The following is a 57,131-nucleotide window of genomic DNA, read 5'->3' on the forward strand; positions in this document are numbered from 1 at the left end:
GGCGATTTCATGTTGCAGGCCTGGAAGCCGAGCGAGAGCGTAGCGCTCACCGTCAACCCGAATGGCCCCTACAAGGGTAACATCAAGCGCGTCATCCTGCGCCATGTCACCGATCCGTCTTCCCAGCTTCTGATGTTGCAGAAAGGCGATATCGACATTGCCCGCGACCTGACTTCGGAACAGCTGCGTACCGTCCAGAACGACGCCAACATCGAGTTGCAGCGCAAGAGCATCGCCTCGCTGGTGCTGATCTCGCTCAATCAGGGCAATGAGAACCTTGCCAAACCACAGGTCTGGCAGGCCATCAAATGGGCGCTGGACTACAAGGGCATGCAGGAAAACATTGTGCCGCTGACGCACAAGGTTCACCAGAGCTTCGAGCCGGAAGGTTTCCCCGGCGCCGTCAACGACACGCCGTACCAGCGCGATGTCGAAAAGGCCAAGGCGCTGATGGCGGAAGCCGGTCTTGCCGACGGTTTCGAAATCACCATGGATCACTATTCCGCCCAGCCTTACCCGGATCTGGCGCAGGCCATCCAGGCAAATCTTGCCGATATCGGCATCAAGGTGCGTCTGCAATCTGCCGAGAACCGTCAGGTTCTGACCAAGATGCGCGGCCGCGAACACCAGATGGCGCTTTCCGCCTGGGGCACGGATTATTTCGATCCGCATTCCAATGCCGATGTCTTCAACATCAACAAGGACAATGGCGACGACGCCAAGTCCAAGCCCTTCCTGTGGCGTTCGCGCTTCAAGAACGACGACTTTGCCGCGAAGGCAGAAGCCGCCCGTGACGAGAAGGACCCGGCAAAGCGCATCGAGCTTTATGAAGCGCTGCAGCGCGAGCACATGGAAAACAGCCCCTTCGTCTTCATGTTCCAGACGACGAAGACGGCCGCGTTCCGCAAGGGCGTTTCCGGCTTTGAACTCGGTGTTCTCTCCGAGGGCAATTCCTACCACGATGCTAAGAAAGCGTAACATTGAACAAGCGCGTTAAAAGCATATCGTCGACACTGAGCAGCGTCATTCTGACGCTGTTCGGGTTGATGGTCATCACCTTCCTGATCGGGCGCGTCATGCCTGTCGATCCCGTCATCGCGGCAGTCGGCGACAACGCGCCTGAAGACGTCATTGTGCGGGTTCGGGCCGAAATGGGCCTGGACCAGCCACTAGTCGTTCAGTTTTTCCACTATGTGTCGCAGGTGCTGCACGGTGATTTCGGCAATTCCATCTTGACCCGCAACCCGGTTTGGATCGATATCAAGCGCGTTTTCCCCGCCACCTTCGAGCTTGCTACGGCAGCACTCATTCTCGCTGCGCTGATCGGCATTCCGCTCGGCGTATGGGCCGCCGTGAAGCAGGGTAAGTTGACGGATCAGATCATCCGCGTCGTCTGCCTTGCCGGCCATTCCGTGCCCGTCTTCATGCTGGCGCTGATTTCGCTGCTGGTATTTTACGCCACGCTTGGCGTCGCACCCGGACCGGGCAGGCAGGACATCATCTATGATGGCATGATCTCGCCGGTCACGGGGCTAATGACGGTCGATACGCTGCTTGCCGGCGACTGGGACGCGTTTTACGACGCCATCGCCCATATGGTGCAGCCCGTCTGCATCCTTGCCTATTTCAGCATGGCCTATATCACCCGCATGACACGCGCCTTCATGATCGATGCGCTGAAGGGCGAATATGTCATTACCGCCCGTGCCAAGGGGCTTTCGGCAATGACCGTTATCTGGGGGCACGCCTTCCCGACGGTTGCCGTACAGCTCGTCACGGTTCTCGCACTCACCTATGCCGGCCTTCTGGAAGGTGCCGTGGTGACGGAAACCGTCTTCAGCTGGCCGGGCCTTGGCCAATATCTCACCGTCTCGCTTATGAACGCGGACATGAACCCTGTCGTCGGAGCGACCCTGTTGATCGGCCTGATCTATGTCGGCCTCAACCTGCTCGCAGACGTACTTTACCGAGTAATGGATCCCCGCGTTCGATGATGTTAGCAACTTTCAGAAACTGGGCTCTGGATGAGACGCCGCATTCCCGCAGGCAGGCTGCCTGGGGAAACCGGTACCGCATCTGGCTGAACCTCAAGTCCAATCCGCTGGCGGTGGTCGGTCTCACGATCATCATCGTCTTCATTGCGCTGTCGCTGCTGGCGCCGTTCATCGCGCCTTACGATCCGGCCGCGCAGAACCTCGGCAACCGCCTTGCCTTCCCGAGTGCCGAGCACTGGTTCGGCACGGATGAGCTGGGTCGCGACATTCTTTCGCGCATTCTATATGGTGGTCGCGTCACACTCGGCATGGTCATTGCCGTCGTCGTTCTCGTTGCGCCGATCGGTCTCGCCATCGGCTGCATCGCCGGTTATTTCGGCGGTATCGTCGATACGGTGCTGATGCGGGTGACCGATGTGTTCCTGGCCTTCCCGCGCCTCATCCTGGCGCTTGCCTTCGTCGCGGCGCTGAAGCCTGGCGTCGAAAGCGCCATTCTCGCCATCGCGCTCACCGCCTGGCCGCCCTATGCGCGTCTCGCTCGCGCCGAAACCATGACGGTTCGCGGCAGCGATTTCGTTGCGGCCTACCGGCTGACAGGTGCTTCCGCCTGGCGCATCATCGCCCGTCACATCGCGCCGCTCTGCGTGCCGAGCCTCATCGTGCGCATCACGCTCGACATGAGCTCGATCATCATCACCGCCGCAAGCCTCGGCTTCCTCGGCATGGGCGCGCAGCCGCCTTCGCCGGAATGGGGTGCGATGATTGCGACGGCCAAGCGCTTCATCTTCGAACAATGGTGGGTCGCCACCATTCCGGGCATCGCCATCTTCCTCGTCTCGCTCGCCTTCAACTTCCTTGGCGATGGTCTGCGCGACGTGCTCGACCCGAAGGGACATTGAGCCATGCTGGTCGAAATCGAAAATCTGAAGATCGCGTTCCAGACCCGCACCAGCCGCTTCGAGGCGGTGCGCGGTGTTTCCATGAAGCTCGGAACAGAAAAGCTCGGCATCGTCGGTGAATCCGGTTCGGGCAAGAGCCTCACGGCGCGCGCGCTGATGAAGCTTCTGCCCTCCAATGCTGATATCAGGGCCGACAAGGTCTCCTTTGACGGTATCGACGTGCTTTCCGCCAGTGAAAAGCAGATGCGCCAGATCCGAGGAAAACGGGCAGGTTTCATCCTTCAGGATCCGAAATATTCGCTGAACCCGGTCAAGACCATGGGTGCACAGATCGCGGAAGCCTGGCGCGCCCACAAGGGCGGCAGCAAGCGTGCGGCCATGGAGGCGGCAATCGCTCTGCTCGATCAGGTGAAGATCCGCAATCCGCGCCAGGTCGCTTCGTCCTACGCTCACGAGGTTTCCGGCGGCATGGGCCAGCGTGTCATGATTGCCATGATGCTGGCGCCCGATCCCGAGCTTCTGATCGCCGACGAACCGACGAGTGCTCTCGATGCCACGGTGCAGGCGGAAATCCTGCGGCTGATCGAGGAGCTGGTATCGGAACGCGGCATGGGTCTCATCCTCATCAGCCACGACCTGCCACTTGTCTCGCATTTCTGCGACCGCGTGGCTGTCATGTATTCCGGCCGGGTGATGGAGGAACTGAAGGCTTCCGAACTCCTGAAAGCACAGCATCCTTACACGCAGGGTCTCTTGAACTGCATTCCCTCGCTGACGCATCCGCGCGAGCGTCTTCCCGTTCTCAACCGTGATGCAGAGTGGTCCAGCCTATGATCGACGTCGAAAATCTCCGTATCAAGTTCGGCGACCGTGAAGTGGTGAAGGGCGTGTCCTTTTCGGTGGAAAAGGGCGGCAGCTTCGGCATCGTTGGCGAAAGCGGCTCGGGAAAGTCCACCATCCTGCGCGCCATGGCCGGCCTTAATGAAAGCTGGGAAGGCCGCATCGCCTTTGCCGGCAAGGATGCGCCGCTGAAGCGCACGCCGGAATTCTTCCGGCAGGTGCAGATGGTGTTTCAGGACCCCTATGGTTCGCTGCATCCGCGCCAGACCATCGACCGTATCCTCAGCGAATTGCCGTTGGTGCACGGCATGGACAATATCGAAAAACGCATCCAGCAGGCGCTATCGGATGTGGCCCTGCCGCAGGCGGTGCGCTTCCGTTATCCACACCAGCTCTCCGGCGGTCAGCGTCAGCGCGTGGCGATTGCGCGTGCGTTGATTGCCGATCCGCAGGTTCTGCTGCTCGATGAGCCGACTTCGGCGCTCGATGTTTCAGTGCAGGCGGAAATCCTGAACCTGTTGCAGGATCTGCGGGCGGCGCGCAACCTCACCTATATCCTCGTCAGCCACAATCTGGCTGTTATCGCGCATCTGTGCCCACAGGTGGGCGTGATGCTGAATGGTGAAATGGTCGAGCAGCTGAATGCAGGCGATCTACGCGAAGGCCGCACAAAACACCCGCATACAGAAGAGTTGCGCAGCCTGAGTATCCGGCTGGAAGAGCCGGCTTGAGCCCCCGTCGCACATAAATCGAGCGGATGCTGCTCGCTTCCTCTCCCCACCGGGGAGAAGGTCGCGGCAGCGGTATGAGGCTTCCCACAAGGCCCACGAAGACACGAGACCGAACAATGTCACAGCAATTCGACTGGAACGCCGCTTCAACGCTTGCCGAGAGTTTCGTCTCGCAATGGGCCGGCAACGAGCCAGGCGGAGCGGTGATCGGTTTTGATCTAGATGGCATCCGTTTTGCCCATGCGGGCGGGGTTGAGAGCCTTTCGACGTTTGCGCCGTTCACGCTGAAAAGCGTGGTGCGTTACGCTTCCGTCACCAAACATGCCTTCTGTGCCATGGTGCTTGCCCATTCCGATCTGATGGGGCTTGATGATCCGCTCGGAAAGCATCTGCCGGAGCTGCAATCGCCACTCCGCGACGTCACTGTCGGGCAGGCGCTGGATATGAGCGGCGGGTTGCCGGACACGCGCGAATGCCTCTCGCTGCTTGGTCTTTCCGTCTACACCGAAACGAAGGCCGGCCCGCTTCTCGACTATCTGTCGCGGCTGACCCGGCTGAACTTTCCGGCCGGCAGCGAGGTTTCCTATTCGAATACCGGTTATCGTCTGGTCGAGGCGGCGCTGGAGCGCCATGGCTTCCGTTTTGACGATTTCGTGCAGACGCAAATTGCCGGTCCGTTCGGTGTTTTCCTGAAGGCGCCGGACGTCTGGAACGATCCGGTGGACGGATTGGTGCCGGGTTACTGGAAGGCTGAGAGCAACTGGCAACTTTCGGCGGCGGGGCTGCATATTTCCGCTTCGGGCAGTCTTGCCGGCAGTGCCGAAGCGCTGACCCGCTGGCTGCAGGGGCTGATGCGCGGAGAGGGCAGCTTTGCCGCCGTTCTGGACGGGCTTTCCACCGAGCGGCGGCTCGCCGATGGACGGATGAGCGAATATGGTCTCGGCATGCGCTGGTCACATCTCGGCGACAGACGTTTCGTCGGTCATGGCGGTTCGCATCCCGGCTACAAGACGTACTTCCTTCTCGATCCGGAAAACGGCACGGGTTTCGTCGTGGTATCGAACCGCGAGGATACCAACGGCTTCAAGATTGCGCTGGAAAGCATGGCGGCCCTGACCGGTCTGCCTTTACCCAAACCCGCCGCCAGCTTGCCGGAAGGCCTCTATGTCACCGAAAGCGGACCGTGGTGGCTGGGGATCAAGGGCAGTACCTCGACCTTCATCGATGGCGACGACACGCTTTATGAAGATGCCGATGGCTGGGTGTCATCGCGCTCCGCATCGTCTCCGATGCTTCTGAGGCTCGAGGGCGACGCGATCGTCGGCGAGGCAGGCCACGCCGCTCGTCGGTTCCTGCCGGTTGGTGACCATGCGGTGCCCGATGAGCTTTCCGGATCTTGGCGCTCTACCGAAGGGGCGGAATTTACGATTTCCGGTTCGTCGCTGACCATGGGTATCGGTCCCACGCGCCGCTCCATGCCTTTGACGGCGCTCGGCAATGGTCGCTTCCTCTTCACGCTCTCGGACGGGCCGTGGACGAAGCGCATCTGCCTCAATCAATTGAGCGACAGCCGGATAGAGCTTGTGGCGAGCCGGGCGCGAATGATCGAATATTCAAGAAGCCTTTAAGAGGGTTTCAATCAGCTGCTATTGCTCCTAATAAAGACCCTTGTTCCAGCTAAAGGCCGGTTCAACATCTTTGTGGGAGAACAGGCCCTTGGAAGTCAAATGGCTCGAGGATTTCCTGGCGCTGGCCGGAACGCTCAATTTTTCGAAGGCGGCGGAAGAGCGGCATGTGACGCAATCCGCTTTCAGCCGGAGGATCAAGCAGCTGGAAGCCTGGGTGGGCGCGACGCTGGTCGATCGCGCTTCCTATCCCTCACGACTGACCGAGGCCGGGGTGAAGTTCGTTCCGGTGGCGCAGGAAACCCTGAAGCAGCTTTACCACGCCCGTCGCACCCTGTTGCAGGAAGACGGCGAGGATGCCAGAACAGTGCGGCTGACAGCGCTGCACACGCTGTCTTTCACCTTCTTCCCGGACTGGCTGAAACAGGTGAACGAGAAGGCGGGACCGCTGTTTTCGGTTCTGCGGCCTGATTCCGGCAGCATGGAGGAGAACCTCAATTCGCTGGTAGACGGGCAGAGCGATTTCCTTCTGACCTACGCCCACCCCGAAGTGCCGATGCTGCTCGATGCGCAGACCTTCGAATTCCGCATGCTTGGCGCGGAAAACATCATTCCCGTTTCCGCCCCCGCGGAGGACGGCGCACCGCTGCACAGCCTGACGGAAAGCGCGAAAAAACCCTTTGCCTATCTGGATTACGAAAAAGCATCGTTCTTCGGGCCGCTGTTGCGCGATCTCCTGAGTGCGCGCCTGCCGAAATTCGAGCGGGTGCATGAGGGCAGCATGTCGGTGGGGCTGAAAGCCATGGCGATGGCGGGATGGGGTGTTGCCTGGGTGCCGGAAAGCCTGATGCGGCACGAGCTGGATAGCGGCGCGCTGGTGCGTGCCGCCGATCACAGTTTCGATATTGCCGTGGATATCCGGCTTTATCGTTCCAAGGAGAACCGCCGTCCCGTTGTCGAGCGCATATGGGCGGTTCTCGAAGATTGATCCTGGTCAGATCGCGGTGCGGTGGGCGTTTTCGAGATAGAGCGCGCGCAGGCGTTTCACCATCGCGCCTGGTTTGCCATCACCCACCGGCTTGCCATCGATCTTCGTCACCGAAACCACGAAGTTGGAGGCGCTGGTCAGGCAGGCTTCGTCTGCGTCCATCGCTTCTTCCAGCGTGAAAGGCCGTTCTTCCAGCGTGAAACCGGCCTCCTTGGCCAGTTGCAGGGCGGCAAGGCGGGTGCAGCCAGGCAGGGTCTTGTTGCTGTTGCCGCGGGTGATGATCTTCCTGTCGCCGGTGATGATATAGGCGGTGGAGGATGCGCCTTCGGTGACGAAACCATCCTCGATCATCCAAGCCTCATCGCAGCCTTCAGCCTTGGCGATGCGTTTTGCCATCACTTGCGGCAGCAGGCAGACGGTCTTGATATCACGGCGCGCCCAGCGCTGGTCGGGAACGGATTTGACCGCAATGCCGGCCTCTTCCACGGCGGTGCCGACGAGTTTCTTGGCCTGCGTGAACATCACCAGCGTCGGCTTCAAATCGGCGGAAAACAGGAAGTTGCGGTCTTCCGCGCCGCGCGTCAGTTGCAGGTAGATCATGCCTTCAACGAGGTTGTTGTCGGCAATCAGGCGACGTTCGGCCTCTACGATTTCCTTTGTTGTGACCGGCAGCGGCACGTCGATTTCGCGGGCGCTGCGTTCCAGCCGCGCCATGTGCAGGTCGCTGTCGATCAGCTTGCCTTCGAGAACGGAGGTGACTTCATAAATGCCGTCGCCGAACAGGAAGCCGCGGTCGAAGATGGAAAGGCGGGCTTCCGCCTCGGGCAGGAATTCGCCGTTGAGGTAAACGATGCGACCGGATTGGCTAGTCATGAAAACTCCGTCTGGAAAAGTCAGGCTGAAAGAAGGGTTTTAAGGGTATCGATGCAAATGGCCTCAACCGTTGCGGCCTTGCCGGTTCCAGCGTTGAAGCCTGAAGTTGTTGTTGCCGCGCAGAGCGAATTGAGGATCGCCTCCTCGGTTGCCTCTATTGCGGCTTCGAAGAGCGGCGAGATCGCATCGTTGGAGAGCTCGGGAAAATCCGCCACGGCCTTGCGGCGTGCGGGTGTTTTGCGAAGCCGCTCGTTGGTCGAAAATGCCAGCGCGTAATCGCCGGAACCATTGCTCAGTGCCGCACCGGTGCGCGAGAGGCCGCCGAAGCTCCTAGCGGCCAAGCGCTTCAAATTGCGCGACGACAGCGGCGCATCGGTTGCGATGATGATGACAATCGAGCCGTCCTTGTCCTTGTGCTCCGGGCTCACATAGGGTTTGCCGCAGACGAGAAGATGGCCGCCATAATTGGACTGCACGAGAACGCCGAGCGTATAGGCCTCCCCCGCGACGGTGACGATGCGGGATGCGGTTCCGATGCCGCCCTTCATGCCGAAAGCCACCGTGCCGGTTCCGGCTCCAACGCCGCCCTCGGCGACCGGGCCCGTGGCAGCGTTTTTCAGCGCGGCCGAAATTTCCTCGACGGTCGGGCGACCGGCGCGGATGTCGTTGAGGCGGGAATCGTTGGTCTCTCCAACGACCGCATTGATGGATACCACTTTCTCATTGCCTGGCTGCGAAAGCGTATGGCGGTTGATCGCCTCGATTGCCCGGCCGGTTGCGAGCGTATTGGTAAGGATAACAGGGGTTTCGAGTTCGCCCAGTTCCTCGATCTGTGTCGAGCCGGCAAATTTGCCAAAGCCGTTATAGACCGCAAAACCCGCAGGCACCTTGTCCTGAAAAAGATTGCCGCCATGCGGCAGGATCGCGGTTGCGCCGGTGCGGATCGTGTCGCCTTCGATGACGGTCGAATGGCCGATCGTCACGCCTTCGACATCGGTGATGGCATTGAGCGGGCCGGTCTCGAAATGGCCGGGCGGCAAGCCGATATCGCGCAGTCTCGGGCGGGTCGTCTGATGCATCGGGCGATCACTTTTGCGGAATGCAGGCTCAAGGTGGAACAAGCGCGGCTTGCGAAAAGCTTTGCTCTGACTTGACGTTAGCCTAGTTCGCCGGGAAACGGCATCGCAAAAATGGAATAGTTTTATGCGGGCAATGGATGCGCTCAGAAGGCGCGTAGCGCCGGTCCCCGTTCACGCTCCAGCCATTGCCGCATCGCGTCTTCGGCCTCTGCTCTCGTGGGCGCCCCGATGCGACCACCGAAGGCGGTACATTTCAGGGCAGCCGCAACGGAGGAGAGCCGGATGGCCGCGCGGCTTTCCATGCCTTCGGCCATCGCCAGCGCAAAGGTGCCGTGGAAAATGTCGCCTGCCGCCAGCGTATCCACCGCCTTGACCTGCATCGTTTCCTGAAAATGGACAGTGGGATCGCCAGCTTCCGTCCACCAGCAGCCTGCCGGTCCGGCGGTGACGGCGATGAAGGTTTGCGGGTAGCGGGCGTGCAGCACCGGCAGCATGTCCTCTACCGTCTCAAGCCCCGTCAGCCGGGCGGCGGCGGGTTCGGAAAAAACGATGTGGGTCGCGGCGGGTGCGAGCTTTTCGAGGGTTTCGACCGGCGCGACGTCGCCGTCGAGAATGGCGTGTTTGCCGAGCGCGCGTGCCACATCAAGAACATCGAGCGCCAGTTCCGGCCAGCGCACATCCACCAGCACGGCGTCGTAAGCGGCGAGGTCCGCTGATGTGCAGGAGCGCTTCTTCTCATGCAGCCTGTGATCATAAAAAGGCACGATCAGCCTCTCACCGCGATCATCGATAATGATCGTGGAGAGTGCGGAGCGTGCGCCGGCGGCGACTGTCATGCCTGTGGTGTCGATGCCGCTTTCGGCGAGATCGCGCAGGATACGGGTGCCGGTCTCGTCGTCGCCCACCGCACCCCAAAGGCTGGCGCGCCCGCCCATGCGGTGCACCGCATAGGCTGCGCTGGATGCCATGCCCTCGGCGATCTGCAACATTTCGTAAGGCAGGACCTTGCCTTCGCCCTTTGGCATGTCATGGACGCGAAACAGGGTGTCGAGCACGGCTGCACCCACGCACAGCACATGTTTGCGGCTCTCGTGTTGGCTGTCCATGCCCGTCACCCTATGTCTTTGTTTTACGCAATTTTACTCGGCATGCGCCTTAGATGCGCTTGCCGGTTGCCTTGTCGAAAAGGTGAACCATTTCCGGGTCGATGGCGATATGGATCGTATCGCCGAACCTCACGTCCAGCCGCTCGCGGAACAGGCAGGCAATCTCGTCGCCCTTGCAGTTCAGCTTGGCATAGATTTCCGAGCCGGTGCCTTCGACCAGTTCGACCCGGCCTTCGATACCGCCGCTTGCTGCACGGATATGTTCCGGGCGCACGCCGTAGACGAGGTCGCGACCGCCCAGTGCGGCAATGTCGCTGTTGGCGGGCAGGGGAAGGCTTAAGCCCTTCACGGTGCGGAACACGCCTTCTTCGACGCGTCCACGAATGAAGTTCATCGCAGGCGAACCGATGAAACCGGCAACGAAGAGGTTGGCCGGGCGGTCGTAAAGCTCGAGCGGCGCGCCGATCTGCTCGATCACGCCGTCATGCAGCACCACGATCTTGTCGGCCATGGTCATGGCTTCCACCTGGTCGTGGGTGACGTAGATGGTGGTGGTGCCGATGCGCTGATGCATGGCCTTGATCTCGCCGCGCATCTGCACGCGCAGCTTGGCGTCGAGGTTTGACAGCGGTTCGTCAAACAGGAAGACCTGCGGATCGCGCACCAGCGCGCGTCCCATGGCCACACGCTGGCGCTGGCCGCCGGAAAGCTGGCGCGGATAACGGTCGAGCAGCTTGTCCAGTCCCAGAATGGCGGCAGCCTTGTCGACCTTCGCCTTGGTTTCGTCGGCGCTCACTTTCTTCAGTTTCAGCGCGAAGCCCATATTATCCTTCACCGTCATGTGCGGATAAAGGGCGTAGTTCTGGAAGACCATGGCGATATCGCGGTCGCGGGCGGGCAGGTTGCTCACCTCACGCGCGCCGATGTGGATTTCGCCGTCGCTGACTTCTTCCAGGCCCGCAATCATGCGCAGCAGGGTGGATTTGCCGCAGCCGGAAGGGCCGACCAGCACGACGAATTCGCCATCCTTGATATCGATATCGATGCCGTGGATGATGTTGACCGCGCCGAAGCGCTTCTGGACGTTTAGAATATTGACCGGTGCCATGTTTTTGGTTCCCGTATTTTTAATTGGTTGATTCAGCCGCCCTTGACGGCGCCGGCGGTCAGGCCCGCCACGATCTGTTTCTGCGCGAACATGGTGAGCAGCAGCACCGGCAGCGTCACGATCAGCGCGGCTGCGGCAAGCGGTCCCCAGCTCACCTGTTCGAAGGAGAGCATGTTGTAGACCGCCACCGGCAGGGTGCGCGTTTCACGGCTGGCCAGCACGATGCCGAAGACGAAGTTGTTCCACGAGAAGATGACCGCGAGGATAAAGGAAACGACGATGCCGGGCTTGGCAATCGGCAGCGCCACCAGCCGGAACACCTGCCAGGAGGATGCGCCATCGATGCTTGCCGCTTCTTCCAGTTCCTTCGGCGTGGTTTCGAAATAACCGATCATGATCCAGACCACGATCGGAACCGTCACCACGAGATGGATGATGATCTGCGGCCAGAGTGTGCCGAGCAGGTTCAGCCATTGGAACAGCAGGAATAGCGGAATGAGGAAGGAGAGGCCGGGCGTCATGCGGGCGATCATGATGACGACAGCCGACTTTTCCGCCTTCAGCCGGGCGATGCCGTAACCGGCGGGCACGCCGATCACCAGCGCCAGAATAGTGGCCGCACCGGTGACGAGCACCGAATTCCAGAAATAGAGGAAGAAATTATTCTCCTCGAACACCTTCACATAGTTCGACCATGCGAAACGCTCGGGGATGAGGATCGGCGGATAGGCGCCGTTGTCGATTTCATATTTCAGCGATAGCGAAATCATCCAGATGAAGAACAGGATAACAGGCGAAATCATCACCAGCGCCACGAAAAACAGGCCGATGCGGTCGAGGTTTTTACGTTTGAGCAATTGGCGAGCCATCAGCGATCCTCCATCTCGTTCCATTGCGCACGCTGGCGCACCATCAAAAGTACAAAGGACAGCGCCACGATGATGATGAAGAAGACGACGGCCATGGCCGAGCCGTAACCGATGTCGTAGTAGGAAAACGCCGTGTTGTAGAGGTAGATGTTGATGGTTTCCGAGGCCGTGCCAGGGCCGCCCTGCGTCATTGCGTAGATGATGTCGAAGCTTTTGACGGCATCGATGGAGCGGATGATGACGGCGATCATCAGGAACGGCGCGATCATCGGCATGGTCAGGTAACGAAACTTCTGCCAGGCGTTGGCGCCATCGATTTCGGCGCTCTCATAGGGTTCGCGGGGTACTGCAGCCAGTCCGCCGAGCACGATCAGCATGACAAGCGGCGTCCATTGCCAGGTTTCCACCAGCACCAGCGAGGGGATGACGGTGGACTGGTTGTAGATCCATTCCAGCGGTCCGATATGGATGAAGGACAAGAGATAGTTCAGAACGCCGAGCTGCGGGTGGAACATCATGGTCCAGACGAGCGCGATGGCGACCGGGGTCGCCATCATCGGCATCACGAACACGCCGCGCAGAAAACCGCGCAGCGGAAACTGCGCATCGAAAACCAGCGCCGCCAATGTTCCCAGAAACAGCGGAGCGACGACCGACAGCACGGTATAGATGAGGGTGTGCCAGAGCGATTCCCAGAACCTCACATCGCTTGCGAGCCTTATATAGTTATCGAAACCGATAAAGCTCTGCTCCTGTCCGAGCGTCCAGCGATGTACGCTCATCCACAGGGTGAAGACCCACGGAAAAACGATCACCGCCGAGATGACGACAAGTGCCGGTATGACGAAAGGCCAGTAGTTGGGAGCAAGCCTTGCGGGCCTGCTCCCTTCTTTCCGGCTGACGCCTGTTTTGGTGTTTTCGATGCTCACGGAGACCATTATCCCTCGCTACGCGCCAGAACGGGTGCGAACTGTTCCGTCGCTTTTTTCAGCTCAGCTGCCGGGTCGGCGCCGCCGATCATGTTGGTGAGGCCGACGCCGTAGATGTCGCGGAATTCCGTGACTGGAATGATGACCGGCAGGGCAAGCTGCGAGACCTTGCCGGAACCGACGACCGCATCCAGCCAAGCGGCCGGCATCTTCACGCCCTCACGCACCTTCTGGTCTTCGAGGATGGACTGGCGGAACGGCACGCCTGCACCCGCCTGCAACAGGCGCGCGCCCATATCGTGCGAGATCGCCCATTGGCAGAAGAGGTAGGCCGCTTCCTTCTTGCTGCTGGCTTCGACGACACCGAGGCCATCGCCGAAGGTGCCGGCCGCCTGTACTGCCGGGCCCTTCGGCATGACACCGTAACCGACCTTGCCGACCACGCGGGATTTTTCCGGGTTTTCGATCGGCGGTGCAAAACCGACGCCATCAAACCACATGCCGATCTTGCCCTGAAGGAAGGCAGACTGCGCTTCGGCCCAGTTGAAGCCGGAAACGCCGGGAGGGGCGGCTTTGGTCATCAAGCGTTGATAGAGTTTCGCTGCCTCGACCGCTTCCTTGGATTCGGTGTCGACCTTTCCGTCCGCGCCGATCGGCTTTGCGCCGTAGCCCAGCATCAACGAAGTCCAGACCGGGGTGTTGGCGTTCTTCAGGCCGCGGGCGACGAAACCGTAGGTGTTGGTTGCGGGATCGGTGATCTTTTCCGCTGCCGTCACCAGTTCCTCGAAGGTCTCAGGGTATTTCAGGCCCTTGGCTTCGAAGAGTTCCTTGTTCCAGTAGACGATCCAGTAATCCACCGAGAATGGCAGCGAGCGCAGCACGCCCTCGCTATCCTTGGCAAACAGCATGCCGGCTTCGGCAAAATCCTTTTCGACAAGGGACGGATCGGTCAGCGACGGGTCCTTCAGGAAGCCGCTGATATCCGCCAGCCACTTGCCCTTTTCGAACTGTCTCTTCTGCACGTGGTAGCTCAGATGCACAACGTCGAAGCTTGGCTTGCCGGAGGAAAGCTCGATTACCACCTTCTGGCGCTGCTGCTGTTCAGGCGTTGCTTCGGCATTGACCTTGATGCCGGTCAGTTCCTCGAATTCGCCCAGATATTTGATCAGCGTTTCGCTGCGCGGGCTTTTGACCAGGTTGACTTCAAGCGTGGTGCCGGCGTGTTTTTTCCAGTTCACCGCCGCCGATGCGGGGCGGATGCCGAGCACCGCGCTGCCACCGATCGCTGCCGTGCCTGCCAGAAAGGCGCGACGCGTGGGGTTGAGCAATGAATGCGTCATATCAGTTCTCCTCCAGTTAGCCGGAAATTCTCCTCACCTCCGGCTTGTTGCTTATTTTCATGCAATTCCGGCCAGGACCTTTCTTCTGCCCTACCGGAATTGCCCTATACTGCCAGCGCCCTGTCCCTTGCGTTGCGGATATGGGCGGTAAGCCGCTCCACGGCGTCTTCGACGGATCGCTTCTCAATGGCTTCGAGAATGGCGAGGTGTTCTTTCATCACCGATTTGACATGGCCTGCGATGCGAAAGCGCTCCTGATTGATGAGGCGCATCTTGATGGAATTGACCCTGTAGGCGTTCGAGATGATCGAGTTGCCGAGACTATCGATGAAGGCGTCGTGCATGCCCCAGTCCACCTGCTGCGCGTGCTGGTCCAGCTCCGGCGATTCCCCACCTTTTTCCGTCGCCTCGACGATATCGCGGTGCTGTTTCAACAGCTTGGCGATGGTCTCGTCCGAGGCCGAACGCGTAAAGAGCGCCACGGCCTCCTTCTCGAGAAAGATCCGGAACTGGAACGCCTCGCGGATGAGGTTGATGTCGATATGGGCGACCTGCAATCCCCGCTGCGGCACGGTCTTGATCAGACCTTCCGCCTCCAGCCGTGGAATTGCTTCCCGGATCGCGCCCAGCGGCAGACCCGTCAATTCCACGAGGCGGCGTTGCGAGATGAATTGCCCAGGGCGAACGTCGCGCGAGAGAAGGTGATGCGTAAAGCTTTCATACGCCCGTTCCCGCAATGTCTGTTCGCCGGTATCGTCCATGCTCAACCTTTCAAGGTCTGTTCAGGCGGCCTGTTTGCGAAACAGCGCGTCGAATGCGCCTTCGATCTGCCGCCGGCCCTCCGGTGAAATGGCAACGAGCGGCGCGCGCACGTCAGACCAGATATTTTCCCCTGTCGTGTGTGATACCAGCACCTTGACGGCGGGCGTAACCGGAAATTTCAGAAGTTCCACAACAAGATCAACGATGCGCGCATCGTCCTTGCCGTCAACGGCCATGGCACGGACTTCCTGCGTCAGGAAATTGGCAACGCCGGAGATGGCTCCCTGACCGCCCAGGCGAACGCCCTTGGCCAGATCACGCTCATCGCCGATCAGAATGGCGAGATCGCCGTGTTCTTTCAGCAGGCGCTCTGTGTGGCTCCAGTTGCCTGAGGAGTCCTTCACGCCGGTGACGATGCCCGGAAACGCTTGTCTCAGCCGCCCCACCAGTTCGACCGATAGTGTTACCATCGTCACGGAAGGGATGTTATAGACGAGAATGTCGCGCGCGCCCTTGCCGATCTTTTCGAAAACCGCCGAGAACCAGGCAAACAGGCCGTCATCGCTGACATTCTTGAAATAGGATGGTGGGGCGAGAAGAATATTGCGGGCACCTGCGTTCAGGGCCTCGGCGGATTGGTCGGCTGCATCCTCGATGGAATCCACGAGAACGCCGGTGACCAGACGGGAAGGCGCAATGCCTGCCTCAATGAAGCGGGAGAGAATGACCTGCCGTTCGCGGCTGCCGACGGAGCATCCCTCGCCGGTGGTGCCGAAGAGTGTCACGCTGTCGCAACCATTTGCAAGGCAACGGCGGGCATGCGCGATCATGGCGTCTGTATCGACGGTTCCGTCAGTTTTGAAAGGGGTCGTCAGTGCTGCCGAAAGGCCGAATTTCTGGGTCAATTAAGATGCTCCTCCAAGATGGCTGCAGATTGATGGCACACTGACATGTTAGTTGTAAAGCGGTAATTACAGAATGATTGTTCGGGAGGCTGGAAAGGGGGGAATTGGCTTCTAAAGCTGCCTCAGGATCTGTGTTGCGCCCGGTGAGGCATGGAGTGTTTACACCGGTTTACGCGAATGCCATTTTTTAGCGATGCACAGGAAAAATGCTAAAATAAATTTGACTGTTTAAGTAAAGATTTTTATCAGGCAATCTGAATATGGGATAAAGGGAAGCGTCATGACCATTGTGGAGCCATCAGCGCCTGTGGAAGAGATCGAGCAGAGCCGCGTGAAGCGCCTGAGGGCTGCCACGCGTGGCGCGCATGGTGGTCTCGATACTTTCATCATGGCAGCGAAGCCGTTCGAGAGCCGGGAGAACTTCGGCAAATTCGTGGAAACGCAATATCTTTTCCATCGCGACCTCGACGCGTTTTTCTCCAATGAAACGCTTGATGGCCTGCTGCCTGATCTTAAGGGTCGTCGCCGTCTCTCCATGATAGAGCAGGACCTTGCCGATCTGGGACACGCCATTCCTGAAACAAACGAGCCGCGCTTTACCAGCGAAACGCCGTTCGATCTACCTGAGGCCATGGGCTGGCTTTATGTGGTCGAAGGCTCGAATCTCGGCGCGGCTTTCCTTCTGAAAGACGCAGCCAAGCTTGGCCTCACCGAAGAATTCGGCGCGCGCCATCTGGCTGGCGCTCCGGAAGGGCGCGGCCTGCATTGGCGTACCTTTACGGCCGCGCTCGATGAAATTTCGCTGACCATCGAAGAAGAGGAGCGGGTCGTCGCCGGCGCCGAAGCCGCCTTCAGGGCCGTGCATGCCTACGCGCAGCAACGCCTCGGTTGAGGTTTTGGCATAGCTTGTCGCTGGTTGTCTTCACAGCGCTTGAAATGCCTCGTTGCACATTCGTGCTCACCTCGTCTTAGCATCCTCACGCCATCACCCCGGGCTTGGTCCGGGGTCTAGTGCGATCAAGTGTTTGATCGCGCGGGGCTCTATTGGCGGCGCAGACTGGCCGCGGCTGGATACAGGATCAAGTCCAGCGTGACGGAGGAGTGGTTTTCGGCTGTCGTGCAACGCTTCAGAACCATTGTGAGAGCCGCTCATTTCCCGCACATTGCGTTCGATATTTGCCGAATAAACAGGCATATTAATTTACCAAATGATAAAATTTTTATCTTTTGGTAAAAAGAAATTCGCCTCCAAAAAATTATCCAATTGATAAAATTATTTTTTTTCGTCTGGCACGGAACCTGCTACTCTTTCTTCAAATCAGGAAAACGCCTGATGCCAAAAAAGGGAACAGCAAGATGGAAGTTGGTGTTTTTATACCGATCGGGAATAATGGGTGGCTCCTTTCCGAGAACGCGCCGCAATACAAGCCAAGCTTCGACCTGAACAAGGAAATCACGCTGAAGGCGGAAAAGTACGGCTTCGATTTCGCACTGTCGATGATCAAGCTGCGCGGCTTTGGCGGCAAGACCGAGTTCTGGGACTATAATCTGGAATCCTTCACCCTGATGGCGGGCCTCGCCGCCGTGACGTCCAAGATCAAGCTGTTCGGCACCGCCGCCACGCTTGTCATGCCGCCGGCCATCGTTGCGCGCATGGCGACGACGATCGATTCCATTTCCGGCGGGCGTTTCGGCATCAACCTGATTACCGGCTGGCAGCGTCCTGAATACAGCCAGATGGGGCTTTGGCCGGGCGACGATTATTTCGGTGATCGCTATGAATATCTCGGCGAATATACCTCCGTGCTGAAGGAACTGCTGACGGAAGGGCAGTCGGACTTCAAGGGCAAGTTCTTCCAGATGGATGATTGCCGCATGAAGCCGGTGCCGCAGGGGGATGTGAAGCTCGTCTGCGCCGGTTCCTCCAATTCCGGCATGGCGTTCTCTGCCAAATTCGCCGATTACAGCTTCTGCTTCGGCGTCGGCGTCAATACGCCAAAGGCTTTCGCACCCACCAATGAGCGACTTCTGGCGGCAACGGAAAAGTCTGGTCGCGAGGTTAAATCCGTCGTGCTGACCATGATCCTTGCGGAAGAAAAATCCGAGGATGCCTGGGCGAAGTGGGAGCATTACAAGGCGGGCGCGGATGAGGACGCGATCAAGTGGCTCGGCCTGCAGAGTTCTGTCGACACCAAGTCCGGCTCTGATACCAATGTCCGGCACATGTCCAATCCCGTCTCGGCCGTCAACATCAACATGGGAACGCTGATTGGCTCCTATGAGGAAGTAGCGGCGATGCTGGATGAAATGAGCGAAGTGCCGGGAACGGGTGGCGTGATGCTGACCTTTGACGATTTTCTCGAAGGCGTCGAAAAATTCGGCAAATATGTACAGCCGCTGATGAAGAGCCGCCAGCATGTGCTGGCCGAACTGGAGGCAGCGGAATGAGTGAAGCCGTCGTGGCGGGTTACAAGGGGCCGGAAAGCCGTTCGGAAAGTGTCACACTTCCCGCAAGGCCGGAGCCGATTACCCTCAAGCCCAGCGAGACCGCCGTTGTCGTGGTCGACATGCAGAACGCCTATTCGACCGAGGGCGGTTACGTCGATCTTGCCGGGTTCGATATTTCCGGCGCCAAGGGCACCATCGCCAACATCAAGAAGACGCTGGATGCAGCGCGGGCGGCGGGTGTTCAGGTCATCTATTTCCAGAATGGCTGGGACAAGGATTATGTCGAGGCCGGTGGGCCGGGTTCGCCCAACTGGCACAAGTCCAACGCGCTGAAGACGATGCGCAAAAGGCCGGAATTGCAGGGCCAGCTGTTGGCCAAGGGCACATGGGACTATGCCATCGTTGACGAGTTGCAGCCCCAGCCCGGCGATATCTTGGTGCCGAAGACGCGTTACAGCGGTTTCTTTAACACCAATATGGACAGCGTCCTGCGCGCCCGCGGCATCCGCAATCTGGTGTTCGTCGGCATCGCCACCAATGTCTGCGTCGAAAGCTCGCTGCGCGACGCTTTCCATCTCGAATATTTTGGGGTGATGCTGGAGGATGCCACGCATCATCTGGGCCCGGACTACATCCAGCAGGCGACGGTCTACAATGTCGAGAAATTTTTCGGCTGGGTGGCAACTGTCAATGATTTCTGCGGCGTCATCTCGCAGGCCGCACCCGTCAGGGATTGATCCCCAAACACAAAGAGGAGAATGAAATGCCGAAGAAGATCGTCGTGCCTGCCGGTACAAGCAAACCCATCGCCCCTTTTTCGCCGGGAACCCTTGCCGATGGCGTGGTTTACGTTTCCGGAACGCTGCCATTCGACAAGGACAATAATGTCGTGCATGTGGGCGATGCCAGCGCCCAGACACGCCATGTTCTGGAAACCATCAAATCCGTTATTGAGACCGCCGGCGGCACGATGGAGGACGTGACGATGAACCACATCTTCATCACCGACTGGGCGAATTACCAGGCCGTGAACACGGTCTATGCCGAATATTTCCCCGGCGACAAGCCCGCGCGTTATTGCATCCAGTGTGGCCTCGTAAAGCCTGATGCACTGGTGGAAATCGCCACCGTCGCACATATCGGCAAGTAAGGCGAAACGGCAAAATGATGCATTTCGAGGTTCATGGCCGGGCCGAGCCTGAGGCGCCCACTATCCTGCTGTCATCGGGACTGGGTGGATCGGGCGCCTATTGGGCGCCGCAGATCGAGGCCCTTTCCAGCCATTTCCGGATCGTTACCTATGACCATCGCGGAACTGGCCGGACCGGCGGCGAGGTGCCGGCAGATGGCGGCATATCGGCGATGGCCGATGATGTGCTGGAGATCGTCTCGGCGCTGAACCTCGAAAAATATCACTTCATGGGCCATGCGCTTGGCGGTCTGATCGGACTCGATATCGCGCTTCGCAAGCCCGGCCTCATCGACAGGCTTGTTCTTATCAATGCCTGGAGCAAGGCCGATCCGCATTCCGGGCGCTGCTTCGATGTGCGGATCGAGCTTCTGGAAAAATCCGGTGTCGAGGCTTTTGTGAAAGCCCAGCCGCTGTTTCTTTATCCGGCGGCCTGGATGTCAGAGCATCAGGAGCGGCTGGCACGTGACGATGCGCATGGCGTCGCGCATTTTCAGGGCAGGGCGAATGTGCTTCGGCGCATCGCGGCGCTCCGGGCCTTTGATATCGACGCGCGCCTCGGCGAGATCGGCAATCCGGTTCTGGTAGTGGCAACCAAGGACGATCTTCTGGTGCCCTATACCCGGTCGCTGCGTCTTGCGGAAGGTTTGCCGCAAAGCGAGCTTTGCCTTCTCGATTTCGGAGCGCATGCGGTCAATATCACCGATTCTGACCTTTTCAACGCGCGGCTTTTGCAGTTTCTGCTACCGGCAACACAAACATTCTGACGGGATTTGAGAGTAAAATGACGAGAGCATTGGACGACGCTGCATTGGCAACACTTTTCACGGAGGCACGCACCCACAATGGCTGGACGGACAAGCCAATCGGGGATGAGACGCTGACAGCGCTTTATGACCTGACGAAGATGGGGCCGACTTCGGCCAATTGCTCGCCGGCGCGTTTCGTTTTCGTGCGCAGCCCGGAAGCCAAGGAAAAATTGAGGCCGGCGCTTTCTTCGGGCAATCTGGAAAAGACCATGGCAGCACCCGTCACGGTCATCGCTGCCATCGACAGCGAATTTTACGAGAAGCTGCCGGTGCTGTTTCCCCATGCCGATGCGCGTTCCTGGTTCACCTCCAGTGCGGCGATGGCCGAGGAAACGGCATTCCGCAATGCCACGCTGCAAGCCGGTTATCTCATTCTTGCCGCCCGCGCGCTCGGGCTTGATACCGGAGCCATGTCCGGTTTCGACAAGGGCAAGGTGGATGCCGCATTTTTTGCGGGTACGACATGGAAATCCAATTTCCTCATCAATCTTGGTTACGGCGATCCGTCGAAGCTGTTCGGCCGCCTGCCGCGACTTGCGTTTGAAGACGCCTGTGTTCTGGCTTGAGGGCCTGTTAAGGAAGGATGGTTTAGATGCGGATGATGTCTCTTGAAAAGGAAGCGGAAATGGAGACGAAGACTGCACAGGAACGCAGCCTCGATTATAGAAATGCCATGGCGCGGCTCGGTGCGGCAGTCAACATCGTCACCACGGACGGTGCGGCAGGCCGTGCGGGATTTGCAGCGACGGCCGTTTGCAGCGTTTCCGACAATCCGCCCACGCTTCTCGTCTGCCTCAACCGCGGCTCTTCCGCTTATAATGTGGTGAAGGGCAATGGCGTCATCTGCGTCAACACGCTTGCTTCCAAGCACGAGGTGCTGAGCACCCTGTTCGGCGGCAAGACACCGGCGGAAGAACGTTTCGCTGCCGGAAGCTGGGGCGTGCTCGAAACCGGCGCGCCTGTTCTGGAAGACGCACTGGTCTCCTTCGATTGCCGCATTCGCGAGGCACATGATGGCGGCACGCACGATATCCTGATCTGCGATGTCGTCGATATGAAGATCAATGAGGGCGACGAAGCACTGATGTATTTCAACCGGCGTTACCGGGTGCTTTGAGAGCGGTCTCTGGGGCCGGTTGATACCCTTAACTCACGATCAGCTATTTGCGCGCCGTCATCCTCCGGCTTGTCCCGAGGATCTGCAATCGGGACAAGCCGGAGGATGACGGCGGAGCTTTCTTTTCACGTCAGTAAGAAGGGCGCTCCCGGAGACCGGAAACGCCCTTTTTCATTACTTGATCAGCGGCAAAAGATCGTTGATCGACTTCTTCGCATCGCCGTAGAACATGCGGGTGTTGTCCTTGTAGAACAGCGGGTTCTCGATGCCGGAATATCCCGTGCCCTGGCCACGCTTGGAAACGATGACCAGTTTGGATTTCCACACTTCCAGAACCGGCATGCCGGCGATGGGCGAGTTGGGATCGTCCTGTGCCGCCGGGTTGACGATGTCGTTGGAGCCGATAACGATGACGACGTCGGTATTGGGGAAATCGTCGTTGATCTCGTCCATTTCCAGCACGATGTCGTAGGGCACCTTTGCTTCGGCGAGCAGCACGTTCATGTGACCGGGAAGACGACCCGCAACCGGGTGGATGGCGAAACGCACGGTCTTGCCGTCGGCGCGCAGCTTGCGGGTCAGTTCGGAAACGGCCTGTTGTGCCTGTGCCACCGCCATGCCGTAACCGGGCACGATGATGACGCTGTCAGCGTCGTTCAGCGCTGATGCTACGCCTTCGGCATCGATTGCCACCTGCTCGCCCTCGATTTCCATCGCCGGACCCGTCGTGCCGCCGAAGCCGCCGAGGATGACCGAGATGAAGGAGCGGTTCATGGCCTTGCACATGATGTAGGACAGGATCGCACCCGAGGAGCCGACAAGCGCACCGGTAACGATCAGGAGATCGTTGCCGAGCGTGAAGCCGATGGCGGCCGCCGCCCAGCCGGAGTAGCTGTTCAGCATCGAGACGACGACAGGCATGTCTGCGCCGCCGATACCCATGATCAGGTGATAGCCGATGAAGAAGGCGGCAAGCGTCATCAGCACCAGCGTCCATGCGCCAGCACCGTTGCAATACATGATGAGCAGGACGAGCGACAGGATCGCGGCACCGGCATTGAGGACGTGTCCGCCCGGAAGCTTCTTCGCCTTGCCGTCCACCTTGCCGGCAAGCTTGCCGAAGGCGACGACGGAACCGGTGAAGGTAACGGCGCCGATGAAGACGCCGAGGAAGACCTCGACCTTCATGATTGCCAGTTCTACCGGCGTCTTGTGGGCGAGGAGGGCGGAAAAGCCTGTCAACAGGGAGCGCGCCGTCTCATCGAGCGAGGCGACATGCGCTTCCTCGATATGGGCGTTGAAGCCGATGAAGACGGCGGCCAGACCGACAAAGGAGTGAAGTGCTGCAACAAGCTGCGGCATCTCGGTCATCTGCACGCGGTTTGCGACGAAGTAGCCGAGAACGGCGCCACCCGCCAGCATCAGAAGTACGATGAACCAGTTGCCGACATCAGGTCCGAAGACCGTGGCGACAATGGCAAGACCCATGCCTGTTATGCCGTACCAGACGGCGCGCTTGGCGCTTTCCTGCCCGGAAAGACCACCGAGAGAGAGGATGAATAGAACGGCTGCGGCAACATAGGCCGCGGAAACGATACCAATGGTCATTATGTGTCCCCTACACGGCTCAGGACTTCTGGAACATGGCGAGCATGCGCCGTGTCACAAGGAAACCGCCGACGATGTTGATCGTCGCGATCAGGACGGAAAGTGAGGCGAGGAGCACCACCAGCCAGTTGCCGGAACCGATCTGCAGCAGCGCGCCGATAATGACGATGCCGGAAATCGCGTTCGTCACCGCCATCAGCGGCGTGTGCAGCGAGTGGCTGACATTCCAGATGACGGAGAAGCCGATAAAGCAGGCGAGCACGAAGACGATGAAATGGCTCATGAAGCTTGCCGGCGCGTAAAGGCCGACGAGAAGCAGGGCCGCCGTACCGATGACGAGCAGACCGACCTGGCTTTTCGTCTGCGCCTTGAACTCGGCCCGTTCCTTGGCGTGCTTTTCCTCAGGCGTAAGCTCTTTTGCTCGTTCCTTCGGTTTCTGCGCGGCGATGGCCTGGATCTTCGGTGGCGGTGGCGGAAAGGTGATGTCGCCCTGATAGGTGACGGTCGCGCCGCGGATGACGTCGTCTTCCATGTTGTGAACGACCTTACCGTCCTTTGCGGGCGTCAGGTCGGTCATCATGTGACGGATGTTGGTGGAATAGAGCGTCGAGGCCTGCGTGGCCATGCGGCTCGGGAAATCCGTATAGCCGATGACGATGACGCCATTGTCCGAGACGACGCGCTGGTCGGGCACCGTGAGATCGCAATTGCCGCCGCGCTCGGCGGCGAGGTCAATGATGACCGAACCCGGCTTCATTGCCGCTACCATGTCCGCCAGCCACAGCTTCGGGGCGTCACGGCCGGGGATCAGCGCCGTGGTGATGACGATATCGATCTGCGGTGCCAGCTCGCGGAATTTCTCAAGCTGCTTTTCGCGGAATTCCGGCGAGGATGGGGCGGCGTAACCGCCGGTCGCTGCGCCATCCTGGCTCTGGTCGGCGAAATCGAGATAGACGAATTCGGCGCCCATGGATTCGATCTGTTCGGCCACTTCCGGCCGCACGTCGAAGGCATAGGTAATGGCGCCGAGCGAGGTTGCCGTGCCGATGGCGGCAAGACCGGCAACCCCGGCACCGATGACCAGCACCTTGGCGGGCGGCACCTTGCCGGCGGCGGTTACCTGACCGGTGAAGAAGCGGCCGAAATTATTGCCGGCCTCGATGACGGCGCGATAGCCGGCGATGTTGGCCATGGAGGACAGCGCGTCCATTTTCTGGGCGCGGGAAATGCGCGGCACCATGTCCATGGCGATGACATTTGCGCCCTTTTCCTTCGCCTGCTCCAGAAGGTCCTTGTTCTGTGCGGGATAGAAGAATGAGATCAGCGTCTTGTCCGAAGACAGGCGATCAATCTCCGACGTTTCCGGCGGACGAACCTTGGCGATGATGTCGGCACCTGTATAAAGCGCATCGGCGCTATCGACGATGGTGACACCGGCTGCGCGATAGGCGTCGTCGGAAAATCCCGCCGCCTTGCCCGCGCCTGTTTCGAGGATGCAATCATATCCGAGTTTCTGCAGGCCTTGCGCGCTGTCGGGTGTCATGCCGACGCGCGCCTCGCCATCATATAATTCCTTAGGCGTCCCGATTTTCAAAATGGCTCTCCCTTTTCCGCACGATACGGCGTCATAGCCTATTTCGAGCGTTTTTGTCTTGTTTTTGGCGGTTTCTACCTGCGGCGGATTGACAGCCTGCGAAAGGCCAGTTCGGGCACTGGCGGTACTGCGGCAATAAAAAACCCGGCGCGTCAGCGCCGGGTTTCTATCGTCGGGAGCGAAACCGCTCACTCCATGGTGTGGATGTCGCGATCCTTGGTTTCCGGCAGGAACAGCAGGCCGATGACCAGCGTGATGCCTGCGAAAACGATCGGGTACCAGAGGCCGTAATAGATATCGCCCTTCGCCGCGCTCATCGCAAAAGCGGTGGCGGGCAGCAGGCCGCCGAACCAGCCGTTGCCGATGTGGTAGGGCAGCGACATGCCGGAGTAGCGGATGCGGGTCGGGAACAGTTCGACCAGCAGGGCCGCAATCGGGCCGTAGACCATCGTCACGTAGATCACGAGGACGGTCAGGACCGCGATGATGACGACCCAGTTCACGGCAGCCGGATCGGCGACCATGGCGAAGGTGCCACCACCGGCAATGCTGTAGACGGCCATTTCCGCCGCTCCGGCGGTCTCGGCCGGCGTCAGCAACTTGTCGGCCACCAGCTTGTCGGTCGCCACCATCTTCTTGTCGGCGGCGCGAACGGCTTCCGCATTGAGGTTGAGTTCCGGGTTGGCAGCAATGAAGGCATCCAGTTTTGCGTCCGGCACCTGTGCTACGCCGCGCACCAGCGGGTAACCGCCGTCATGCAGCGCGATGTTGACCTGTTTCTGGAAGGCCCTGTCTTTTGCGGCAGCATCCGCACCGGCTGCGATGGCGTCGTAGCTCGCAATGGTGGCGTCGCCGATCTTGACGCTTGCCGGCGTTCCAGCCGCTCCAGCAACGACGTCATAGGGAACGGAGTTGCGTGTCAGGAACGAGGTGGCGATATCGCAGGATGTGGTGAATTTCGCCGTACCTGTCGGGTTGAACTGGAATTTGCAGTCGCCCGGAGCAGCGGTCACGGTGGCGCGAACGCTGGCCTGCGCTTGCGCCAGTGCCGGGTTGCCCGCCCATGTGAGCGCCTTGAACAGCGGGAAGTAGGTCAGCATCGCGAGAACGAGACCCGCCATGATGATCGGCTTGCGGCCGATCTTGTCGGAAAGCCAGCCGAAGAGCACGAAGAAGCCCGTGCCGAGGATGAGGGCCGCCGCGACCATGATGTTGGCCGACTGGCCGTCCACCTTCAGAATGCTCTGCAGGAAGAACAGTGCATAGAACTGGCCCGTATACCAGACGACGGCCTGACCGATGACGGCGCCGACGAGGGCAAGCAGGGCGATCTTTGCGTTTTTCCACTGGCCGAAGGCTTCGCTGAGCGGTGCCTTGGAGGTCTTGCCTTCTTCCTTCATCTTCTTGAAGGCAGGAGATTCGTTCATTTTCAAACGAATCCAGACCGATACGCCAAGCAGCAGAACCGAAACGAGGAAGGGAATACGCCAGCCCCAGGCGGCGAAGGCTTCCTTGCCGAGTGCGAACTGCACGCCGAGAATGACCATTAGCGACAGGAAGAGGCCGAGCGTCGCCGTCGTCTGGATCCATGAGGTGTAATAGCCTCTGCGACCGTTGGGCGCGTGTTCGGCCACATAAGTTGCAGCACCGCCATATTCGCCGCCAAGCGCCAGACCCTGAAGCATGCGCAGGATGATCAGGATGATCGGGGCTGCGATGCCGATCTGCGATGCACCGGGCAGGACGCCGACGAGGAATGTCGAAACGCCCATGATGAGAATGGTGATCAGGAAGGTGTATTTACGGCCGACAATGTCGCCGAGACGCCCGAACACCAGGGCGCCGAAGGGGCGCACGAGGAAGCCGGCGGCAAATGCCAGAAGCGCGAAGATGTTACGTGTCGTTTCCGGATATTGGCTGAAGAAGTTCGCGCCGATATAGATCGCGAGCGAGCCGTACAGATAAAAATCGTACCATTCGAAGACTGTTCCGAGAGAAGAGGCGAAAATCACCTTCTTCTCCTCACCCGTCATGGGACGGGCGGCGCCGCTCACGGCTGCTACGTTTGCCATTGTCTGTCCTCCACAGATGTCAAATGAGCGCATTGCAGAGCCCTGTCTCTCCTCCGGACTCCCCCGTAAGGGTGCAATGCGCGTAATGTTAGAGTGACAGAAAATTAACCCCAATGAGAGCGATGCTTTCGGATTATGACTTTAGTCTAATGCATAACGTGCAAAAATGTCGCGAGGTGGCATTTGCGCTTATGCGCCGGGTCGCTCGCAACGTGCCTTTTTTCTTGACACGAGCACCAAACCTTCTAATAGCTTCTCGCGAAGAAGGAGCATCACCTTGCGCAGGCATGTTGCAGACATGATTGTCATGGAAGGACCGGCACAATCCGCCGGCGATGATCCGCGTCTTTCTTATTCTATCCGAATTACGGCCAAAACGACGATTAAAACCGTCTGACGTCTCTGGCCACCGCTCTCTCCCCGGTTTGGCTGGGGATCGAGGAAGCCGCAATGCGATGCGGGTTCCCCACCTCACCCAAAAGAGGAGAGACAGAAAGAGAGCTTGATCATGGGTTTCAAAGTTGCAATTGTAGGCGCCACCGGCAATGTCGGTCGCGAAATGCTCAACATCCTGGCCGAACGTGGTTTTCCGGCAGATGAAGTCGTGCCGCTCGCTTCCTCCCGCTCGCAGGGCACGGAAGTCTCCTATGGCGACCGCACGCTGAAGGTTTCCAACCTCGAAAACTACGATTTTTCCGACACGGATATTTGCCTGATGTCGGCCGGCGGCGAGATTTCCAAGAAGTGGTCGCCGAAGATCGGCCAGCAGGGTTGCGTCGTCATCGATAACTCGTCTGCATGGCGCTACGACCAGGACGTTCCGCTGATCGTTCCGGAAGTCAATGCCGACGCGATCTCGGGCTTCACCCGCAAGAACATCATCGCCAATCCGAATTGCTCCACGGCCCAGCTCGTTGTCGCGCTGAAGCCGCTGCATGACTTTGCCAAGATCAAGCGCGTCGTTGTCTCCACCTACCAGTCCGTTTCTGGCGCTGGCAAGGAAGGCATGGACGAACTGTTCCAGCAGACACGCGCCGTCTTCGTGGCCGATCCGGTCGAAACGAAGAAGTTCACCAAGCGCATCGCCTTCAACGTCATCCCGCATATCGACGTCTTCATGGAAGACGGCTATACCAAGGAAGAATGGAAGGTTCTGGCCGAAACCAAGAAGATGCTCGATCCTAAGATCAAGGTAACCTGCACGGCCGTGCGCGTTCCTGTTTTCATCGGTCATTCGGAATCGGTCAACATCGAGTTCGAAAACGAGATCACCGCCGATCAGGCGCGTGATATCCTGCGCGAAGCGCCGGGTTGCCTCGTGATCGACAAGCATGAAGATGGCGGCTACATCACTCCGGTTGAATCCGCCGGCGAGGATGCGACCTATATTTCGCGTATCCGTGAGGATGCGACGGTTGAAAACGGCCTCAATATCTGGGTTGTTTCGGACAATCTGCGCAAGGGCGCTGCCCTGAATGCCATCCAGATCGCCGAACTCCTGGTCAATCGTGGTCTCATCAAGCCCCGCAAGGCGGCGGCTTGATACGATTTTTTAAGGTTCGTTAAGTATAACCCGTCTGTTCTGTGTGGGGCAGGCGGGTTTTCCAATTGGCTATCATCACGGCCAGTTTATTTGCAGGCCTTGCTGCCAAAAGGCAATTTAGGCGGCCAAAAAGCAATTTGGCACCCGAGCCCATACAGCAGCGACGTTTTGGTTCTCGGGATAAATTCCCCAAAGGATATCGAAGGCAGATTTTGATGCGGGCAATGAAGGCAATTCTGGCTGGTGTGGCCATGGTCTCGGTTTTGGCGGCGACGCCGGTTGTGGCTGCGCAATGCGGCAACACTTCGGCAGGGTTCGACGCCTGGGTCGGTGCCTTCAAGCAGGAAGCGGCGAGCCGCGGTGTCAGCGCCTCGGTGCTTGATCGTGCCTTCTCCGGCGTCTCCTACAATCAGCCGACCATCCGCGCCGATCGCGGCCAGCACAGCTTCAAGCTGTCCTTCGACCAGTTCATGCAGAAGCGTGGCGGCCAGACGATCATCTCGCGCGGCAAGACCATGAAGAAGAACAATGCGGCTCTCTTCGCCTCGATTGAAAAGGCCTATGGCGTGCCGGCCGGCCCGCTGCTCGCCATCTGGGGCATGGAAACCGGATTTGGCGGCTTCATGGGCAACCAGCACACGCTGTCCGCCGTGGCGACGCTTTCTTTCGACTGCCGCCGTTCGGATTATTTTACCGAGCAGCTTTATGCGGCCCTGAAGCTCGTCGGCAGCGGTTCGCTGAACGTTAACGCCAAGGGTGCTGCCCATGGCGAAATCGGCCAGACGCAGTTCCTGCCGTTGAACGTTGTGCGCTACGGCGTGGATTTCGACCGCGACGGACGCATCGATCTCGTCGGTTCGCGCGCCGATGCGCTGGCCTCCACCGCCAACTTCCTTGTCGGCCACGGCTGGCAGCGCGGTGCGGGTTATCAGCAGGGGCAGACGAATTACGCGGCCATTCAGGGCTGGAACGCTGCAAGCGTTTATCAGCAGGCGATTGCGTTTATCGGCAAGGCGATTGACGGCCAATGAGGCCGCTTTATCCCAATTGGAACGTCCACTTCCGTGATGCCGGACTAGTTCCGGCATCCAGTCACGGCGCGTCTGCGCCGTGAAAGAAAATCCTAAGCAATCAAAGACTTGATCGCGCTGGACCCCGAATCACGTCCGGGGTGACGAAGCTTTGAGAAGGTTTTGACAATCACAGGTCCGGGCGGCGAAAGTCGCCCGTTTTGCCGTCCATCACCCACAATTCGCCGGTCGAGATATCGAACCAGGCGCCATGCAGCTTCACCTTGCCGGCGGTTTCCTGCGCCTTGACGAAGGGGAAGCCGCGCAGGTTGGCGATGGAGTTGCGAATGGAAACGCGCTCCAGCGCCGTCTGGCGCTCGGAAGCGGTCATGACGTCGTTGCTCTGGATCTGCTCGGCGGCGGATTTCACCATGTTCATCCATTTGCCGATGAAGTCGCCGGGTGACAGAGGTTCAAGATTGGGGTCGAGTGCGGCCTGAATGCCGCCGCAGCGGCCATGGCCCATGACGACGATGTCCTTCACCTTCAGAACCTGCACGGCATATTCGATGGCGGCTGATGTGGCGTGGTACTGACCGTCAGGCTCAAAGGGCGGTACCATGTTGGCGACGTTCCGCACGACGAAAAGTTCTCCCGGTCCGCAGTCGAAAATCGTTTCCGGCGCCGAACGGGAGTCACAACAGGCAATGAACAGGGTCTGCGGTTTCTGTCCGGTATCAGCCAGAACGCGGTATCTTTCGCGCTCGTCGGCATAGCGGCCGCTCATGAAGTTCTTGTAGCCGTTGAGAAGGGTTTCCGGAAAATCTTTCATCTATCGCAGTACCGTTGTGCTTGGACCAAGATCAAGAGAAGAACTCGGTGCGTTGAAGACCAATCCTTTAGCCGCTATTTGCGCTTGCTGCGCGAAGGATGCAAGAGATGGCGCATCTGCACCATCGCCATGGGTGTGGAGAGACTTGAAGAATCCGTCTCCAGCGTCAATTCGTTCATGTCGCGTTTTTTGGTTCGCGCCAGAATTTCGAACACGCTGGCGGTGGCCAGTTGCAGCGCCTTCTCGTCGTCCATGCCTTCCAGCAGCCGGGCAAGGAACAGCGCCGCCATCAGGTCTCCGAGACCGTTCGGTGCGTCTTCTATGGCGCGGTGTTCCGCCATCAGCGCGTGCCGGCCGCTCAAATAGAGATTTCCCGTGCCGCCCGCCATCATCGACACGGCTGAGGTGACCAGCATTTTCGGCGGGCCGAGTGCGAGCGCGGCATCCATGATGGCATTGTTGGTCTCAAGCTCGGCACCGCTCATCCAGGCCAGTTCATAACGGTTTGGCGTGGCGACGGTGGCAAGCGGAATGAGGTGATCGCGGATGGCTTCGGCAGTCTCAAGGGGAATGTATAGTCCGCCCAGATCGCCCATGACCGGGTCACAGGCATAAATCAGCGACGGGTTCTTTTCCTTGAGATTGCGGATCAGCCTTGCGACGGAGCGCACCTGCGCCGCGCTGCCGAAATAACCGGTCAGGACAGCCTTGACCTCGCCGATCCATTTGGCGTTTTCGAGGTCGGTCATGGCCTTGTCGAAGTCGTCGTCCTGAAAGCGCATCCGGGTGGACGGGCCATGGCCGGGGTGCCAGGGCAAAACGATTGTGGGCACCGCCCATACCGGATAGCCAAGGGTCTCCAGCGCGAAGACTGCGGCACGGTTGCCGACCGATCCACGCATGACGTGGCTGGAAATGACGATGACGGCGCCCTGGGTATTTTCCTGCATCACGGCCTTCTTGCTTTCAAACGCCACAGAAGCCCGCAAGTGCCCCTGCTCACAGATCAAGATGCGCTCTCATGACATATCGCATCGTCACTTTCCACCGTTAATCCCGCAAGGGTCTATCCCGTAAAACGATGGCGTCCGGTCTTCTTGGCCTTTCCGGTGCCGGTCCGGTATTGCGGGATCGGCGAACTGCCCTACCTTTTTGTTTACGCATCGGGTTTTCCCAAAACCGCGGTACACTTTTCGGCACGATGCCCTATAGTTGCATCATGCTCGATCTCGTCATCGCCTATTGGCCTCATATCCTTGCCGCTCTTTCCATTTTGATGGGAACCGTGGCGGCCGTACATGCCACGATGACGAAGGAAGAGGTCCGCTCCGCGCTTGGCTGGGTGGGCGTCATCGTTCTGTCGCCGATCGTCGGTGCAGTCATTTATGCGATTGCCGGCATCAACCGGATTCGCCGGTCCAGCATCAGGCAGCAGCGGTCTTTCATGCAGGACGAGATCATGGATCGCGTGGCGCGTCTGGATGCGAGCGGCGAGGTGATTGCCGCGCGGTTCGGACGCCGTTTCGAGGCGATGAAGACGCTCGGCGACCGGGTGACGCGCCACGCACTGACGACCGGTAACCGCATCGAGCCGCTTGTCACCGGCGACGCGGCCTATGCCGCCATGCTGGAGGCGATAGGCGAGGCGAAGCGGTCGATCATCCTCGAAACATATATTTTCGACAATGACAGGATCGGCGCCCGTTTTGTCGCCGCGCTGGAAAGGGCGAAGTTCCGGGGCGTGGAGGTGCGGGTGCTGGTGGATGCCGTGGGCGCGCGCTATTCCGTGCCGAGCATCCTGCCGACGCTCCGGGAAAAAGGCATCGTTGCCGATGTGTTCAACGGCAATGTCATCATGGGGCTGCGGCTGCCCTATGCGAATTTGCGCACCCACCGCAAGATTCTGGTGGTGGACGGGCGCATCGCCTTTAGCGGCGGCATGAATATCCGCGAGGGCTTCACCCTTGAATTCGGCGGCGAAAAACAGGCGCACGACACTCATTTCAAGATCAGCGGGCCGGTTGTCTCTGATTTTTTCTCCATTGCGGCGGAGGACTGGAGGTTCACGACGGGGGAGCTTCTGCACACGCCGGTCTGGGATATCGCCATTCCCGATGGTGTGCCGGGTTCACAGATCGTCGCCCGCGTTTCCTCCTCGGGGCCGGATAAGAGCATAGAGACCAATCACAAGATGCTGATGGGGGCGTTTTCCGTCGCCCGCTCCTCCATTCTCGTCATGTCGCCCTATTTTCTCCCCGATCGGGAGCTTATTTCAGCGCTCATTACCGCAGCGAGGCGGGGAGTCGTGGTGGATATCATCGTGCCGCAAAGCAACAATCTGGTGCTTGTGGACAGGGCGATGACGGCGCAATTCGACCAGATGTTGAAGAATTACTGCCGCATCTGGCGGGCGACAGGGCCCTTCAATCATTCCAAGCTTCTGGTGATCGACGAGCGCTGGAGCTACATCGGTTCTTCCAACCTGGACCCTCGTTCATTGCGGCTGAACTTCGAAGTTGATCTGGAAGTTATGGATGAGGAATTCGCCGCGACCATCGGAAACCGCATCCGGGAAGCACGGGCAACCGCTTTACCCGTGCGACTGAGCGAACTGAATGCGCGGCCATTCGTTGTCCGTTTTGTGGAGCGCGTCCTGTGGCTCGCTTCGCCGTATCTTTAGAGCGCCATACGTCGGAAACGCTCTAGAACTTTTAATTTGCGCATCGGAGGCGTCGCAGCGTGAAGAAAAACAGTTTGCTGGAGCGTGGAAAAACGGCACTGGCGAAAAACAGCAGCCTGCCCGCCTTCGTCATGCAGTCGCTGCGCGACCGCCACCAACGGAAGAATGCCGGGCAGGTGGAGAGAGATCACTCCTTTCCGGTCATCGCGTCCTACAACGTCCATAAATGCGTCGGCCGCGACCGCAGGTTCGATCCTGATCGCACCAGCCGCGTTATTCAGGAAATCGGCGCGGATATCATCGCGCTACAAGAGGCGGACAGCCGTTTCGGCGAGCGCACGGGCCTGCTCGATCTTGCCCGGCTGGAGCGGGAAAGCGGGCTTGTCCCCGTGCCTGTTCTGGCGGGTGTGAAGGCGCATGGATGGCATGGCAATGTCCTGTTGTTCAAGGAAGGTGCGGTGCGGGATGTTCATACGCTGAAATTGCCGGGGCTGGAGCCGCGCGGCGCGCTGGTAGTGGAACTGGATTTGAAAAGCGGTGGCGCACTGCGAATAATCGCCGCGCATTTCGGTCTTTTGAGGCATTCCCGTGCCCAGCAGGCGAAGGCGCTTATCGGTCTTCTGGAAGCGCGAAACGAATGCGCGACCATCCTCATGGGAGACCTGAACGAATGGCGTCTCGGCAATGGCTCGTCGCTCAATACTCTGAGAGATGCATTCGGCGCCCTGCCGCCCGCAGTGCCCAGTTTTCCATCCAACCTGCCGGTGCTTGCGCTCGACAGGATCATCGCCAACCGCGAAGGGCTGATCGAGCAGGTGGAAGCGCATGACAGTGCGCTGGCGCGCATTGCCTCGGACCACCTGCCGCTGAAAGCCGCGATAAGGACCGATCTGCTTCCAACCTGATCCTGTGGCATCATCGGATACGGCGACAGACTTCAGAGCCGCTGCGCTATCGTCAGATGGCTGCGCGAACGGGCCTCCAGCAGAGATTTGCGGATGGCTTCCATCAGCCGTTCACGGTTGTTTCTGGTCTTGCCTCTGTCCAGATTCTGCGCGGCAAGCGCCAGATCCAGACCTTCATGCATTACTATCGAATAGGCAATGGTTGTCGCCCAGTTTTCGTATTCCTGCTCCATCATGTCACCCCTGAACTAAATCATTTAGCCCGAATCACCCTGTTCTTGAAATTACCACAAAATGGAAAGCATAAAATAGCATTGTTCCTTTACGTATCTGCTGCCTTATGCGGATATAGTGTATTCGTTCTTTCGTTATTGCGGCGCAACATGTATGTGCTTGCTGCTTAAGTCATTGAAACAGATTCTGTTTCAGGCGATGCACATGGACGTTCCCACCAACAAAAACGCCGCGCATCGTTAGATGCGCGGCGGGCTTTCGTCGAAGTTTGCGGTGGATTGGATCAGGTCTCAGCCGGCCTTTTCGAGCTTGTAGTCCGAATTGGCAGGTTCTTCCTGTTTGTGCTGGATGAGAGGACGGTTACCCGACAGCTTGCGAACCAGCACGTAGAATACCGGTGTCATGAAGATGCCGAAGAACGTCACCCCGATCATGCCGGAGAACACTGCGACACCCATGGCCGCGCGCATTTCCGCACCCGCACCGGTGGAGATGACCAGAGGCACCACGCCCATGATGAAGGCGAGTGAGGTCATCAGGATCGGGCGGAGGCGCAGGCGACTTGCCTCGACTGCGGCCTGAAGCGGCGTTCGTCCTTCGAATTCCAGCTCGCGGGCGAATTCCACGATCAGGATCGCGTTCTTCGCCGATAGTCCGACAAGGACGACAAGGCCGATCTGCGTAAAGATGTTGTTGTCCCCTCCCGTCAGCCAGACGCCTGTCAATGCGGCGAGAACGCCGAGCGGAACGATCAGAATGATCGCGATCGGCAGGGTCAGGCTTTCATATTGCGCAGCCAATACGAGATAGACGAGCAGCAGCGCCAGCGGGAAGACCACGAGGCTGGAATTACCGGCAAGGATCTGCTGGTAAGTCAGGTCCGTCCATTCGTATTCGATCCCGGCCGGCAGGTTTTCGGCAAGGATTTTCTCGATCGCTGCCTGCGCCTGTCCAGAGGAGAAGCCCGGTGCCGGACCGCCGTTGATATCGGCTGCAAGGAAGCCGTTATATCGGTTTGTGCGCTCCGGTCCTGTTGTTGCATCTACCTTCAACAGCGTGGAAAGCGGGATCATCTGACCGGTGGACGAGCGGACCTTCAGGCGGCCGATATCTTCGGCATGGGCGCGGAATTGCGCATCTGCCTGCACACGCACGCTGTATGTCCGCCCGAAGGCGTTGAAGTCGTTGACATAAAGCGAGCCCAGATAGATCTGCAGCGTCTGGAAGACGTCGCTGACCGAAACACCCAGCTGCTCGGCCTTGGCGCGGTCGAGATCGGCGAAGAGCTGCGGCACGTTGATCTGGAAGCTGGAGAAGATGCCTGCCAGTTCCGGTGTCTGGTATGCCTTGGCGATGACCGCCTTGGCCGCTTCGTCAAGCGTCTGGTAGCCGTAACCGGCACGGTCCTCGATCTGCAGCTTGAAGCCGCCCGTCTGGCCGAGACCGTTAACCGGCGGCGGCGGGAACATGGCGATGAAGGCATCCTGAATGCCGGCAAACTTCTGGTTCAGCTGCATTGCGATGGCGCCGCCTGACAGTTCCGGCGTCTTGCGGTTTTCGAAGTCGTCGAGAACTGCAAAGACGATGCCGGAATTGGAGCCGATGGTGAAGCCGTTGATCGACAGGCCGGGGAAGGCAATGGCGTGGCTGACGCCCGGCTGTTGCATGGCGATATCGCTCATCCGCTTGATGACACTTTCCGTGCGGTCAAGCGTTGCGCCGTCCGGAAGCTGGGCGAAGCCGATGAGATATTGCTTGTCCTGCGCCGGTACGAACCCGCTTGGGACCGCGCTGAACATGCCGTAGGTGGCAGCCACCAGCGCCATATAGACGATCATGACGAGGCTTTTGCGCGTTACCAGCCCGCCTACGGTTTTGCCGTAACCGTTGGAGGCGGCCCCGAAGGCGCGGTTGAAGCCACGGAAGAACCAGCCGAAAATCCGGTCCATGAAGCGGGTCAGCCAGTCTTTCGGTGCGTCGTGCTCTTTCAGCAGCAGGGCTGCAAGAGCGGGTGACAGCGTCAGAGAATTGATCGCCGAAATGACGGTGGAAATCGCGATCGTCAGCGCGAACTGCCGGTAGAACTGGCCGGAAAGGCCGGAGATAAAGGCTAGTGGGACGAAAACGGCGACCAGAACAAGCGCGATTGCTATGATCGGCCCGGAGACTTCGCGCATCGCCTTGTAGGTGGCATCACGCGGAGTAAGCCCGTTTTCGATGTTTCGCTCGACGTTTTCCACCACCACGATGGCGTCATCCACCACGATGCCGATGGCCAGCACGAGGCCGAACAGGGTCAACGCGTTAATGGAGAAACCGAAGGCATACATGACGGCGAAGGTGCCGATGATCGACACCGGAACGGCGATCAGCGGAATGATCGAGGCGCGCCAGGTCTGGAGGAACAGGATGACCACAAGTACCACGAGGCCAACGGCCTCGAGGAGCGTATCAACGACCTTTTCGATGGACGAGCGAACGAACTTCGTCGTGTCGTAGACGATTTCATATTTCACGCCATCAGGCATCGCCAGTTGCAGATTGTCCATTGTCGCGCGGACATTGTCGGCGATTTCGATGGAGTTGGAGCCGGGAGCCTGCAATACGGCGATCGCCACGGCGGGTTCGCCGTCGAGCAGCGAGCGCAGCGTATAGTCGGCAGCGCCGAGTTCGATGCGGGCGACATCGCGAAGACGGGTGATCTGGCCGTTCGCGCCGCTCTTGACGATGATGTTGCCGAATTCCTCCGGAGTCGTCAGACGACCCTGGGCATTGACGTTGAGCTGCAGGTCGACGCCGTTGGGGCTTGGCGATGCGCCGATAACGCCGGCTGCGGCCTGGACGTTCTGCTGACGGATGGCGTCGGATACGTCGCTGGCGGCGAGATCGTGTTCGGCCACCTTTTGCGGATCCAGCCAGACGCGCATGGAATAGTCACCCGCGCCGAAGACCTGCACCTGACCCACGCCTTCGATACGGGCCAGGCGATCCTTGACGTTCAGCGTCGCATAGTTGCGCAGATAGGTGATGTCATAGGCATCGGTCTTCGACACGAGATTGACGACCATGATGAAGTCGGGCGAGCTTTTGACGGTGGTGATGCCGAGTGCGCGCACTTCCGCGGGCAGGCGCGGTTCGGCCTGCGACACGCGGTTCTGCACCAGCTGCTGCGCCTTGTCCGGGTCGGTGCCCAGCTTGAACGTGACGGTCAGCGTCAGCACGCCGTCCGATGTCGCCTGGCTGCCCATATAGAGCATGTCTTCGACGCCGTTGATCTGTTCTTCAAGCGGCGTGGCGACGGTTTCGGCAATAACGGCCGGGTTCGCACCGGGATAGGTGGCGCGGACGACGACGGATGGCGGCACGACTTCCGGATATTCGGAAATCGGCAGGGCGCGCATGCCGAGAAGGCCTGCGACCACGATCAGGATCGACAGCACGCCGGCGAAGACCGGCCTGTCGACAAAAAATCTGGAAATATTCATATCCAGTCCCCTCTCCGGGTAGATTTGGAAATGCAAGGACCGTTCCGGCGGCATCATGGCCGCCGGTGAGGGCCGGTTCTTTGTGAAATGCGTCTCGCCGGAGGCGGGACGGCGTTATTGCGAGGCGGCGACCTTGTCTTCCGCCTGCGGTGCGATGGTTGCACCGGGGCGAATGCGCTGCAGGCCGTTGACGACGATCGTATCGCCGGCGGCAAGGCCGCTGTCGATGATGCGCTGGCCGTCAGCCGGTGCGCCGGGCTTGATCTGGCGGTAGCTCACCTTGTTTTCGGCATCGACGACAAAGACGAACCGCTTGTCCTGATCCGTGCCAATGGCGCGGTCGCTGATGACTATCCGGTTTTCCGGCTTCGGTTCACCCATGCGCACCCGCACGAACTGGCCGGGAATGAGCCTGCCATCAGGATTTTCGAAGACCGCACGCACACCAATGGTGCCGCTGGCGGAATCGACTTGGTTGTCGATGAGGTGCAGGGTGCCCTTGATCGGCGTGCCTTCATCCGAAAGCGTGCCGATTTCCACCGGGATCTGTTCGAGCGCGGGCAGGGCGTCGGTTGTCTTCGGCAGCTCGGAAAGCGCTTTCGCTACCGTTCCTTCGCTCGCGTTGAAGCTGGCATAGATGGGGTTGACCGAAACCAGCGTCGTCAGGGCAGGCGATGTCGAGCCGGCGGCAACGAGGTTGCCGGCGGTGATTTCAATGCGGCCGACCCTGCCGGAAACCGGTGCAACGATTTCGGTGTAACCAAGATCGAGCTGAGCCGTCGTCAGCGTCGCGCGGGCGGCGCGAAGCTGGGCTTCGGCATCCGCAAACGAGCTTTGCCGCTGGTCGAGATCGCTCTGGGAGATCGTGCGATTGTCTGAAAGCCTGCGGCCACGGTCGAGTTCCGTCTTGGCAAGGCTGACCTTGGCTTCGGCGGAGGCGACCTGGGCTTCAGCACCTGCAACGGCTGCCTGATAGGGGGCCGGATCGATGGTGAAGAGGGGGTCGCCTTCCTTCACCAGCGCGCCTTCGCGGAAATGCACGGCCTTGATCTGGCCAGCGACGCGGGAGCGGATCTGCACGCGGTCGACGGCTTCGAGACGGCCGGAAAATTCTTCCCAGCGCATCACATCGCGGCTTTCCACCTTGGCGACGGTGACTGGGATAGCCGGCGTTTCAGCCGGGGTGGAAGCTGCCGTCGCATCACGGCTGGTGGGCAGGTCGAAAATGAGTGCTGCGGCTGCAACGGACATAGCAAGCCCGATACCGGCGCCCGTCAGGGCCCGGCGCTTTGTGGTCAGCGTCATGGGTCTCTCCTTGGCTCGGATCAGGAGCCGGTCAGTTTCTCTATCTGTGTGTTTTGTCGCATGGTCCGGGCGTAAAACCGCTACGCACTTTTACTGGACATGCTCAAAATGCGATTTCAGTGTTTTATCTGGTCAACGAAGGTCTTGAACTCCGAACAGACGGATGGGACCCATCCGCCGCCCTTTCCTTGATAAAGCCCCGTCCAGCCAATACCGGCGGGGAAAACATGCTGCCGGACGCTGACACCGGAGGCGATGAGCCTGTCGGCATAACCGACCGTTTCGTCGCGCAGAGGGTCGTCCTCGGCGGTAAAGATCAGCGCCGGCGCCACCCGGTTCAGCCGCGTACACTGGCAGGGCGCGGCATAGGGGTGAAAAAACCCGCAGGCCTTGGCAAGGTAATGGCTCCAGCCATCCGCCCAGCGCTGGCGCATGCCGATCCTGTCCGCATCGCGGAAGGATTCCGTAGTCATCATCGGGTCGATCATGGGCGACAGAAGTATTTGACCGGCAAGCTTGCCCGGCATGCGGTCCCGCGCCTTCAGCGCAAGCCCAGCCGCCACATTGCCACCAGCCTCTTCGCCGGCCACAAACAGCAGCGATTTCGCGCCGCCATAATGCTTGCGGTCCCGGCTCAGGTGATCCAGCGCTTCGAAGGCACAATCGATCACCATCGGAAACTCGTTGCCGGACGACTTGCTATAGTCGGCCTCGACGACGATCGCGCCGCTTTCGGCGAGCGCGCGTGCCACCGGAAGCTCCGGGCAATTGCCGCCCTTTTCAAGAAACGAGCCGCCGCGCAAATAAAGGACCACGGGCGGGTTGGTGCACAGGCCGGCACTTTCATATCGGCGCACGGAAAGCTGGGACGCCGAGCCCCCACAGCCTTCTATATTTTCCCAGTGCGCTTTCATCTGATCCGGTCCCGTGCGCCGCCATCAGCAGCTCACCATATTTGCAAAATCTGAAATTCATATTATTGTTCGGGAGAAAACGATCAAGTACGTCAAAATGAAAACACTATTCCAAAAAAACGGATAATAGCGACATGGATCAGCTTTCCGCCATGCGGGTATTCACTCGCGTCGTCGAAACCGGCAATTTCAGCCGCGCCGCGACCGCGCTGAACATGCCCAAAACCACCGTCACCAACATGGTCCAGGCGCTGGAGGCGCATTTACATACCACGCTTCTCAACCGCACAACGCGGCGGGTGATGCTGACGACGGACGGCGCTCTCTATTATGAGCGGGCCTCGCAGATTCTGTCGGAAATCGAAGAGCTTGATGGCAGCATGTCCAGCGCGCAGGTGCAGCCGTCTGGCCGGTTGCGGGTGGAAATGGCCGGTGTCTTCGCGGACCTCGTGGTTATTCCACATCTTTGCGAATTTTACCAGCGCTATCCGCAAATCCGGCTCGATCTCGGCGTCGGCGACCGTCTGGTCGATTATATCGCGGAGAATGTCGATTGCGCGCTGCGGGTCGGCACGTTGCGGGATCAATCACTTATTGCGCGCAAGGTCGGCGAGCTGAAATTCGAAACCTTCGCCTCTCCCCTGTACATCGAGAGTTTCGGCATGCCGCAACAGCCGGAAGATCTCGAAAACGGACATCATTCCGTGGGATATTTCAATGCCACCACTGGCCAGATCATGCCGATCTCATTCGACAACGGGCTTCGCAGCGTCGAGATTACGCCCAACTACGTCGTTTCGGTGAATGACAGCCGCACTTATCTCAACGCCGCGCTGGCGGGCATGGGCATGGTGCAGCTGCCCGTTTTCATGGTCAAGGATGCGCTTGCGCGTGGCGAGCTTGTGCCGGTTCTGCCGGAATGGCGGCGCGAACCGATGCCGATCTATGTGGTCTATCCGCAGACACGGCACGTCACCAACAAGGTCCGTGTCTTCGTGGACTGGCTGGCGAAGATGGTTCACAGCCTGGTCTGAGGCGGCTAGTCACTGCCCGACCTTTGCCGCGACAAAATCGATAAAGGCGCGTACGCGGGCGGCCAGGTGATCATGTCCGGCATAAACGGCGTGGATCACCTCCATGTCGCCCGGATTGTAATCCTCCAGCACCGGCACGAGCAGACCGGCCTCGATATCCGGCTCGACATGAAACTCTCCGACCCTTCCCAGCCCAAGGCCCGTCAGGCACAGCCTACGCATTGCCATGCCGCTGTTGACCGAGGCGTTGCCGGTCGCGGGAAGGCGGTAGACTTCCGTCGTGCCGGGATCACGGAAAGGCCATTCGTTGAGGCTGCGACTGAAATTGAAGCTGATGCAATTATGTTGGGCCAGATCCTGCGGCTTTTCCGGCATGCCATGTTTTTCGATATAGGCAGGGGAGGCGACGATGATCCGGCGGACCTCTTTCAGCTTTCTTGCCTTGAGGGACGAATCCGCCATCCCGCCGGATCGTATCGCTATGTCGGTGCGCTCCTCGATCAGGCTGATGACGCCGTCGGTCAGCGAGATATCCAGTTCGATTTCCGGATAAAGAGATAAAAACTCCGGTGCGAGCGGCAGAAGATACCTTTCGCCGAAGCCCAGCGTGGCGTTGACACGCAGTAGCCCCCGCGGCACCACCTTGCCGCCGCCTGCTACCATCTGCTCCGTATCGGCGATGTCGGCCAGAATGCGCCTTGCCCGGGAAAGATAGATTTCCCCCTCCGGCGTCAGCGTCACCACGCGGGTGGAGCGAGCGAGAAGGCGGGTGCCGAGGCGGTCTTCAATGCGGGTGACAAGTTTGCTCACCGCAGAGGGTGAAAGCTTGAGCCTGCGCCCGGCTGCGGAAAAACTCCCCAGCTCGGCTGCCGCCACGAAGACTTCCATTTCTCCGGCCCTGTTGTCCATCGCTGCACCACTTGTGAAATTAATTCAAAGGCCTTTATCCAATCTTGCTGATTATCATGCAAGTCCTCTTCGCCCATATTGCAATCACATAGTTGATCCAAACGGACAGCACCCGCTGTCCATAACGCCCGCGATCCCGCTCCGGGCGAAGAGGTACTCGTCATGCCATTGGCCATATTTGCCTTGACGATCGCGGCTTACGCGATCGGAACCACGGAGTTTGTCATCGTCGGTCTTTTGCCGACGGTCGCCGCAGATCTCCACATTACCCTTCCGCTTGCCGGCCTTATCGTCAGCGTTTACGCGCTGGGTGTCACTTTCGGTGCGCCGATCCTGACTGCGCTGACCGGCAAGATCGAAAGAAAGCCGCTGCTGCTCGGTCTGATGGCGCTGTTCGTCGTCGGTAATGTCGCAGCCGCCGTGTCGCCAAGCTATGAGACGCTTCTGGTCGCGCGGGTGCTTTCCGCCTTCGCCCATGGCGTGTTCTTCTCCGTTGGCGCCACCATCGCCGCCGATCTCGTGCCGGAAAACCGCCGTGGCTCGGCGATTGCCATGATGTTCATGGGTTTGACCGTCGCCATCGTCACCGGCGTGCCGATCGGTACCTATATCGGGCAGATTTTCGGCTGGCGCGCCACCTTCTGGGCGGTTGCAGGTCTTGGTGTCATCGCCTTTGCCGGTATCGCGGCCCTGTTGCCGGGAACGCTGAAGAAAGCGCCGCCCGCCAGCCTTCTCGATCAGGTGCGGGTGCTGGGTTCCGGCCGACTGCTCATCGTTTTCGCCATGACCGCACTTGGTTACGGCGGCACCTTCGTCGCCTTCACCTTTCTGGCGCCGATCCTTCAGGATGTCACGGGCTTCTCCGAAAAGAGCGTCGGCCTGATCCTTGTGCTCTACGGCATCGCCATTGCCGCCGGTAACATCGGTGGCGGCAAAATCGCCAACCACAATCCAGTCAAGGCGTTGATCGGCCTCTTTCTGGCACAAGCCATCGTACTGCTGGTCTTTTCCTTCACCGCCGTCTCGCCGATTCTGACCCTGATCACGCTGGTGGCGCTCGGCTTCCTGTCCTTCGCCAACGTTCCCGGCCTGCAGCTTTATGTGGTGCAGCTGGCCAAGGAACACCGCCCCGGCGCTGTCGATGTCGCCTCGGCGCTCAATATCGCCGCCTTCAATCTCGGCATCGCGATTGGTGCGTGGCTTGGCGGTCTGGTGGTGGAATCGCCGATGGGCCTTGCCGCAACCCCATGGGTCGGCGCCATCCTTGTCGCCATTGCCCTCATTCTCACCCTCTGGAGCAGTGCACTCGACCGTCGCGCCTCGCTCTCGCTGAAGACCGCCTGAGTTTTTCACATATAAATCCCGGCCACTGCCTAAGGGCTGGCCGGGTGTACCCTAAAAGGAGAAAATATATGTTTGATGTCACCGCCAAAGGCGCATCGATCCCGGTGCTTGGCTTCGGTACCTTCCGTATTCCCGGCCCCGATGTTCTTCGGATCGTTCCGCATGCCCTGAAGGCCGGCTTTCGCCATATCGATACCGCACAGATTTACGGTAATGAGGCCGAAGTCGGCGAAGCCATTGCCGGTTCCGGCGTGGCACGCAGCGATATCTTCCTGACCACCAAGGTCTGGGTGGAGAACTACAGGCACGATGCCTTTCTTGCCTCCGTCGATGAGAGCCTGAAAAAACTGAAGACCGATTATGTCGATCTCCTGCTTCTGCACTGGCCGAACGAAGCGGTAACGCTGGCCGAGCAGATCGGCGCGCTGAACGCGGTTCGCGACGCCGGCAAGGTTCGCCATATCGGCGTGTCCAACTTCAATACGGCGTTGATGGCTGAGGCGGTCAGTTTGTCAAAGGCGCCGATCGTCACCAATCAGATCGAATACCATCCCTATATCGATCAGGATATGGTGATCGCGGCGGCCAAGGCTGCCGGCATGTCGGTGACGGGTTATTACGGTATGGCCGACGGCAAGGTTTTTGCCGATCCGGTTTTAAAGGACATCGCCGCAAGCCGGGGCAAGTCGGTGGCGCAGGTGGTGCTGCGCTGGCTCGTGCAGCAGCAGGGTGTGATTGCGCTTTCGAAGACGGTGAGCGAAGCCCGTGTTGATGAAAACCTTGCGATCTTCGATTTCACGCTGTCGGTCGCTGAGACGGATGCGATCCGTGCTCTTGCTCGACCGGATGGCCGTATCGTCTCGCCGGACGGGCTTGCGCCGGTATGGGACGCGGCTGCCTGACCGTTGCCAACGGGTGTGGGTGGAATTCCTCCTGGTGCCGTCACGCGGGTCTAGCCGGCATGACGGAGGAGCGGTTTTCACTGATATAGATAACCTTAAGACACCCGGATAAGCTATCCGGGTGTCTTCTGAGAGAGTGGATCAGAATTCGCCCCATGTCTGATCTTTCGAGGCCGTGGATACGCCGAGCGCTGCGGCCACCTGGCCGATCATGCGACGCGCCGGGGATGGTCTCGGCTGTGCGTTGTCCGCAACGCGCACCGGCGCTGAAGGCATATATGCGGTTCTAGCCGTGCTGGTGCTGGCCATTGCGCCATCCAGCTTGAACTGGCCGACGATCTGGCGGAGTTTTTCGGCATCACCGGCAAGCGATGCGCTGGAGGCCGTCGCCCTTTCGACCATCGCGGCATTGTGCTGCGTGACCTGGTCCATCTGGTTTACCGCGCTGTTGACCTCGGCCAACCCGACCGACTGTTCCCTTGCGGATGTCGCGATGGCGTCGAGTTGTGTATTGATGGCGATGACGTGACTTTCAATGATCTTCAGGGCGTCGCCGGTTGCGGTCACGAGTTTCACGCCGTTCTGAACTTCGTCGGCGGAGTTGCGGATAAGCTCCTTGATTTCCTTGGCCGCTTGCGCCGAGCGCTGGGCCAATTCACGCACTTCCTGTGCCACAACCGCAAAGCCCTTGCCTGCCTCGCCCGCACGGGCCGCCTCGACGCCGGCGTTGAGTGCCAGAAGATTGGTCTGGAAGGCAATCTCGTCGATGACGCCTATGATGTTGGAAATCTGGCTTGAAGAGCTTTCTATGCGCTTCATGGCATCGACCGCAGTTGCCACGACCTGACCGGATGTCTGCGCGGATCTGTTGGCCTCGACCGCCACGATCCGCGCCTCCTCAGTCCGTCTGGTCGAATTGCTGACGTTGCTGGTTATCTGGTCGAGCGCTGCGGCTGTTTCTTCCAGCGATGCGGCTTGGGTTTCCGTGCGTTGCGACAGGTCGCTCGCACTCGAACTCAACTCGCGAGAGCCGTTGTCGATCGTGGCCGTTACATCGGCAACGGACAGCAGTGTTTTGCTAAGCTGGTTTACGGCGATATTGAAGTCCGCACGCAGGCTTTCGAATTCTGCGGAGAAAGGCGTTTTCAGCTGGTAGGACAGGTCGCCATTGGCCATATGCTTCAGACCTTCGGCAAGGCCGCTGGTCGCTTCCGCCATTTCGGCGGCGCGCCTGCGATCAATATCGGCGGTTCTTTGACGCTCTGCCTCGGACTGGTTACGCACCTGCGCCGCATCCGCTTCCAGCCGGCGGGCCTTCAATTCGTTATCCTTGAAGACCTCAACGGCCTTTGCCATCGTGCCGACCTCGTCGCGCCGGTCCGTTCCCTCGACATTGACGGACAGGTTACCCTCCGCAAGCGTTTGCATCGTGCCGACAAGACCCCGGATCGGCGTGACAAGCCAGCTGCTGATCGCGAAATATCCGATAACGACGACGGTGATGAAGCCGAGGACGACCGCCGCGACGGTAATCAGTGCAGTCCGTTGGCTTATGTCGCTCAGATCATCGCTCTGCTGGGCGCTACGGTTCGAAATATCAGTGGCTATCTGTGTAAGTTTCGCGCCGATCTTGGCAAAGACTGGCTGGCACTCGGTGCCAAACGCTTTTTGCGACGCAAGTGCCTCATCCACGGTTGATGCGGTTCGGCCCAGGTGCCAGGCGTTCTTGCACGTCACGTTATAGAGCGTCGTCACGTCGTCCTTGAGTACGCGCAGGCGGTTGTCTTCGGGGATATTGGCGATGGCTCCATCCATCGATACCATCAACTTGTCGCGTGTGGCCTTCACCTCAGCTTCGGCAGCGGCATTACCCTGTTCCGTAAAGGCGATCATCATATCGGCCAGAGCCGCACGCCCGTTCAGCAGTTCCTTGTTCGCGAGCGCCAAATTCAAGGCCGCTGCGCTGTCACGAGCAATAAGGTCACTATAACTTCCATCGATCGATTTGATCTGTATGGCGGAGTAGGCCGCAATCAGGATTGCACATACGCCGAATAGCGCAAATACCGTCAAAAACTTTCCGACAACGGGAATATTTCTCATCGTTATGGCTCCCACAAGAAAATCGAGCCCTTCATGGGTCATATTTCGGCATCATGCGCTTTTCCGGTGATGATTATACTTACAAATTTAAGAAATAATTATGTATTATTAGTAATTACGCATCTTATAATAAGATACTGTACTATTATAATAAATAAGAATAGTATTTAATACTGAATAATTCTCATGAGAATCCAAATCGGCTGTCATGTCTTGCACGTCCGCGAACGCCTTCCCGAAGCGAATAAGTTCGGTATCTAGGGCACGGGACTATGGTTGGGCGTCAGATCGGCCCAGAACATGCGGGTAGGCTTCGGTTGAAGAGGAGCTATCTGGGACCGGCGGCAAAATCAGGCGGTGCCTGTAAGCGCTTTGACATTCCCGACGTTTTCCAGGGAAAACTGGAGCGGGCGAAGGGATTTGAACCCTCGACCCCAACCTTGGCAAGGTTGTGCTCTACCCCTGAGCTACACCCGCTCAAAAACCGCTGGTCCGGGGTAGTTCGCTGGACCGCGGGCCGCCAAAGCGCGGCGACGGGTGCTATATCGCTCAATCGTTTTTGGAATGCAACAGTTTCTTTTGCGGTTTCGGTGGAAATCCGTCTGGCCTGTGGGTTTATTCAAAACGACCGGCCCGATGCGTCGTTAAAAAGTGTGTTGGCGGGCGAAGGTATTGTTTCGGCTGGCCTTTATTTGGGTTGTAAAAGCACACAACCCGCCGGATGGCCAAAAAATAACCTGTTTACATTTGGTTAAAATCTGATTCGACAAGTGATTCGTTCGGGTGTACAAATTTCATGTCCACAAAAAAAGAAACGATACTTGGCATGTCATCATCGGGAGGATGAGCCTTGTCGTATGCAGCTTTTGAAAGAGTCGGCGCACAATTGTCGCCCCAGCAGATCACCGATCTGCAGAATATTTTCGACGGCGTATGTTTCGAGTGCCTTCAAGATCGCTGTAGCCACGTCGCCAACGAGTGCGCGGCGGTTTTGATCCGTAGCGCCCAGCGCGGCATTCTCGATCATGAGATGTTGCGCGACATCGGTCTTGCGGTTTTACGTCGGCACTGATTGCGCCATTTCATTAAAAAAGCGCCCGGGCATCTCGGGCGCTTTCGTGTGTGTGGTGGCAGTAGCAGCGTTGCGGCTCAGCTCTTTTCCTGAACGTGCGCCTCGAGGAACCACAGCGCCTTGTCGAGATCGCGCGAGGCGGCGGTGAAGATATCCGCTGTCGTCGGGTCGCCGGCCTCGTCGGAATCATCGATAGCCTTGCGGATCATGTTGGCCACGTCGCCATAACGGGCGATCAGTTCGTCCAAATGATCGTGGATCTTGTAGATATCGGTCGGATAGGCCTTGAGCTTGGTCGTCGAAGAGACGGATTGCAGGCTACCGAGCGCTGTGCCGCCAAGCTGCACCACACGTTCGGCAATGGTATCGCCGTGATTGTCGAGCTGGGCGCGGAAGGTGTCGAGAAGTTCGTGCACGGCGATGAATTGCGGACCTTTCAGGTTCCAGTGCGCCTGCTTGGTCACCAGTGCAAGGTCGATCATCGAAGCGAGCGATTCGTTCAGAATACCCATCACCGTTGATTTGGCGTTGGAAGGCAGGTCGTTCTTCGTCTTGTGCGTCTTCATCGATGTCTCCTGACGTTGCGGACGGAATGCCGTTTGGCAAAATCTCCCCCGATTAACGCCCTGGCCGGTTGCCCTGTTCCGTCGCTCGGACGGCAATGGCAAAAAACCTCTGCAATCGTCGTATCTCACTCATAAAACAGACAGATGCGTCGACCGTCTATGTCGTTGACACTGATGGTCATGTCGTAGATTTCCCGCAGAACCTCCGGACGGATGATCTGTTCCGCCGGTCCCTGGCGGCAGATTCGGCCATCACGCATGGCGATGATGGTGTCGGAGTACCAGGAGGCGAAGTTGATGTCGTGCAGCACCAGAACCACGGTCTTCTTCAGCTCGTCGGCGGCGCGACGCATGATCTTCATCATGCTTGAGGCGTGTTTCATGTCGAGATTGTTGAGCGGCTCGTCCAGGAGCACATAGTCCGTGTCCTGACACAGAACCATTGCCACGAAGGCGCGCTGACGCTGGCCGCCGGAAAGCTCGTCGAGAAAGCGGCCGGAAAGGTTTTCGAGATGGAGATATTCCAGCGCCCGGTCGATATGGACCTTGTCCTCGATGGTGGGACGGCCCTTGGAATAGGGATAACGTCCAAAACCGACGAGATCGCGCACCGTCAGGCGTGACGAGATGTGGTTGTCTTGCCTGAGGATCGAGAGCCGTTTTGCCAGAGTGTCGGAAGGGGTTTTGGTCACATCCAGCCCGTCCACCGTCACGGTTCCCGCATCCATGGACATCAGCCGTGCCACGATGGAGAGCAGCGTGGATTTTCCCGCCCCGTTCGGCCCGATGATGGAGGTGACGCCGCCTGCCGGAATGGCGACGGAGACGCCATCGACAACAACCGTGTCGCCATAGGATTTGCTGATCTGACTGGCGATGATCATCGCGCACCCCGCTTGAGAATAAGACCGATAAAGACGATGCCGCCCAGAAATTCGATGATGATGGAAAGCGCCGTGTTGAAGGCGAAGATCCGCTCCAGCACCACCTGACCGCCGACCAGGCAGATGATGGCGATGAGGATTGCAGCCGGCAGCACATAGGCATGTTTGCCGTTGCCTGTGAGATAATGGGCCAGCGCCGCAACCAGCAGCCCGAAGAACATGACGGGGCCGACGAGTGCGGTGGAAACGGCAACGAGAACGGAGACCAGCACGAGGATGATCGTCACCGTTCGCTTGTAGTCCACGCCAAGGCTGATGGCCGTTGCGCGGCCGAGCGAAAGAACGTCGAGCGTGTGCAGGAGCCGCAACCCGATAATCGTCACCACGCCGACGATGATGGCTGATACCGCAAGAAGGGTGGGATCGATGGAATTGAAGCTGGCGAACAGCACATCCTGCAGCACCGCATATTCATTGGGGTCCAGTACGCGCTGCATGAAGCCCGAGAGGCTGCGGAAGAACACGCCGAAGACGATGCCGACCAGCACCAGAAGATGCAGGCTGCGTTCCGCGCCGACGAAAAGCCAGCGGTAGAGCAGGGCGGAGAAGGTGACGAGCAGCGCGGTTTCGGCAAGAAACTTCAGCTGCGGATCAATCATCACCACGTTTGCCGAGCCAAACACGAAGATCAGCGCCGTCTGCACCAGCACATAGAGCGAATCGAAACCCATCACCGAAGGGGTGAGAATGCGGTTGTTGGTGACCGTCTGGAACAATACCGTCGAAACGGCGATGGCATAGGCCACCAACAGCAGCGACAGAAGCTTGATGCCGCGAAACGGCAAGATGAAGCTCCAACTGCCCTTTGCACCGAGCGTCATGAAGGCAGCCATGGAGATGAGCGCCAGTGCGAGAAGCATCAGCAGCACGAGTTTCGCGCGCCGGTCGGGATGTCTCTCATGCATGGTGGCGTTTCCGGAGCAGGAGATAGAGGAACAACGCGCTGCCGATGACGCCGACCACGGTTCCGATCGGTATCTCATAGGGCGCGCGCACCGTTCTGCCGATGATGTCGCAGGCAAGAACGAAGACCGCGCCAAGCGTCGCCACCCAGGGCACGGAACGGCGCATATTATCGCCGATCATCAGGCTGACCACATTCGGCACAATCAGGCCGAGAAAAGGGATCATGCCGACGGTCACGACGACGACGGCACTGACCAGCGAGACAATGGTGAGGCCGAGCGCCATTACCCGGCGGTAGTTCAGGCCGAGATTGGTGGTAAAGTCGCGCCCCATGCCTGCCACCGTGAAACGGTCGGCGGCGAGATAGGCGGCGATGGCGAAAACGAAGCCGATCCACAGCAATTCATAGCGGCCACGCAGCACGCCGGAAAAATCCCCGGTCATCCACGCGCCGAGCGATTGCAGCAGATCGAAACGATAGGCGAAGAAAGTGGTGACGGCAGAAATGACGCCGCCCAGCATGATGCCAATCAGCGGCACCAGCAGCACATCGCGCAGCGGCACCTGCCGCAGAATACGCAGGAAAAGTGCGGTTCCAGCCAGCGCGAAAGCGGCCGCCACCAGCATCTTGCCGAAGATCGGCGTTTCCGGGGCAAGCAGGGTGACGGTGAGCAGGCCAAGGCCGGCGGATTCGGTGGTGCCAGCCGTCGAAGGCTCCACGAAGCGGTTGCGCACCAGCATCTGCATGATGAGACCGGCAATCGCCATCGAGCTTCCGGCCAGTATGAGCGCCAGCGTGCGCGGAATGCGGCTGACGAGGAGCACGCGCAGTGCATCCGCGCTCGTATCCGGCGCAAAAAGCGTCGCCAGCGAGACGTTGCTCACGCCGACGAACAGGCTGACGATGGCGAGTGTCAGCGCCAGAAGGAGGGCGAGGATGAGGGACAGGGATTTCACGTCAGTGGTTTTTCGAAAATGGTGATGGCTCGCTTCGACCTCGCAGATTGCCCGGAGGACTGAACCTCTCCTTCGTCATCCTCGGGAGAAGCCCGGGGATGACGTCGCGAAGGCAGTTTTTACGACTTCTTCTCGGACACGGCCTCGTAGACCTGATCAAGCAAGGTGGTGAGCGCCGTATAACCGCTGCTGACGATATAGGCCGCCTGCGGGTCGAGATAGACGATCTGCTTTTTCTTCCAGGCGTTGGTCTGGTGGATCAGTTCGTTGTCCAGCACCTGGGCGGCGGCCTTGCCTGGGTCCGTTGCGCGGCCGATGCCGGCATCGCGGTCGATCACGAACAGCCATTCGGGATTGACCTCGGCCAGATATTCGAAGGACACGACATCGCCCCGGTCGAAGCGGTCATCGATATCAGGAGCGACCGGCTTGAAGCCGATTTCCGTGTGCAGCCAGCCGGTGCGCGAGCTTGGGCCGTAAACACCGACCTTGCCGGCATTGGTGACGAGGATCATCGCCGTGCCGGAATTCGGCGCGATGGCCTTCAGCTTTGCGACCTTCTCGTCAATGGAGGCGTCGAGCTTCTTTGCTTCTTCCTGCTTGCCGAAGATATCGCCGAGCTTGGTGATATTGGCTTTGACGCTCGCGATGAATTCCTTGGAATCGATCGACATGTCGATGGCGGGCGTGATCTTCGCAACATCGGGATATTTCGCCCGCGAACGGCCGCCGACGATGACGAGATCGGCTTCTGCCGCATTGATCGCCTCGTAATCGGGTTCGAACAGCGTGCCGACCTTCAGATATTTGCCATCGGCATATTTCTGGAGATAGGTCGGCAGGTTGGAACCGAGGACACCAGCTGGCTCGACGCCCATCGCATCGAGATTGTCGAGCGAGGGGATATCCAGAATCAGAACCTTTTCCGGCGCGGCTTTCAGAACGGTCTCGCCCTGCGCGTGCTTGATCGTCATTTCCTCAGCGCCTGCGGTCATCGCGCCAAGGCTGAAGGCCGCTGCTGCCAGCAGCCGAACGGGGAAGGTGAAGTTGATGGCCACGGATATGTCCCTTGCAATATGGTTCTTGACCCTGCGGAAGCGGCTCCCGCAGGCGTAACTTGATGTTCGCTGTCAGCTTTATTGGCAAGGTATGCGGAAATCAAAAATATGTTTTAGAATGGTTCTGAATTGCCGTGAGCGGGAAATGTGTGTGGCACCGGAAGCAAACCCCGGAGCCACATCAGGGGCCGTATCTTTTTTCAATTCGGCGGCCAGTCGCCGACGATCTCGCGTCTTTCCAGTTTCAGCGACCGGTCAGGCTGGATGCGGTAGGTTTCAATCGCCAGCCGGCCATCGCCCATGACGAATTCGTGGCTGAGCGTGCTGCCGATGGGTGACTTGGTCAATTTGGTATGGGGTTGTCCGCCATAGGTGATGCTGCCCGGAATGGGTTGCACGTCGGGTGCCGCGGTGGCGCAGCCGGCAAGGCCCAGAACCAGCATGATCGCGATCTTGCGCATGTTTTTCTCCTGCGTTGGACAGGAATACTATCACGGCCGTGCCTTTGCCACACATCCCGTTGCCGTGAATAAAAAGGGCCCCGCATCCGGAAGGAGACGGGGCCAGTTGCCTTGGGAGGCTTTTGTTATCAGTCCTCGTTGGCGGCAAGCTGCGTCAGCACCTCGCCGCGGCCGCGGATGCGCATGATGAGCGGGACGATGAAGGCGGCGGCTGCGACAAGGAACAGGCCGACGGCAATCGGTGAGGTGAGCAGCACGGTCGGGTCGCCCTGGCCGATGGCGAGTGCACGGCGAAGCTGCTGTTCGGCAAGCGGCCCGAGGATGAGGCCGACCACGGCAGGCGCGATCGGATAACCGAAGATGCGCATGATGTAACCAAGGATACCGAAGGCGAGCAGCATGCCGAGTTCGAACACGGACGGGTTGGCGCCGATGGTGCCGAGCGTCGCAAACAGCAGGATGCCGGCATAGAGCCAGGGTTTCGGGATGGTCAGCAGCTTCACCCACAGGCCGATGAGCGGCAGATTCAGCACCAGCAGCATCAGGTTGGCGATGAACAGGCTGGCGATAAGGCCCCAGACCAGCTGCGGATTGGTGGCAAACAGCAGCGGGCCAGGCTGAAGACCGAACTGCTGGAAACCGGCAAGCATGATGGCAGCGGTTGCCGTCGTCGGCAGGCCGAGCGTCAGGAGGGGCACGAGCGTACCGGCAGCGGAGGCATTGTTGGCGGCTTCCGGACCGGCAACCCCTTCGATGGCGCCATGGCCGAATTCTTCCGGATGTTTGCTGAGCCGCTTTTCGGTGGCATAGGAAAGGAAGGTGCCGATTTCAGCACCACCGGCAGGCATGGCGCCAATGGGGAAACCGATCAATGTGCCGCGCAACCAGGGTTTCCAGGAACGCGCCCAGTCCTGCGCACTCATCCAGACCGAACCCTTGACCGCTTCGACCTTCTCGTCGCCACTCTGGCCCTGCGCAACGATGAACAGCGTCTCGCCGATGGCGAACATGGCCACCGCAAGCGTCGTCACTTCCACGCCGTCGAGAAGGTCGGGAATGCCGAAGCTCATGCGGGTCTGGCCGGTCAACTGGTCGATACCGACGATGGCGAGCGCGAAGCCGATGAACAGCGAGGTAAGGCCGCGCAGTGCCGAGTCTCCGAAAGCCGAGGAGACGGTGACAAAAGCGAGCACCATCAGCGCGAAATATTCGCGCGGGCCGAAAACCAGCGCCAGCTTGACGATATAGGGTGCAACAAAGGCGAGAGCGACGGTGGCGATGAGACCAGCGACGAAGGAGCCGATGGCGGCGGTGGCAAGTGCCGGACCGCCGCGGCCCGCACGGGCCATCTTGTTGCCTTCGAGCGCAGTCACGATCGATGCGCTTTCGCCCGGCGTGTTGAGCAGGATCGAGGTGGTCGATCCGCCATACATGCCGCCATAATAGATGCCTGCGAACATGATGAGCGAACCGGCGGGATCAAGCCGGTATGTAACGGGCAGAAGCAGAGCGACCGTCAGCGCCGGCCCGATGCCGGGCAGAACGCCGACGGCAGTGCCGAGTGTCACGCCGATCAGCGCATAGAGCAGGTTCATGGGTTGGGCAGCAACCTCAAGACCGTGCAGCAGGAATTCAAACGTACTCATGGACAGATGTCCCCCAAGTCGAGCAGATGGGCGGGCGGAACGGCTGGCGTTTGCGTCATCGCGCGCCGGCGGTTTCCTGTGATCTCGAATTTTGGTCGGAATGGCTGTTAGAACAACAGCCGTTCCAGAGGCCCGGCAGGCAGAGAAAGCTGCAGCAGCCGCGCAAAGATGATCCAGATGACGAAGCTCAGAGCGATGCCGATGGGGATCGAATACCAGAGCTTGCGTTTGCCGAAGGCGCGCGCCGTAAACGCAAACAGGAGACCGGTGGCGATGGAGAAACCGGCGACGTTCAGCAACAGCATCTGCGCGGCAAGGCCGGTGACGACCCATATGACCGGGGCGACTTCCTGTTTGTCCCGTTCAGGAAAATCACCGCGCCAGGCTTCGATGGCCGTCCAGAGCGCAAGGCCGACAAGACAGAAGGCGATGGCGTAGGGGACCGTTGCCGGACCGACCGGCGAGTAGCCGGTGACGCTGGCGAGACGCGCACTGTCCCAGAAGATCACGCAGGCGATAAGGACGAGGGCTACGGCGATCGCCAGCGCCGCCCAGTCAGGGCGGCGCTCTTGATGTTGTGAAGGGTTGGAACCCTGGCTCATTTTACCAGTCCGATTTCTTTGAGGATGGCGGCGGTGGCGTCGGTGTCCTTGGCAAGCTGCGCCTTGAACTCGTCACCGGAAAGATAGGTATCCATCCAGCTCTTGGTCTTCAGCGTTTCCTGCCACTTTGCGGATTTCGCCAGCTTCTCGATATCGGCGCTGACGGCCTTTTCCTGTTCCGGCGTCAGGCCGGGAGGAGCAGCGACCATGCGCCAGTTCTGTACGACAACGTCGAGGCCGCTTTCCTTGAGCGTCGGCGCGTCAACGCCTTCCAGCTTCTCTTCGCTGGAAACGGCCAGCAGGCGCAGCGTGCCCGCCTTGACCTGGCTTTCGAATTCGCCGTAGCTCGAAATGCCGGCTGTTACCTGCGAGCCGAGGATCGAGGCAAGCGCTTCGCCGCCGCCGGAATAGGCGATGTAGTTGATCTTGGTCGGATCGACGCCGGCCGCCTTGGCGATCAGGCCAACAGCGATATGATCGGTGCCGCCGGCCGAGCCGCCGCCCCAGGACACGCTGCCCGGATCTTTTTTGAGCTGGTCGACGAGGTCGCCGATGGTTTTCAGCGGCGAAGATGCCGGAACGACGATTGCTTCATATTCACCGGTCAGGCGGGCGATTGGCGTCACTTCCTTGAGGGTGACGGGCGCCTTGTTGGTGAGGATCGCGCCGACCATCACGTAACCGCCGACGATGAGGGCGTTCGGGTTGCCCTTCTGCTGGCTGGCGAACTGTGCAAGACCGATGGTGCCGCCGGCACCTGGCACGTTCTGCACCTGAACGCTCTTGGAAATGCCTTCTTCCTGCAGCACGGTCTGCAGGGAACGCGCGGTCTGGTCCCAGCCGCCGCCGGGATTGGCCGGCGCGATGATGGTGTAGTCCGCTGCGACCGCCGGAAGCGCGATCACGCCTGCCAGAAATGTGCCGATAAGAAAATGTTTCACTTAGAAAACCCTCCTCAGGATGCCCTTTTTGGGCGTCGTTTTTCGTTTATGCGGAAGGGAGTTTCAGGCCGTGCTTATCCTGACGCTGCCAGGGCAGCGCGGAGCTCTACGGTCCTCAAGATTTCCTCCCGCATCTTCTTCCGCCTCCACGGAATGAAGAAGGATTGCAGAGCATCATAAAAAGCTGTCATCTAACTGACGCACCGCAAGTCCTTGCGCATTTACTCTCTATTAATTTGTGCTTGCCGTCTACTATTGCGAGCGTAGCGCCTCGTTCCAACGCTCGATCAGGCGGCTGCGCTTGACCTGATCCAGATAGACCATAAGGCCCGGGCTGACGGGCACGGGGCGCAATTGTGCGCCGTGGATCGCCTGCATGGTGTTGGCGGTGTTTTCGCCCGCCACGTCAGGGCTGACGGCGGGGATCTGCAATTGCCGGGCCATGATCGTCTGGCCCTCCTTGGACATGAAGAATTCGAGATAGCGGCGGCCGAGCGCCGGGTTGGCGGCGGCTTCCGGCACCAGCCCGATGCGCGACATGACCACGGTATAGTCCTTGGGCAGAACGATGCCGACATCGGGATGGCGCGAGGCCCAGTCGGCCGCGTAGGAACCGAGAATATTGTAGCCCAGCACGAAGCGCCCGTTGGAGACACGCTCCAGAATGGCGGATGACGTGGAATAGACCTTCACGCCGGCCGCGCCCATAGCCTTGATGACGCTCCATATATCGCCGAACTGCTCCTGATCGCGCGACATGAACAGGAAGCCGACGCCGGAGCGCTCAATGTCGTAGGTAGCGATGCGGCCATGCACTTCCTTGGCGTGGCGCTCAAGATAATCGACGAATTCGGCACGGGTGGCGGGCGGCTTTTCGGTGGTGAAGCTCGGCTTGTGATACACGAACACCGCCGGCTCGAAGGTCAGCGCATAGGCGGTGTTGCGCCAGTTGGCCCAGGTGGGCCAGCGCGCGCTCATGGCAAGGTCGGAGCGCTGGGCGTAACCGTCATTGCTCAACTTCACCTGCAAATCCATGGCGGATGAAAAGGCGAAATCGGCGGTCTTTTTGCCCGCATCGGTTTCTTTCACGATGCGATCATAGATTTCGCCGGTCAGCATGTCCTCGTAATGGACGGCGATATCGGGGTTTGCCTTCTGGAAACCCTCGATCATCGGCGTGGCCAGCGGTTCGTCCAGCGAGGAATAAACCACCAGCGTTTCCGCATCCGCCTTGCCTGATGGTGCAGGGAAAACGGCGACTTGTGCAAGCGCCGGTGAGGCCATGCAAAGACAGAGACAGAGAAAAACGGCGATACGCATGGAAAAGATCATGCCGCACGCGCTTGCCATTCACAAGCGCCAAGGGCTTGGATAAGCTCGGCAATGTTGCGGGAGGAAGAATTGCGTATTTTGCTGGTCGAGGACAATCAGGTGCTGTCGGAAGGGCTGTGTGCGCTTCTGCGCGGCAGCGGTTATGCGGTGGATGTCGTTTCAGACGGCGCTTCCGCCGACGCGGCGATTGCGGCGGAAAATTTCGATCTCGTCATTCTCGACCTCAACCTGCCGGAAATGGACGGCATCGAGGTGCTGCGCTCCATGCGCTCGCGCCAGGACAAAGCGGCGGTGCTGATCCTGACGGCGCGTGGCACGCCGGAGGAGAAGGTCAAAGGGCTCGATCTCGGCGCCGACGACTACATGATCAAGCCCTTCGACATCACCGAATTTGAGGCGAGGGTGCGGGTGCTGCTGCGTCGCAATGCCGGCCTGCGCTCTTCTACGCTCAGTTTCGGCAAAGTCCTGTTCGACCTCACATCCCGCACCTTTTCAGCCGATGGGCGCCCGCTCGATATTCCGGCGCGTGAAGTGGCGCTGCTCGAGGTGCTGTTCATGCGG

At 59.4% G+C, this 57,131-nt stretch carries 53 protein-coding genes and 1 tRNA gene (2 of these 54 cut by a window edge); 23 read left to right on the forward strand and 31 right to left on the reverse strand.

The features are described from left to right. The 7 genes from ACQZ5Y_RS09675 to ACQZ5Y_RS09705 form a co-directional block, all read left to right on the forward strand. A protein-coding gene (locus ACQZ5Y_RS09675; RefSeq protein ID WP_003514121.1) for an ABC transporter substrate-binding protein crosses the window boundary here: on the forward strand, positions 1-978 show its 3' portion. The gene continues 618 nt to the left of window position 1, outside the view; only the last 978 of its 1,596 coding nucleotides appear in the window; the start codon falls outside the window, past its left edge; it ends in the stop codon at positions 976-978. 2 nt (positions 979-980) lie between these two features. Beyond that, a complete protein-coding gene (locus ACQZ5Y_RS09680) occupies positions 981-1,994 on the forward strand; it encodes an ABC transporter permease (RefSeq protein WP_003514118.1) in 1,014 nt (337 codons plus the stop codon). After that, on the forward strand, positions 1,991-2,893 hold the full coding sequence (nikC, locus tag ACQZ5Y_RS09685) for a nickel transporter permease (protein WP_003514116.1): 903 nt from the start codon (positions 1,991-1,993) through the stop codon (positions 2,891-2,893). The genes ACQZ5Y_RS09680 and nikC overlap by 4 nt, the downstream gene beginning before the upstream one ends. 3 nt (positions 2,894-2,896) lie before the next feature. Continuing rightward, positions 2,897-3,727 (forward strand): ABC transporter ATP-binding protein, encoded by an 831-nt coding sequence (locus ACQZ5Y_RS09690; RefSeq protein ID WP_174049958.1) that lies wholly within the window; start codon positions 2,897-2,899, stop codon positions 3,725-3,727. Beyond that, positions 3,724-4,464, forward strand: a complete 741-nt coding sequence (locus ACQZ5Y_RS09695) for an ABC transporter ATP-binding protein (RefSeq protein WP_003514115.1) — start codon at positions 3,724-3,726, stop codon at positions 4,462-4,464. Before ACQZ5Y_RS09690 ends, ACQZ5Y_RS09695 begins: the two co-directional genes overlap by 4 nt. A gap of 116 nt (positions 4,465-4,580) precedes the next feature. Further along, entirely contained in the window at positions 4,581-6,092 is a 1,512-nt protein-coding gene (locus ACQZ5Y_RS09700; RefSeq protein WP_174049956.1) for a serine hydrolase domain-containing protein, read from the forward strand. 88 nt (positions 6,093-6,180) lie between these two features. Then, positions 6,181-7,077 (forward strand): LysR substrate-binding domain-containing protein, encoded by an 897-nt coding sequence (locus ACQZ5Y_RS09705; RefSeq protein ID WP_111804623.1) that lies wholly within the window; start codon positions 6,181-6,183, stop codon positions 7,075-7,077. Positions 7,078-7,083: 6 nt separating this feature from the next. Here the strand turns inward: ACQZ5Y_RS09705 and ACQZ5Y_RS09710 are convergent, their stop codons facing one another. From ACQZ5Y_RS09710 to ACQZ5Y_RS09750, 9 genes are all read right to left on the reverse strand, one after another. Further along, the gene (locus ACQZ5Y_RS09710) at positions 7,084-7,950 is read right to left on the reverse strand and encodes a D-amino-acid transaminase (protein ID WP_174049952.1); all 867 of its coding nucleotides are present in this window, start codon (positions 7,948-7,950) and stop codon (positions 7,084-7,086) included. A 20-nt stretch (positions 7,951-7,970) separates the two neighbouring features. Then, positions 7,971-9,029 (reverse strand): P1 family peptidase, encoded by a 1,059-nt coding sequence (locus ACQZ5Y_RS09715; protein ID WP_174049951.1) that lies wholly within the window; start codon positions 9,027-9,029, stop codon positions 7,971-7,973. A 143-nt stretch (positions 9,030-9,172) separates the two neighbouring features. Next, positions 9,173-10,135, reverse strand: coding sequence for a sugar kinase (locus ACQZ5Y_RS09720; RefSeq protein ID WP_174049949.1), 963 nt, complete (start codon positions 10,133-10,135; stop codon positions 9,173-9,175). Positions 10,136-10,184: 49 nt separating this feature from the next. After that, the gene (locus ACQZ5Y_RS09725) at positions 10,185-11,243 is read right to left on the reverse strand and encodes an ABC transporter ATP-binding protein (RefSeq protein WP_013636780.1); all 1,059 of its coding nucleotides are present in this window, start codon (positions 11,241-11,243) and stop codon (positions 10,185-10,187) included. Positions 11,244-11,275: 32 nt separating this feature from the next. Then, on the reverse strand, positions 11,276-12,112 hold the full coding sequence (locus ACQZ5Y_RS09730) for a carbohydrate ABC transporter permease (protein ID WP_003504003.1): 837 nt from the start codon (positions 12,110-12,112) through the stop codon (positions 11,276-11,278). Beyond that, positions 12,112-13,050 (reverse strand): carbohydrate ABC transporter permease, encoded by a 939-nt coding sequence (locus ACQZ5Y_RS09735; RefSeq protein WP_111795904.1) that lies wholly within the window; start codon positions 13,048-13,050, stop codon positions 12,112-12,114. The genes ACQZ5Y_RS09730 and ACQZ5Y_RS09735 overlap by 1 nt, the downstream gene beginning before the upstream one ends. Next, on the reverse strand, positions 13,050-14,381 hold the full coding sequence (locus ACQZ5Y_RS09740; protein ID WP_174042865.1) for an ABC transporter substrate-binding protein: 1,332 nt from the start codon (positions 14,379-14,381) through the stop codon (positions 13,050-13,052). Before ACQZ5Y_RS09740 ends, ACQZ5Y_RS09735 begins: the two co-directional genes overlap by 1 nt. Before the next feature lie 104 nt (positions 14,382-14,485). After that, on the reverse strand, positions 14,486-15,142 hold the full coding sequence (locus ACQZ5Y_RS09745; RefSeq protein WP_065662132.1) for a GntR family transcriptional regulator: 657 nt from the start codon (positions 15,140-15,142) through the stop codon (positions 14,486-14,488). A gap of 21 nt (positions 15,143-15,163) precedes the next feature. Next, on the reverse strand, positions 15,164-16,048 hold the full coding sequence (locus ACQZ5Y_RS09750; RefSeq protein ID WP_003504010.1) for a dihydrodipicolinate synthase family protein: 885 nt from the start codon (positions 16,046-16,048) through the stop codon (positions 15,164-15,166). 280 nt (positions 16,049-16,328) lie between these two features. On the opposite strand from ACQZ5Y_RS09750, the gene ACQZ5Y_RS09755 reads away from it, so the two are divergent. From ACQZ5Y_RS09755 to rutF, 7 genes are all read left to right on the forward strand, one after another. Continuing rightward, entirely contained in the window at positions 16,329-16,940 is a 612-nt protein-coding gene (locus ACQZ5Y_RS09755; RefSeq protein WP_003514096.1) for a biliverdin-producing heme oxygenase, read from the forward strand. A 464-nt stretch (positions 16,941-17,404) separates the two neighbouring features. Next, positions 17,405-18,496, forward strand: coding sequence for a pyrimidine utilization protein A (gene rutA / locus ACQZ5Y_RS09760; protein WP_174049947.1), 1,092 nt, complete (start codon positions 17,405-17,407; stop codon positions 18,494-18,496). Continuing rightward, positions 18,493-19,233 (forward strand): pyrimidine utilization protein B, encoded by a 741-nt coding sequence (rutB, locus tag ACQZ5Y_RS09765; protein WP_003514094.1) that lies wholly within the window; start codon positions 18,493-18,495, stop codon positions 19,231-19,233. The genes rutA and rutB overlap by 4 nt, the downstream gene beginning before the upstream one ends. Before the next feature lie 26 nt (positions 19,234-19,259). Continuing rightward, entirely contained in the window at positions 19,260-19,646 is a 387-nt protein-coding gene (gene rutC, locus ACQZ5Y_RS09770; protein WP_003492069.1) for a pyrimidine utilization protein C, read from the forward strand. A 14-nt stretch (positions 19,647-19,660) separates the two neighbouring features. Further along, positions 19,661-20,452 (forward strand): pyrimidine utilization protein D, encoded by a 792-nt coding sequence (gene rutD, locus ACQZ5Y_RS09775; protein WP_174049945.1) that lies wholly within the window; start codon positions 19,661-19,663, stop codon positions 20,450-20,452. 17 nt (positions 20,453-20,469) lie between these two features. Continuing rightward, entirely contained in the window at positions 20,470-21,060 is a 591-nt protein-coding gene (locus tag ACQZ5Y_RS09780; RefSeq protein WP_003514089.1) for a malonic semialdehyde reductase, read from the forward strand. Between the two features lie 26 nt (positions 21,061-21,086). Further along, complete coding sequence (rutF, locus tag ACQZ5Y_RS09785; protein ID WP_013636774.1) at positions 21,087-21,611, forward strand: NADH-dependent FMN reductase RutF; 525 nt, start codon at positions 21,087-21,089, stop codon at positions 21,609-21,611. 174 nt (positions 21,612-21,785) lie between these two features. Here the strand turns inward: rutF and ACQZ5Y_RS09790 are convergent, their stop codons facing one another. The 3 genes from ACQZ5Y_RS09790 to ACQZ5Y_RS09800 form a co-directional block, all read right to left on the reverse strand. Then, positions 21,786-23,219 (reverse strand): NAD(P)(+) transhydrogenase (Re/Si-specific) subunit beta, encoded by a 1,434-nt coding sequence (locus tag ACQZ5Y_RS09790; protein ID WP_003514086.1) that lies wholly within the window; start codon positions 23,217-23,219, stop codon positions 21,786-21,788. A gap of 19 nt (positions 23,220-23,238) precedes the next feature. Continuing rightward, the gene (locus ACQZ5Y_RS09795; RefSeq protein ID WP_113292373.1) at positions 23,239-24,813 is read right to left on the reverse strand and encodes a Re/Si-specific NAD(P)(+) transhydrogenase subunit alpha; all 1,575 of its coding nucleotides are present in this window, start codon (positions 24,811-24,813) and stop codon (positions 23,239-23,241) included. Between the two features lie 188 nt (positions 24,814-25,001). Then, complete coding sequence (locus ACQZ5Y_RS09800; protein WP_003514082.1) at positions 25,002-26,885, reverse strand: MFS transporter; 1,884 nt, start codon at positions 26,883-26,885, stop codon at positions 25,002-25,004. 508 nt (positions 26,886-27,393) lie between these two features. Between ACQZ5Y_RS09800 and ACQZ5Y_RS09805 the strand changes: the two genes are divergently transcribed. Together ACQZ5Y_RS09805 and ACQZ5Y_RS09810 are read left to right on the forward strand one after the other, a co-directional pair. Then, entirely contained in the window at positions 27,394-28,428 is a 1,035-nt protein-coding gene (locus ACQZ5Y_RS09805; RefSeq protein ID WP_003514078.1) for an aspartate-semialdehyde dehydrogenase, read from the forward strand. Positions 28,429-28,643: 215 nt separating this feature from the next. Then, positions 28,644-29,459 carry a lytic murein transglycosylase gene (locus ACQZ5Y_RS09810; protein WP_003514072.1) on the forward strand — a complete coding sequence of 272 codons (816 nt, stop codon included), beginning with the start codon at positions 28,644-28,646 and terminating at the stop codon, positions 29,457-29,459. Positions 29,460-29,628: 169 nt separating this feature from the next. On the opposite strand, the gene ACQZ5Y_RS09815 is transcribed toward ACQZ5Y_RS09810, so the two are convergent. Continuing rightward, positions 29,629-30,270, reverse strand: a complete 642-nt coding sequence (locus tag ACQZ5Y_RS09815; RefSeq protein ID WP_174049943.1) for a carbonic anhydrase — start codon at positions 30,268-30,270, stop codon at positions 29,629-29,631. Positions 30,271-30,344: 74 nt separating this feature from the next. Next, complete coding sequence (gene pdxY, locus ACQZ5Y_RS09820) at positions 30,345-31,220, reverse strand: pyridoxal kinase PdxY (protein ID WP_026330745.1); 876 nt, start codon at positions 31,218-31,220, stop codon at positions 30,345-30,347. 269 nt (positions 31,221-31,489) lie between these two features. On the opposite strand from pdxY, the gene ACQZ5Y_RS09825 reads away from it, so the two are divergent. Both ACQZ5Y_RS09825 and ACQZ5Y_RS09830 read left to right on the forward strand, forming a co-directional pair. Further along, positions 31,490-32,950 carry a phospholipase D-like domain-containing protein gene (locus ACQZ5Y_RS09825; RefSeq protein ID WP_111783498.1) on the forward strand — a complete coding sequence of 487 codons (1,461 nt, stop codon included), beginning with the start codon at positions 31,490-31,492 and terminating at the stop codon, positions 32,948-32,950. Positions 32,951-33,009: 59 nt separating this feature from the next. Then, positions 33,010-33,855: an endonuclease/exonuclease/phosphatase family protein gene (locus tag ACQZ5Y_RS09830; protein WP_013636769.1), complete on the forward strand. Its 846-nt coding sequence runs from the start codon at positions 33,010-33,012 to the stop codon at positions 33,853-33,855. 32 nt (positions 33,856-33,887) lie between these two features. On the opposite strand, the gene ACQZ5Y_RS09835 is transcribed toward ACQZ5Y_RS09830, so the two are convergent. The 4 genes from ACQZ5Y_RS09835 to ACQZ5Y_RS09850 all read right to left on the reverse strand — a co-directional run bounded on the left by ACQZ5Y_RS09835 (position 33,888) and on the right by ACQZ5Y_RS09850 (position 39,793). After that, complete coding sequence (locus tag ACQZ5Y_RS09835; protein ID WP_174049941.1) at positions 33,888-34,091, reverse strand: hypothetical protein; 204 nt, start codon at positions 34,089-34,091, stop codon at positions 33,888-33,890. Between the two features lie 288 nt (positions 34,092-34,379). Beyond that, entirely contained in the window at positions 34,380-37,574 is a 3,195-nt protein-coding gene (locus ACQZ5Y_RS09840; protein ID WP_174049939.1) for an efflux RND transporter permease subunit, read from the reverse strand. 114 nt (positions 37,575-37,688) lie between these two features. Beyond that, positions 37,689-38,879, reverse strand: coding sequence for an efflux RND transporter periplasmic adaptor subunit (locus ACQZ5Y_RS09845; RefSeq protein WP_003514060.1), 1,191 nt, complete (start codon positions 38,877-38,879; stop codon positions 37,689-37,691). Between the two features lie 116 nt (positions 38,880-38,995). Continuing rightward, positions 38,996-39,793: an alpha/beta hydrolase fold domain-containing protein gene (locus tag ACQZ5Y_RS09850; RefSeq protein WP_013636765.1), complete on the reverse strand. Its 798-nt coding sequence runs from the start codon at positions 39,791-39,793 to the stop codon at positions 38,996-38,998. A gap of 134 nt (positions 39,794-39,927) precedes the next feature. On the opposite strand from ACQZ5Y_RS09850, the gene ACQZ5Y_RS09855 reads away from it, so the two are divergent. Beyond that, the gene (locus tag ACQZ5Y_RS09855) at positions 39,928-40,827 is read left to right on the forward strand and encodes a LysR family transcriptional regulator (protein WP_003514057.1); all 900 of its coding nucleotides are present in this window, start codon (positions 39,928-39,930) and stop codon (positions 40,825-40,827) included. A 9-nt stretch (positions 40,828-40,836) separates the two neighbouring features. On the opposite strand, the gene ACQZ5Y_RS09860 is transcribed toward ACQZ5Y_RS09855, so the two are convergent. Then, positions 40,837-41,736, reverse strand: a complete 900-nt coding sequence (locus ACQZ5Y_RS09860; RefSeq protein WP_174049937.1) for a LysR family transcriptional regulator — start codon at positions 41,734-41,736, stop codon at positions 40,837-40,839. 162 nt (positions 41,737-41,898) lie between these two features. Here ACQZ5Y_RS09860 and ACQZ5Y_RS09865 point away from each other — a divergent pair, with 162 nt between their 5' ends. Further along, positions 41,899-43,080: an MFS transporter gene (locus ACQZ5Y_RS09865; RefSeq protein ID WP_174049935.1), complete on the forward strand. Its 1,182-nt coding sequence runs from the start codon at positions 41,899-41,901 to the stop codon at positions 43,078-43,080. A gap of 68 nt (positions 43,081-43,148) precedes the next feature. After that, a complete protein-coding gene (locus tag ACQZ5Y_RS09870; RefSeq protein WP_174049933.1) occupies positions 43,149-43,982 on the forward strand; it encodes an aldo/keto reductase in 834 nt (277 codons plus the stop codon). A 141-nt stretch (positions 43,983-44,123) separates the two neighbouring features. On the opposite strand, the gene ACQZ5Y_RS09875 is transcribed toward ACQZ5Y_RS09870, so the two are convergent. Beyond that, the gene (locus ACQZ5Y_RS09875) at positions 44,124-46,085 is read right to left on the reverse strand and encodes a methyl-accepting chemotaxis protein (RefSeq protein WP_174049931.1); all 1,962 of its coding nucleotides are present in this window, start codon (positions 46,083-46,085) and stop codon (positions 44,124-44,126) included. 402 nt (positions 46,086-46,487) lie between these two features. Continuing rightward, positions 46,488-46,562: transfer RNA gene (locus ACQZ5Y_RS09880), tRNA-Gly, on the reverse strand. Positions 46,563-46,935: 373 nt separating this feature from the next. Between ACQZ5Y_RS09880 and ACQZ5Y_RS09885 the strand changes: the two genes are divergently transcribed. After that, the gene (locus ACQZ5Y_RS09885; RefSeq protein WP_013636760.1) at positions 46,936-47,157 is read left to right on the forward strand and encodes a hypothetical protein; all 222 of its coding nucleotides are present in this window, start codon (positions 46,936-46,938) and stop codon (positions 47,155-47,157) included. Between the two features lie 77 nt (positions 47,158-47,234). Here the strand turns inward: ACQZ5Y_RS09885 and dps are convergent, their stop codons facing one another. From dps to ACQZ5Y_RS09935, 10 genes are all read right to left on the reverse strand, one after another. Further along, positions 47,235-47,723: a DNA starvation/stationary phase protection protein Dps gene (gene dps, locus ACQZ5Y_RS09890; RefSeq protein WP_174049929.1), complete on the reverse strand. Its 489-nt coding sequence runs from the start codon at positions 47,721-47,723 to the stop codon at positions 47,235-47,237. Positions 47,724-47,848: 125 nt separating this feature from the next. Continuing rightward, positions 47,849-48,607: an iron ABC transporter ATP-binding protein gene (locus ACQZ5Y_RS09895; protein WP_003514045.1), complete on the reverse strand. Its 759-nt coding sequence runs from the start codon at positions 48,605-48,607 to the stop codon at positions 47,849-47,851. Beyond that, positions 48,604-49,572: an iron chelate uptake ABC transporter family permease subunit gene (locus tag ACQZ5Y_RS09900; protein WP_111790597.1), complete on the reverse strand. Its 969-nt coding sequence runs from the start codon at positions 49,570-49,572 to the stop codon at positions 48,604-48,606. The genes ACQZ5Y_RS09895 and ACQZ5Y_RS09900 overlap by 4 nt, the downstream gene beginning before the upstream one ends. Then, positions 49,565-50,530 (reverse strand): ABC transporter permease, encoded by a 966-nt coding sequence (locus ACQZ5Y_RS09905; protein WP_013636757.1) that lies wholly within the window; start codon positions 50,528-50,530, stop codon positions 49,565-49,567. Before ACQZ5Y_RS09905 ends, ACQZ5Y_RS09900 begins: the two co-directional genes overlap by 8 nt. A 119-nt stretch (positions 50,531-50,649) precedes the next feature. Beyond that, on the reverse strand, positions 50,650-51,588 hold the full coding sequence (locus ACQZ5Y_RS09910; RefSeq protein WP_111783480.1) for a siderophore ABC transporter substrate-binding protein: 939 nt from the start codon (positions 51,586-51,588) through the stop codon (positions 50,650-50,652). 200 nt (positions 51,589-51,788) lie between these two features. Continuing rightward, positions 51,789-52,049 carry a hypothetical protein gene (locus ACQZ5Y_RS09915; RefSeq protein ID WP_003514037.1) on the reverse strand — a complete coding sequence of 87 codons (261 nt, stop codon included), beginning with the start codon at positions 52,047-52,049 and terminating at the stop codon, positions 51,789-51,791. A 128-nt stretch (positions 52,050-52,177) separates the two neighbouring features. Continuing rightward, positions 52,178-53,695 (reverse strand): tripartite tricarboxylate transporter permease, encoded by a 1,518-nt coding sequence (locus ACQZ5Y_RS09920; protein ID WP_003514036.1) that lies wholly within the window; start codon positions 53,693-53,695, stop codon positions 52,178-52,180. A 107-nt stretch (positions 53,696-53,802) separates the two neighbouring features. Continuing rightward, entirely contained in the window at positions 53,803-54,297 is a 495-nt protein-coding gene (locus tag ACQZ5Y_RS09925; protein WP_003514034.1) for a tripartite tricarboxylate transporter TctB family protein, read from the reverse strand. Next, the gene (locus tag ACQZ5Y_RS09930; RefSeq protein WP_003514032.1) at positions 54,294-55,238 is read right to left on the reverse strand and encodes a Bug family tripartite tricarboxylate transporter substrate binding protein; all 945 of its coding nucleotides are present in this window, start codon (positions 55,236-55,238) and stop codon (positions 54,294-54,296) included. The genes ACQZ5Y_RS09925 and ACQZ5Y_RS09930 overlap by 4 nt, the downstream gene beginning before the upstream one ends. A 252-nt stretch (positions 55,239-55,490) precedes the next feature. Next, a complete protein-coding gene (locus tag ACQZ5Y_RS09935; RefSeq protein ID WP_174050029.1) occupies positions 55,491-56,570 on the reverse strand; it encodes an ABC transporter substrate-binding protein in 1,080 nt (359 codons plus the stop codon). 69 nt (positions 56,571-56,639) lie between these two features. Between ACQZ5Y_RS09935 and ACQZ5Y_RS09940 the strand changes: the two genes are divergently transcribed. Further along, positions 56,640-57,131, forward strand: the 5' portion of a protein-coding gene (locus tag ACQZ5Y_RS09940) for a response regulator (RefSeq protein ID WP_065658689.1). 189 nt of this gene lie beyond the right edge of the window; 492 of the gene's 681 nt are visible here — the first part of the coding sequence; its start codon is at positions 56,640-56,642; its stop codon lies beyond the right edge, outside the window.

This window comes from Agrobacterium sp. A3-95 (genome assembly GCF_053521785.1).

Excerpts from the sequence above, each read along its gene's own strand:
- ACQZ5Y_RS09840 (WP_174049939.1), bottom strand. The coding sequence starts at position 37,574 with ATGAATATTTCCAGATTTTTTGTCGACAGGCCGGTCTTCGCCGGCGTG.
- ACQZ5Y_RS09700 (WP_174049956.1), top strand. The coding sequence starts at position 4,581 with ATGTCACAGCAATTCGACTGGAACGCCGCTTCAACGCTTGCCGAGAGT.
- ACQZ5Y_RS09875 (WP_174049931.1), bottom strand. The coding sequence starts at position 46,085 with ATGAGAAATATTCCCGTTGTCGGAAAGTTTTTGACGGTATTTGCGCTA.
- ACQZ5Y_RS09835 (WP_174049941.1), bottom strand. The coding sequence starts at position 34,091 with ATGATGGAGCAGGAATACGAAAACTGGGCGACAACCATTGCCTATTCG.
- ACQZ5Y_RS09720 (WP_174049949.1), bottom strand. The coding sequence starts at position 10,135 with ATGGACAGCCAACACGAGAGCCGCAAACATGTGCTGTGCGTGGGTGCA.
- ACQZ5Y_RS09690 (WP_174049958.1), top strand. The coding sequence starts at position 2,897 with ATGCTGGTCGAAATCGAAAATCTGAAGATCGCGTTCCAGACCCGCACC.
- rutC (WP_003492069.1), top strand. The coding sequence starts at position 19,260 with ATGCCGAAGAAGATCGTCGTGCCTGCCGGTACAAGCAAACCCATCGCC.
- ACQZ5Y_RS09800 (WP_003514082.1), bottom strand. The coding sequence starts at position 26,885 with ATGGCAAACGTAGCAGCCGTGAGCGGCGCCGCCCGTCCCATGACGGGT.
- ACQZ5Y_RS09870 (WP_174049933.1), top strand. The coding sequence starts at position 43,149 with ATGTTTGATGTCACCGCCAAAGGCGCATCGATCCCGGTGCTTGGCTTC.
- ACQZ5Y_RS09755 (WP_003514096.1), top strand. The coding sequence starts at position 16,329 with ATGACCATTGTGGAGCCATCAGCGCCTGTGGAAGAGATCGAGCAGAGC.
- ACQZ5Y_RS09915 (WP_003514037.1), bottom strand. The coding sequence starts at position 52,049 with ATGCGCAAGATCGCGATCATGCTGGTTCTGGGCCTTGCCGGCTGCGCC.
- ACQZ5Y_RS09805 (WP_003514078.1), top strand. The coding sequence starts at position 27,394 with ATGGGTTTCAAAGTTGCAATTGTAGGCGCCACCGGCAATGTCGGTCGC.
- ACQZ5Y_RS09825 (WP_111783498.1), top strand. The coding sequence starts at position 31,490 with ATGCTCGATCTCGTCATCGCCTATTGGCCTCATATCCTTGCCGCTCTT.
- ACQZ5Y_RS09695 (WP_003514115.1), top strand. The coding sequence starts at position 3,724 with ATGATCGACGTCGAAAATCTCCGTATCAAGTTCGGCGACCGTGAAGTG.
- rutD (WP_174049945.1), top strand. The coding sequence starts at position 19,661 with ATGATGCATTTCGAGGTTCATGGCCGGGCCGAGCCTGAGGCGCCCACT.
- ACQZ5Y_RS09920 (WP_003514036.1), bottom strand. The coding sequence starts at position 53,695 with ATGAGTACGTTTGAATTCCTGCTGCACGGTCTTGAGGTTGCTGCCCAA.
- ACQZ5Y_RS09725 (WP_013636780.1), bottom strand. The coding sequence starts at position 11,243 with ATGGCACCGGTCAATATTCTAAACGTCCAGAAGCGCTTCGGCGCGGTC.
- ACQZ5Y_RS09715 (WP_174049951.1), bottom strand. The coding sequence starts at position 9,029 with ATGCATCAGACGACCCGCCCGAGACTGCGCGATATCGGCTTGCCGCCC.
- nikC (WP_003514116.1), top strand. The coding sequence starts at position 1,991 with ATGATGTTAGCAACTTTCAGAAACTGGGCTCTGGATGAGACGCCGCAT.
- ACQZ5Y_RS09740 (WP_174042865.1), bottom strand. The coding sequence starts at position 14,381 with ATGACGCATTCATTGCTCAACCCCACGCGTCGCGCCTTTCTGGCAGGC.
- ACQZ5Y_RS09745 (WP_065662132.1), bottom strand. The coding sequence starts at position 15,142 with ATGGACGATACCGGCGAACAGACATTGCGGGAACGGGCGTATGAAAGC.
- rutA (WP_174049947.1), top strand. The coding sequence starts at position 17,405 with ATGGAAGTTGGTGTTTTTATACCGATCGGGAATAATGGGTGGCTCCTT.
- ACQZ5Y_RS09895 (WP_003514045.1), bottom strand. The coding sequence starts at position 48,607 with ATGATCATCGCCAGTCAGATCAGCAAATCCTATGGCGACACGGTTGTT.
- ACQZ5Y_RS09790 (WP_003514086.1), bottom strand. The coding sequence starts at position 23,219 with ATGACCATTGGTATCGTTTCCGCGGCCTATGTTGCCGCAGCCGTTCTA.
- pdxY (WP_026330745.1), bottom strand. The coding sequence starts at position 31,220 with ATGCAGGAAAATACCCAGGGCGCCGTCATCGTCATTTCCAGCCACGTC.
- ACQZ5Y_RS09855 (WP_003514057.1), top strand. The coding sequence starts at position 39,928 with ATGGATCAGCTTTCCGCCATGCGGGTATTCACTCGCGTCGTCGAAACC.
- ACQZ5Y_RS09935 (WP_174050029.1), bottom strand. The coding sequence starts at position 56,570 with ATGATCTTTTCCATGCGTATCGCCGTTTTTCTCTGTCTCTGTCTTTGC.
- dps (WP_174049929.1), bottom strand. The coding sequence starts at position 47,723 with ATGAAGACGCACAAGACGAAGAACGACCTGCCTTCCAACGCCAAATCA.
- ACQZ5Y_RS09780 (WP_003514089.1), top strand. The coding sequence starts at position 20,470 with ATGACGAGAGCATTGGACGACGCTGCATTGGCAACACTTTTCACGGAG.
- rutF (WP_013636774.1), top strand. The coding sequence starts at position 21,087 with ATGCGGATGATGTCTCTTGAAAAGGAAGCGGAAATGGAGACGAAGACT.
- ACQZ5Y_RS09735 (WP_111795904.1), bottom strand. The coding sequence starts at position 13,050 with ATGGTCTCCGTGAGCATCGAAAACACCAAAACAGGCGTCAGCCGGAAA.
- ACQZ5Y_RS09710 (WP_174049952.1), bottom strand. The coding sequence starts at position 7,950 with ATGACTAGCCAATCCGGTCGCATCGTTTACCTCAACGGCGAATTCCTG.
- ACQZ5Y_RS09730 (WP_003504003.1), bottom strand. The coding sequence starts at position 12,112 with ATGGCTCGCCAATTGCTCAAACGTAAAAACCTCGACCGCATCGGCCTG.
- rutB (WP_003514094.1), top strand. The coding sequence starts at position 18,493 with ATGAGTGAAGCCGTCGTGGCGGGTTACAAGGGGCCGGAAAGCCGTTCG.
- ACQZ5Y_RS09815 (WP_174049943.1), bottom strand. The coding sequence starts at position 30,270 with ATGAAAGATTTTCCGGAAACCCTTCTCAACGGCTACAAGAACTTCATG.
- ACQZ5Y_RS09810 (WP_003514072.1), top strand. The coding sequence starts at position 28,644 with ATGCGGGCAATGAAGGCAATTCTGGCTGGTGTGGCCATGGTCTCGGTT.
- ACQZ5Y_RS09900 (WP_111790597.1), bottom strand. The coding sequence starts at position 49,572 with ATGCATGAGAGACATCCCGACCGGCGCGCGAAACTCGTGCTGCTGATG.
- ACQZ5Y_RS09925 (WP_003514034.1), bottom strand. The coding sequence starts at position 54,297 with ATGAGCCAGGGTTCCAACCCTTCACAACATCAAGAGCGCCGCCCTGAC.
- ACQZ5Y_RS09860 (WP_174049937.1), bottom strand. The coding sequence starts at position 41,736 with ATGGACAACAGGGCCGGAGAAATGGAAGTCTTCGTGGCGGCAGCCGAG.
- ACQZ5Y_RS09865 (WP_174049935.1), top strand. The coding sequence starts at position 41,899 with ATGCCATTGGCCATATTTGCCTTGACGATCGCGGCTTACGCGATCGGA.
- ACQZ5Y_RS09845 (WP_003514060.1), bottom strand. The coding sequence starts at position 38,879 with ATGACGCTGACCACAAAGCGCCGGGCCCTGACGGGCGCCGGTATCGGG.
- ACQZ5Y_RS09850 (WP_013636765.1), bottom strand. The coding sequence starts at position 39,793 with ATGAAAGCGCACTGGGAAAATATAGAAGGCTGTGGGGGCTCGGCGTCC.